The organism is Pectobacterium peruviense (assembly GCF_003312355.2).
In the GTDB taxonomy this organism is placed as follows: Bacteria; Pseudomonadota; Gammaproteobacteria; order Enterobacterales; family Enterobacteriaceae; genus Pectobacterium; species Pectobacterium peruviense.
In genome coordinates this window covers 57,672-115,342 of record NZ_CP161826.1, presented here as the reverse complement: position 1 = coordinate 115,342, position 57,671 = coordinate 57,672, and the positions used below count along the sequence as shown (strand labels likewise).

The 57,671-nt window shown below is 53.4% G+C and carries 45 protein-coding genes and 1 pseudogene (2 of these 46 cut by a window edge); 26 read left to right on the top strand and 20 right to left on the bottom strand.

Annotated features, from left to right (window positions below):
- A protein-coding gene (locus DUT67_RS00480) for a DUF1145 family protein (RefSeq protein WP_167389298.1) crosses the window boundary here: on the top strand, positions 1 to 178 show its 3' portion. 98 nt of this gene lie to the left of the window's left edge; 178 of the gene's 276 nt are visible here — the last part of the coding sequence; its start codon lies beyond the left edge, outside the window; its stop codon occupies positions 176 to 178.
- A gap of 3 nt (positions 179 to 181) precedes the next feature.
- On the opposite strand, the gene DUT67_RS00475 is transcribed toward DUT67_RS00480, so the two are convergent.
- Together DUT67_RS00475 and DUT67_RS00470 are read right to left on the bottom strand one after the other, a co-directional pair.
- Positions 182 to 541: a DUF2500 domain-containing protein gene (locus DUT67_RS00475; protein ID WP_113627079.1), complete on the bottom strand. Its 360-nt coding sequence runs from the start codon at positions 539 to 541 to the stop codon at positions 182 to 184.
- Complete coding sequence (locus DUT67_RS00470; protein WP_011095813.1) at positions 541 to 861, bottom strand: DUF1820 family protein; 321 nt, start codon at positions 859 to 861, stop codon at positions 541 to 543. Before DUT67_RS00470 ends, DUT67_RS00475 begins: the two co-directional genes overlap by 1 nt.
- 192 nt (positions 862 to 1,053) lie before the next feature.
- Between DUT67_RS00470 and DUT67_RS00465 the strand changes: the two genes are divergently transcribed.
- A complete protein-coding gene (locus DUT67_RS00465; protein ID WP_113627080.1) occupies positions 1,054 to 1,683 on the top strand; it encodes a lysoplasmalogenase in 630 nt (209 codons plus the stop codon).
- 91 nt (positions 1,684 to 1,774) lie between these two features.
- A complete protein-coding gene (locus tag DUT67_RS00460; protein ID WP_113632581.1) occupies positions 1,775 to 4,141 on the top strand; it encodes a zinc/cadmium/mercury/lead-transporting ATPase in 2,367 nt (788 codons plus the stop codon).
- 134 nt (positions 4,142 to 4,275) lie between these two features.
- On the opposite strand, the gene tusA is transcribed toward DUT67_RS00460, so the two are convergent.
- On the bottom strand, positions 4,276 to 4,524 hold the full coding sequence (gene tusA, locus DUT67_RS00455) for a sulfurtransferase TusA (RefSeq protein WP_113632582.1): 249 nt from the start codon (positions 4,522 to 4,524) through the stop codon (positions 4,276 to 4,278).
- A 216-nt stretch (positions 4,525 to 4,740) separates the two neighbouring features.
- Here tusA and DUT67_RS00450 point away from each other — a divergent pair, with 216 nt between their 5' ends.
- The gene (locus tag DUT67_RS00450) at positions 4,741 to 5,418 is read left to right on the top strand and encodes a 7-cyano-7-deazaguanine/7-aminomethyl-7-deazaguanine transporter (RefSeq protein WP_048263178.1); all 678 of its coding nucleotides are present in this window, start codon (positions 4,741 to 4,743) and stop codon (positions 5,416 to 5,418) included.
- A 300-nt stretch (positions 5,419 to 5,718) separates the two neighbouring features.
- Positions 5,719 to 6,285, top strand: a complete 567-nt coding sequence (locus DUT67_RS00445; RefSeq protein WP_011095818.1) for a DcrB family lipoprotein — start codon at positions 5,719 to 5,721, stop codon at positions 6,283 to 6,285.
- A gap of 44 nt (positions 6,286 to 6,329) precedes the next feature.
- Here the strand turns inward: DUT67_RS00445 and DUT67_RS00440 are convergent, their stop codons facing one another.
- Positions 6,330 to 7,529: an MFS transporter gene (locus DUT67_RS00440; protein WP_113632583.1), complete on the bottom strand. Its 1,200-nt coding sequence runs from the start codon at positions 7,527 to 7,529 to the stop codon at positions 6,330 to 6,332.
- A 128-nt stretch (positions 7,530 to 7,657) separates the two neighbouring features.
- On the opposite strand from DUT67_RS00440, the gene yhjD reads away from it, so the two are divergent.
- On the top strand, positions 7,658 to 8,674 hold the full coding sequence (yhjD, locus tag DUT67_RS00435; protein ID WP_113632584.1) for an inner membrane protein YhjD: 1,017 nt from the start codon (positions 7,658 to 7,660) through the stop codon (positions 8,672 to 8,674).
- 168 nt (positions 8,675 to 8,842) lie between these two features.
- Positions 8,843 to 9,775, top strand: coding sequence for a sugar kinase (locus tag DUT67_RS00430; RefSeq protein ID WP_113632585.1), 933 nt, complete (start codon positions 8,843 to 8,845; stop codon positions 9,773 to 9,775).
- Between the two features lie 78 nt (positions 9,776 to 9,853).
- On the opposite strand, the gene DUT67_RS00425 is transcribed toward DUT67_RS00430, so the two are convergent.
- From DUT67_RS00425 to bcsE, 6 genes are all read right to left on the bottom strand, one after another.
- Positions 9,854 to 11,350: a pitrilysin family protein gene (locus tag DUT67_RS00425; protein ID WP_113632586.1), complete on the bottom strand. Its 1,497-nt coding sequence runs from the start codon at positions 11,348 to 11,350 to the stop codon at positions 9,854 to 9,856.
- 396 nt (positions 11,351 to 11,746) lie between these two features.
- A complete protein-coding gene (locus DUT67_RS00420) occupies positions 11,747 to 13,039 on the bottom strand; it encodes a dicarboxylate/amino acid:cation symporter (RefSeq protein ID WP_048263187.1) in 1,293 nt (430 codons plus the stop codon).
- A 317-nt stretch (positions 13,040 to 13,356) separates the two neighbouring features.
- Positions 13,357 to 14,505 (bottom strand): HAMP domain-containing protein, encoded by a 1,149-nt coding sequence (locus DUT67_RS00415; protein ID WP_113632587.1) that lies wholly within the window; start codon positions 14,503 to 14,505, stop codon positions 13,357 to 13,359.
- Between the two features lie 471 nt (positions 14,506 to 14,976).
- The gene (bcsG, locus tag DUT67_RS00410) at positions 14,977 to 16,623 is read right to left on the bottom strand and encodes a cellulose biosynthesis protein BcsG (protein ID WP_113632588.1); all 1,647 of its coding nucleotides are present in this window, start codon (positions 16,621 to 16,623) and stop codon (positions 14,977 to 14,979) included.
- Position 16,624: 1 nt separating this feature from the next.
- Positions 16,625 to 16,843, bottom strand: coding sequence for a cellulose biosynthesis protein BcsF (gene bcsF / locus DUT67_RS00405; RefSeq protein ID WP_113632623.1), 219 nt, complete (start codon positions 16,841 to 16,843; stop codon positions 16,625 to 16,627).
- Positions 16,843 to 18,447, bottom strand: coding sequence for a cellulose biosynthesis protein BcsE (gene bcsE / locus DUT67_RS00400; protein WP_113632589.1), 1,605 nt, complete (start codon positions 18,445 to 18,447; stop codon positions 16,843 to 16,845). The genes bcsF and bcsE overlap by 1 nt, the downstream gene beginning before the upstream one ends.
- Positions 18,448 to 18,788: 341 nt before the next feature.
- Here bcsE and bcsR point away from each other — a divergent pair, with 341 nt between their 5' ends.
- The 6 genes from bcsR (at position 18,789) to bcsC (ending at position 29,434) form a co-directional block, all read left to right on the top strand.
- Complete coding sequence (bcsR, locus tag DUT67_RS00395; protein WP_113627091.1) at positions 18,789 to 18,998, top strand: cellulose biosynthesis protein BcsR; 210 nt, start codon at positions 18,789 to 18,791, stop codon at positions 18,996 to 18,998.
- Between the two features lie 2 nt (positions 18,999 to 19,000).
- Positions 19,001 to 19,738, top strand: coding sequence for a cellulose biosynthesis protein BcsQ (gene bcsQ, locus DUT67_RS00390; RefSeq protein WP_113627092.1), 738 nt, complete (start codon positions 19,001 to 19,003; stop codon positions 19,736 to 19,738).
- Positions 19,735 to 22,434 (top strand): UDP-forming cellulose synthase catalytic subunit, encoded by a 2,700-nt coding sequence (gene bcsA / locus DUT67_RS00385; protein WP_113627093.1) that lies wholly within the window; start codon positions 19,735 to 19,737, stop codon positions 22,432 to 22,434. The genes bcsQ and bcsA overlap by 4 nt, the downstream gene beginning before the upstream one ends.
- Before the next feature lie 74 nt (positions 22,435 to 22,508).
- Positions 22,509 to 24,851, top strand: a complete 2,343-nt coding sequence (gene bcsB, locus DUT67_RS00380) for a cellulose biosynthesis cyclic di-GMP-binding regulatory protein BcsB (protein WP_113627094.1) — start codon at positions 22,509 to 22,511, stop codon at positions 24,849 to 24,851.
- 6 nt (positions 24,852 to 24,857) lie between these two features.
- On the top strand, positions 24,858 to 25,973 hold the full coding sequence (gene bcsZ, locus DUT67_RS00375; RefSeq protein ID WP_113632590.1) for a cellulose synthase complex periplasmic endoglucanase BcsZ: 1,116 nt from the start codon (positions 24,858 to 24,860) through the stop codon (positions 25,971 to 25,973).
- Positions 25,955 to 29,434, top strand: a complete 3,480-nt coding sequence (gene bcsC / locus DUT67_RS00370) for a cellulose synthase complex outer membrane protein BcsC (protein WP_113632591.1) — start codon at positions 25,955 to 25,957, stop codon at positions 29,432 to 29,434. The genes bcsZ and bcsC overlap by 19 nt, the downstream gene beginning before the upstream one ends.
- Positions 29,435 to 29,439: 5 nt before the next feature.
- Here bcsC and DUT67_RS00365 read toward each other — a convergent pair whose 3' ends face one another.
- Together DUT67_RS00365 and DUT67_RS00360 are read right to left on the bottom strand one after the other, a co-directional pair.
- Positions 29,440 to 30,495, bottom strand: a complete 1,056-nt coding sequence (locus DUT67_RS00365; protein WP_039310344.1) for an AraC family transcriptional regulator — start codon at positions 30,493 to 30,495, stop codon at positions 29,440 to 29,442.
- 157 nt (positions 30,496 to 30,652) lie between these two features.
- On the bottom strand, positions 30,653 to 31,660 hold the full coding sequence (locus DUT67_RS00360) for a phosphotransferase enzyme family protein (RefSeq protein WP_113632624.1): 1,008 nt from the start codon (positions 31,658 to 31,660) through the stop codon (positions 30,653 to 30,655).
- Between the two features lie 258 nt (positions 31,661 to 31,918).
- On the opposite strand from DUT67_RS00360, the gene eat reads away from it, so the two are divergent.
- Both eat and DUT67_RS00350 read left to right on the top strand, forming a co-directional pair.
- Complete coding sequence (gene eat / locus DUT67_RS00355) at positions 31,919 to 33,280, top strand: ethanolamine permease (RefSeq protein ID WP_039294356.1); 1,362 nt, start codon at positions 31,919 to 31,921, stop codon at positions 33,278 to 33,280.
- Positions 33,281 to 33,313: 33 nt separating this feature from the next.
- Positions 33,314 to 34,657, top strand: a complete 1,344-nt coding sequence (locus DUT67_RS00350) for an aspartate aminotransferase family protein (protein WP_113632592.1) — start codon at positions 33,314 to 33,316, stop codon at positions 34,655 to 34,657.
- Between the two features lie 95 nt (positions 34,658 to 34,752).
- On the opposite strand, the gene ggt is transcribed toward DUT67_RS00350, so the two are convergent.
- From ggt to DUT67_RS00335, 3 genes are all read right to left on the bottom strand, one after another.
- Positions 34,753 to 36,531: a gamma-glutamyltransferase gene (gene ggt, locus DUT67_RS00345; RefSeq protein WP_113627099.1), complete on the bottom strand. Its 1,779-nt coding sequence runs from the start codon at positions 36,529 to 36,531 to the stop codon at positions 34,753 to 34,755.
- A gap of 263 nt (positions 36,532 to 36,794) precedes the next feature.
- The gene (locus DUT67_RS00340; protein ID WP_011095841.1) at positions 36,795 to 38,144 is read right to left on the bottom strand and encodes an MFS transporter; all 1,350 of its coding nucleotides are present in this window, start codon (positions 38,142 to 38,144) and stop codon (positions 36,795 to 36,797) included.
- A 213-nt stretch (positions 38,145 to 38,357) separates the two neighbouring features.
- The gene (locus DUT67_RS00335; protein WP_113627100.1) at positions 38,358 to 39,272 is read right to left on the bottom strand and encodes a GntR family transcriptional regulator; all 915 of its coding nucleotides are present in this window, start codon (positions 39,270 to 39,272) and stop codon (positions 38,358 to 38,360) included.
- A gap of 140 nt (positions 39,273 to 39,412) precedes the next feature.
- Between DUT67_RS00335 and DUT67_RS00330 the strand changes: the two genes are divergently transcribed.
- The gene (locus DUT67_RS00330; protein ID WP_113627101.1) at positions 39,413 to 40,435 is read left to right on the top strand and encodes a zinc-binding alcohol dehydrogenase family protein; all 1,023 of its coding nucleotides are present in this window, start codon (positions 39,413 to 39,415) and stop codon (positions 40,433 to 40,435) included.
- Between the two features lie 13 nt (positions 40,436 to 40,448).
- Complete coding sequence (locus tag DUT67_RS00325; RefSeq protein WP_113627102.1) at positions 40,449 to 41,894, top strand: tagaturonate reductase; 1,446 nt, start codon at positions 40,449 to 40,451, stop codon at positions 41,892 to 41,894.
- Between the two features lie 75 nt (positions 41,895 to 41,969).
- Here the strand turns inward: DUT67_RS00325 and DUT67_RS00320 are convergent, their stop codons facing one another.
- Complete coding sequence (locus DUT67_RS00320) at positions 41,970 to 42,881, bottom strand: EamA family transporter (protein ID WP_113627103.1); 912 nt, start codon at positions 42,879 to 42,881, stop codon at positions 41,970 to 41,972.
- 162 nt (positions 42,882 to 43,043) lie between these two features.
- Positions 43,044 to 44,252 carry an aldose 1-epimerase family protein gene (locus tag DUT67_RS00315; RefSeq protein WP_039294381.1) on the bottom strand — a complete coding sequence of 403 codons (1,209 nt, stop codon included), beginning with the start codon at positions 44,250 to 44,252 and terminating at the stop codon, positions 43,044 to 43,046.
- A 392-nt stretch (positions 44,253 to 44,644) separates the two neighbouring features.
- Here DUT67_RS00315 and DUT67_RS00310 point away from each other — a divergent pair, with 392 nt between their 5' ends.
- The 9 genes and pseudogenes from DUT67_RS00310 to DUT67_RS00270 all read left to right on the top strand — a co-directional run bounded on the left by DUT67_RS00310 (position 44,645) and on the right by DUT67_RS00270 (position 55,621).
- Positions 44,645 to 45,895, top strand: coding sequence for a valine--pyruvate transaminase (locus tag DUT67_RS00310; RefSeq protein ID WP_113627104.1), 1,251 nt, complete (start codon positions 44,645 to 44,647; stop codon positions 45,893 to 45,895).
- 547 nt (positions 45,896 to 46,442) lie between these two features.
- Positions 46,443 to 46,961 (top strand): Hcp family type VI secretion system effector, encoded by a 519-nt coding sequence (locus DUT67_RS00305; RefSeq protein ID WP_012822145.1) that lies wholly within the window; start codon positions 46,443 to 46,445, stop codon positions 46,959 to 46,961.
- Between the two features lie 90 nt (positions 46,962 to 47,051).
- Positions 47,052 to 48,905 (top strand): type VI secretion system tip protein VgrG, encoded by a 1,854-nt coding sequence (gene tssI / locus DUT67_RS00300; RefSeq protein WP_113627105.1) that lies wholly within the window; start codon positions 47,052 to 47,054, stop codon positions 48,903 to 48,905.
- 8 nt (positions 48,906 to 48,913) lie between these two features.
- Positions 48,914 to 49,321 carry a DUF1795 domain-containing protein gene (locus tag DUT67_RS00295; protein ID WP_113627172.1) on the top strand — a complete coding sequence of 136 codons (408 nt, stop codon included), beginning with the start codon at positions 48,914 to 48,916 and terminating at the stop codon, positions 49,319 to 49,321.
- A gap of 11 nt (positions 49,322 to 49,332) precedes the next feature.
- A complete protein-coding gene (locus tag DUT67_RS00290; RefSeq protein WP_223254629.1) occupies positions 49,333 to 53,694 on the top strand; it encodes an RHS repeat-associated core domain-containing protein in 4,362 nt (1,453 codons plus the stop codon).
- A gap of 3 nt (positions 53,695 to 53,697) precedes the next feature.
- Complete coding sequence (locus tag DUT67_RS00285) at positions 53,698 to 54,396, top strand: hypothetical protein (RefSeq protein ID WP_113627106.1); 699 nt, start codon at positions 53,698 to 53,700, stop codon at positions 54,394 to 54,396.
- 68 nt (positions 54,397 to 54,464) lie between these two features.
- Positions 54,465 to 54,770, top strand: a pseudogene (locus DUT67_RS00280) (RHS repeat-associated core domain-containing protein); the annotation flags it as partial.
- 57 nt (positions 54,771 to 54,827) lie between these two features.
- Entirely contained in the window at positions 54,828 to 55,229 is a 402-nt protein-coding gene (locus DUT67_RS00275) for a DNA/RNA non-specific endonuclease (protein WP_262983994.1), read from the top strand.
- Positions 55,230 to 55,231: 2 nt separating this feature from the next.
- Entirely contained in the window at positions 55,232 to 55,621 is a 390-nt protein-coding gene (locus DUT67_RS00270) for an NTF2 fold immunity protein (protein WP_113632593.1), read from the top strand.
- Here the strand turns inward: DUT67_RS00270 and DUT67_RS00265 are convergent.
- The 3 genes in view from DUT67_RS00265 to dppD are tightly spaced (each overlapping or abutting the next) and all read right to left on the bottom strand, a layout consistent with a single transcriptional unit that may run on beyond the window.
- The gene (locus DUT67_RS00265; protein WP_113632594.1) at positions 55,612 to 55,860 is read right to left on the bottom strand and encodes a SymE family type I addiction module toxin; all 249 of its coding nucleotides are present in this window, start codon (positions 55,858 to 55,860) and stop codon (positions 55,612 to 55,614) included. The two genes, DUT67_RS00270 and DUT67_RS00265, sit on opposite strands and share 10 nt — an antisense overlap.
- Positions 55,835 to 56,845 carry a dipeptide ABC transporter ATP-binding subunit DppF gene (gene dppF, locus DUT67_RS00260; protein ID WP_113632595.1) on the bottom strand — a complete coding sequence of 337 codons (1,011 nt, stop codon included), beginning with the start codon at positions 56,843 to 56,845 and terminating at the stop codon, positions 55,835 to 55,837. The genes DUT67_RS00265 and dppF overlap by 26 nt, the downstream gene beginning before the upstream one ends.
- On the bottom strand, positions 56,842 to 57,671 hold the 3' portion of the coding sequence (dppD, locus tag DUT67_RS00255) for a dipeptide ABC transporter ATP-binding protein (protein WP_039326049.1). It continues 151 nt past the right edge of the window; only the last 830 of its 981 coding nucleotides appear in the window; its start codon lies beyond the right edge, outside the window; it ends in the stop codon at positions 56,842 to 56,844. The genes dppF and dppD overlap by 4 nt, the downstream gene beginning before the upstream one ends.

Below are 57,671 nucleotides of genomic sequence, written 5' to 3'. Positions count from 1 at the left end.
GACTGTGGCGATGGTGTTTATGATCCTGATGCACGGTTTTCAACTGCTGCTGTTAAAATCCAGTCAGCCGAAGGACAGCCCCCCGCTAAACAGGACGCTTCAGGCACGTATTTTCCTTTTTGGCGTGTTTGAACTACTGGCGTGGCAGAAAAAACAGCCCAAACCACCGAAGCCGTAACCGCTACCTCTGCTGGGGCACAAAGCGAATAAAGCGCGTGCCCTTTAGCTGCAACGATCCCTGCATACCCGTATCAAGCAGGTGATAATCTGCGTTTTCGAGGCGCAGCGTGATATTTGCGCCGCCAGCAATTGGCCTGAACGTGGCCTCATACAGCATATCCTCCACAACCATCACCTGATGCTCACGCGCACGCCGACGAGTACGGGGAAATTCGCGTTTGTGTTTCACCTCTGCAGCCACAATACGCAGCGGAGCCGCATCATTCTGCGCTTCCCTATGACGTTGGCGTCGATACTGCCGCGCCACCAGCACCAGAATAGCGCCAACAGCCAAAACCAACAGCCAGGGGAAATCATTCATCAGGGTTTCTTGCCGGGAAGATAAGGGAACGCGGTAACGTTATCGCCTAAATCAGAAATACGGGCACTGCCTTTTTCCGTCACGGCATCAATACGAATAATCGCCTGTAGAGGGATAAAACTGCGGCTAACGCCGGAGAATTCCGTTTTCAGTTTCTCGGTTGATGGGTCAACCAACACCGTCGATTGGCTATCAAACACAAAGTCAGCAATTTCAATAAAACCGAACAGATTACCCTGAACCAACTCACGCACGTAAAGCTGGTAATTCTTACCGTTATTTATAAATTGAATACGATAAAGTGCGGATTCATTACTCATTCAACACAACGCTCCCTTCAGAGACTTCACGGCGCCCATCTACAATAAAAACAGGCGATAACATAACATGAAGCTCACGAAAGGCGCATCCGTCTCGCACTGTGTTGTTTAACTTCCTCACAATCCCCTACACTAAATAAAGAACGGTTTATTTTTATCCTGACACAAACAAAAACACAAAAAGGACACGCTATGCTTTGGTCATTTATTGCTGTGCTTTTTTCTGGTTGGTTATACGTAGACGCGAGCTATCGTGGCCCGACATGGCAGCGTTGGTTGTTCAAACCGGTCACGATGCTATTGCTGCTAGCGCTAGCCTGGCAGATGCCGCTACTTGGTGTGCCAGGCTATCTGATTGTGCTGGGGTTACTGGCAACGCTGGTGGCAGACACGCTACTGTTGCTCCCGACTCAGCGCCTGCTTTACGCGTTTGGTGCCTATTTCATCTCCCATCTGCTGTACACCATTAGCTTTTTTACCGGACAAATCGCGCTCACGTTCTTCTGGCCGCTGGCACTAACGCTCGTCATTCTTGCCGCGATCCTGATCGCTATTATCTGGGGACGATTGGACGCACAGCGCTGGCCCGCCTGCGCGTTTATCATCATGACGACGTTGATGGTCTGGATTGCCGGTGAACGGTATTTTGCGCTGGGAACAAACGCGAATTTCTCCTTGCTGACGGGCACCGTACTGCTGTTTATCGCCCATGCAGCCTGGCTTATTCACCATTATCGTTTCCCGTTCCGCGCCCATCAGGCGATTGTGGCTGCGGGCTATTTTGGCGGCCATTTCCTGATCGTTCGCTCCCTCTATTTCTAACGCTCGCGACGTTTACGAAAGGCTGGCTAAGCATTGAGCGGCGGTGTAAAGTTTCTGATGAGAATGGCAATCACTAATATAGGGGGAAGATATGCACTCTCATCAGAACCACCACAGCGCTGAGAAATCAGCATGCTGCAATAACGGCGTTCACCACGCGCCACGCAGTACGACACACAGCGCGAAAAGCTGCTGTAATGAACACACGCAGCATTCGAACCACGCAGACCACAGCTGCTGTTCAACCAAGCACACATCCGATGCCTCGGTTCAGACCGCGTGTGGCACAGAGCAACATTCGTCAGACAGCGGCGGTAGCGCTGATTCAGACGACCCCGACGGCGGAGACAGCGACAGGCCCCGATCCCACCAGCGTTTCAGTTGGAAAGTCAGCGGGATGGATTGTCCCAGCTGTGCACGTAAAATCGAAAATGCAGTAAAAAATCTCACCGGAATTGAACAGGCAAAAGTGCTGTTCGCCACCGAAAAACTGGTTGTTGACGCCTACACCGATATTCGCCCTCAGGTTCAACATGCCGTTCAGCAAGCTGGCTTCACCTTGCAGGACACCGCACTCCCCATCGCACCATCCGACACGTCTACCGTACGTCGTTTCGTGCATGAATATGGTTTCTTAATACTTTTCACTTTGCTGGCTGCTGCAAGCTGGGGACTTTCCCTGTTAAGCGAGCGTGGCGGGCAGATCGCGTTTATCGCAACCACGATTGTCGGGCTGATTCCGATACTGAAAAAAACGGTGCAACTCATTCGCACAGGTACGCCCTTCGCGATTGAAACACTGATGAGCGTAGCCTCAATCGGGGCACTCCTGATTGGCGCCACCACCGAAGCCACCGTCATTTTGCTGCTGTTTATGCTGGGCGAACACCTCGAATCTTACGCGGCAAACCGCGCACGACGTGGTGTAACGGCACTGATGGCGCTGCTTCCTGAAGACGCAACGGTTATCGGCAACGGTCAGCGACGCCTCGTTCCCGTTGCAAGTCTGGTTCCCGGCGATGTCATTGAAGTCGCTCCCGGTGGACGACTCCCTGCCGATGCGGAGCTATTGAACAGCGATGCCAGCTTTGATGAAAGTGCCCTGACCGGCGAATCGGTTCCCGTTGAGCGCACACCCGGTGAAAAAATTGCTGCTGGCAGCCTGTGTGTCGATCGAGTCGTGCAGTTGCGGGTGGTTTCACAGCCGGGCAACAGCGCCATCGACCGCATTCTGCAACTGATAGAAGAAGCAGAAGAGCGTCGCGCGCCGATAGAACGCTTCCTCGATAAGTTCAGCCGCTATTACACGCCAGCCATCATGCTGCTGTCGCTGTTGGTAATTCTGATTCCACCATTGCTGCTGGCACAGCCGTGGCAAGAGTGGATTTATCGCGGCCTGACGCTGCTGTTAATCGGCTGCCCGTGTGCACTGGTGATCTCAACGCCTGCGGCAATTACGTCTGGGCTGGCTGCGGCAACGCGTCGGGGGGCACTGATTAAAGGCGGTGCAGCGCTGGAATCGCTTGGCAATATCAAGACTATCGCATTTGATAAGACGGGTACGCTGACGGAAGGCAAGCCGCAGGTGACGAACGTGTTACCTGCCGCAGGCATTAGCGAAACGGCGCTGCTGACGCGCACCGCCGCAGTAGAGTCGGGTTCGCACCATCCGCTCGCCAAGGCCATCGTCCAACATGCGTTATCCAGCAGCACATTCCTCCCGATGGCAGAAAACCGTAAAGCACTGGCGGGTGTCGGCGTTGAAGGCACGATAGGCGGCAAGCGGATTCAGGTTAGCGCACCGACTCGCGTCGCGCCCGGTTTGCTTGACGCCGACTGGCTGCAACGAATTGATGTGCTGGAAAACGAAGGGAAAACCGTCGTGGTCGTGCAAGAAGACGATACCCTACTCGGTTTGCTGGCGCTGAGCGATACGCTGCGCCACGATGCGCGTGAAGCGCTGGATGCCTTGCAGCAGTTGGGGATTCGTGGCGTCATGCTCACAGGTGATAATCCCCGCGCAGCAGCGGCTATTGCAGCAACATTAGGGATCGATTACCGAGCCAGCCTGCTCCCTGCCGATAAGGTCACAGCGGTCAGCGAATTGGGTAAACAGCATCCCGTGGCAATGGTGGGCGACGGCATCAACGACGCGCCAGCAATGAAAGCCGCAACTATCGGCATCGCGATGGGAAGCGGTACGGATGTGGCATTGGAAACCGCCGATGCGGCATTAACCCACAGCCGCCTGACTGGGCTGGCAGCCATGATCAGCTTGTCGCGGGCGACGCAGCGTAATATTCGTCAGAACATTACCATCGCGCTGGGGCTGAAAGCGGTATTTCTGGTCACCAGTATTCTGGGCATTACCGGACTGTGGCTGGCGGTACTGGCGGATTCCGGCGCAACGGCGTTAGTCACGGCCAACGCGTTACGGCTGCTGAGAAAACAGGACTAACATTACCGTTGCTGGCTGTTGGTTGAAGGATCGAGAAACACGGAGCAACCACGGGGCGAGGCCTCCCTACGGGAACCTTATCCCCGTGTTTCTCCTAATAACACACTACAGCATGCAGGATAACGCACTGAGTATCAGTGACGACCCTTGCGCAGCAGATACCGATAGGGAACCTGTTCAGTCTCTTGCGCCAGAAGCTCATGCTCCATATACACGCAAAAACCGGGAATATCGCGAGTGGTGGCCGGATCGTCGGCAATAATCAGCAGCGTTTGCCCGGTTTCCATCTGGCGTACTGTCTTACGCACCATCATAACAGGCTCAGGGCAGCGCAGCCCCTGAGCATCAAGGGTTTTATCTGGGTTGGTAAAGGGATCGGTCATCAACGTTCTCAGTGCTGGAATCAAAAAACTGCCTTAGTTTACGCGGAGGATTCCCCTACGCAAGCGACGACAACGTTTGCGCATAAAACAACCATCCTTTCTCGGCAAAACACATTGCATTAGCGAAACAATTGCGTATTATGCCGCCGCGTTGCAGCATAAATCTGCACGTTATTTCTTGGGTTCCCTAACCCCAATAACCAAAAAGGTCACATTATGTATCGTTTTACTCCCCAACAGCGGCTTACGGCGCTGATCTGGCTATCGTTGTTCCATGTCCTGATCATTACGTCGAGTAATTATCTGGTCCAGCTCCCGGTATTGATTTTCGGTTTTCATACCACCTGGGGCGCGTTTACCTTCCCGTTTATTTTTCTGGCGACTGACCTGACGGTTCGGGTTTTCGGTGCGCCGCTGGCGCGTCGTATCATTCTGACCGTGATGGTGCCTGCGTTGGTGATTTCCTATCTGGTTTCGTCACTGTTTTATCAGGGCTCGTGGCAGTCGTTCGGGGTGTTAAGCCAGGTGAATATCGTCGTAGCACGTATAGCCTGCGCCAGTTTCATGGCTTATGTTCTCGGCCAGATTCTGGATGTCCACGTCTTCAATAGACTGCGTCAGAAGCGCGCGTGGTGGGTGGCACCAGCCGTTTCAACCGTGTTTGGTAATTTCAGCGACACGCTGGCCTTTTTCTTCATCGCGTTTTACCGCAGTACCGATGCTTTCATGGCAGCAAACTGGGTCGAAATTGCGATGGTGGATTATGCCTTCAAGCTGTTGATCAGTCTGGCGTTCTTCCTGCCGATGTACGGCGTCATGCTGAACATGGTGCTCAAACGTCTGAGCGAGCAGAAAGGCGCGGCCGACTATCACTCCGTCAGCAACCATCACTAATGCCTATCGGGCGGTGATCCACACCGCCTTTTTCCCGTCATACTTCAAGCTGCTTGTGCGTTGGCTGCCTTTACTCACCCCAGTCACTTACTCATATAAGCTCCTGGGGATTCATGCAGTTGCCGCCTTCACGCCACTCGAATTATTTAGGGCATACACTCATCGTTTTGTAAAAATAACGCAGGCTCCAACAACGGTTTGCAACAACAAAATGCTTGTTTTTGCTACCTGAATAGGGTGCCATACTGTTATTACCTGTTTAAAAATATTACCTGTTAAAAAACGAGAGAAAGGGATCCCATGTCGAATGTAATCAAATACCTCGGTGTCGGTTTGCTTGTCGGTCTGCTTGCCGCGTGTGATGGCAAAACGGATGACGCAGCAAAAGCGGGCGCACAAGATAAACCTGCCGCAGAAGCCACCGCGAGCCAGAACATTGAATTAATGGATGGGAAGGTTGCGTTTACTCTGCCAGCCGATATGCGTGACCAAAGCGGTAAAGTGGGCACACAGGCGAACAACATGCACGTTTACGCCAATGACAACGGGCAGAAAGCGGTCATCGTGATTCTGGGCGATAACACCACGGAAGAGCTGACCGTGCTGGCGCAGCGTCTGGAAGATCAGCAACGCACGCGTGACGCCAACCTTCAGGTTGTCACCAACAAAACCATCGACGTTGACGGCAAGAAGCTGCAACAGCTCGACAGCATTATCACCAGCAGCGGACAGCAGGCTTATTCATCCGTAGTGTTGGGGAAAGTGGAAAACCAACTGCTGACTTTGCAGATCACGCTGCCAGCCAGCAATCAGCAACAGGCACAGAGCGAAGCAGAAGGCATCATCCACACGCTGAAGCTGAAATAATCGACGTTATCGTCTGAAAGTAGCAGTAGCCACTTCGGTGGCTACTATTGTTCGATGACAGGGCGCTGAGTCAGTCGCCACGTCAGCGCCAGACCGCATAGCCCCAGCAACGCCGCCGCCAAATAAATAGAGGCGATTCCGGTATAGCCCATCAGTACGCCAGCCACCGGCCCGACTACGCCTAGCGACAGATCGAGGAATATCGTATAGGTTGCCAGCGCACTGCCCTGATTCTGTGGTGATACGGCTTTAACGGCAACGACGCCTAATGCCGGGAATACCAGAGAGAAACCTGCCCCCGCGAGGAATGCGCCCACTTCCGCCATCAGCGGCTGCGTCGCGCCCCACACCAGCAGTAAACCCACGATCTCAACCACAAAACACGCCATGGCTACGCGCAGCCCGCCAAACCGCTGAATGCTGTTGGGGAAAACCAGCCGCGCACCGACAAAGGCACAGCTGAAAATAGTCAGCGTCAGCGCTGCACCTTCCCAGTTGTGATCGGCATAAAACAGCGTGATAAAGGTAGCGATCACACCAAAACCCGCAGAGGCGATCGCCAGAATAATGCCGTAAACCCAGACTTTACCCAGCACTTCACGGAAGGGAATCTTTTTACCGGGGGCAACCTGCACTGCTGGACGCGGCAGCGCGAAGATAATCGCCACGGCTGCGATCAGAATAATGCACACAGAGAGCAGTTTTAGCCCACCGATATGGTTGAGCCAGACGCCGAGCGGTGCACCAATCGCCATCGCACCGTACGTCGCAATGCCATTCCACGAAATCACGCGTCCGATATGTCGGGAGCCCACCACACCGACGCCCCAGAGCGTTGCGCCTGTACCAGCAAAGCTCTGTCCGGCACCCAGCACGACACGCCCGAGACACAGCAGCAGCAGCGTGATCGCCGGCGATGCATCGCTAAAAGCCGCCAGCAGGTAAAACACCCCACTCAGCATGACGCCAGCCAACCCCCAGACGACAATCTTTTTGGGCCCTTTCTCATCGGCGCTACGACCCGCATGCGGGCGGCTCAATAGCGTGGAGAAGTATTGCAGGCTGATCACCAGCCCGGCCCAGAATGCGCTATAGCCAAGATGATCGTGTACATATCCTGGCAGCACCGCCAACGGCAGGCCAATGTTCAGGTAGCTGGCAAAGTTGAATGCCACAACGGAAACGATGCGCAGATTAAGGCGCAGGCCGCTCAGCGCCGGTTCGGATGGGGAAGGTGTTGGCATGGAAAATTCACTCGCTTAACGTCCGTGTATGACGTACGTTCAAAAAATATCGAAAAGTCACATTCTTATATTGTTGGTTATAATCAAACTTATACTAACCAGTTAATCCCGAACACAGGAGAAACGCAATGCCTGTACCGGCAGACCCGGATCGCCAATCTACATCGTCCACCCCAGAAGGGAATAAATCATCGCAGAAATCCCGTTCGCTACTGGGTAAGAGCAAACGTCTGGCCGCACGGATTCAGGCGATCCCCAGCGTCGCGCACCTGATTCGCGCGGGCGAACGTTTCAACGATCGAATGGGCAATCAGTTTGGCGCAGCCATTACCTATTTTTCCTTTCTGTCGCTGATCCCTATTCTCATGGTGTCTTTTGCCGCCGTGGGTTTCGTGCTGGCCTCCAACCCCGACCTGCTGACGGGGCTGATTAACCGTATCGTCAACAGTATCAGCGATCCTAATCTGGCCAATACGCTGAAAAGTACCGTCAACACCGCCGTACAGCAGCGTACCACCGTCGGGATTACCGGGTTACTGATCGCTCTCTATTCCGGCATCAGTTGGATGGGAAACCTGCGTGAAGCCATTCGCGCCCAATCGCGCGACGTCTGGGAAAGGAACCCGAAAGATGAAGAGAAGATTTACTTTCAGTACACGCGGGATTTCCTGTCGCTGACGGGCTTGGTGATTGCGCTAATTATCACGCTTTTCCTGACCTCTGTTGCTGGCACCGCGCAAAACATGATCGTAACCGCGTTGGGGCTGGATGGCATCGAGTGGTTGCGTCCCGCATTGACGCTGATTGCGCTGTCAATCTCCATCTTCGCCAACTACTTGTTATTCCTGTGGATATTCTTCGTCTTACCGCGCCATAAACCCAAGCGTAAAGCGCTCTTTCGCGGCACGCTGATTGCCGCCGTCGGTTTTGAAGCCATCAAGTTCGCCATGACTGTCGCGCTACCTAAACTGGCCAGTTCGCCTTCTGGTGCCGCGTTCGGTTCAGTTATTGGCCTGATGGCATTCTTCTATTTCTTCGCCCGCCTGACGCTCTTTTGCGCCGCCTGGATCGCAACGGCGAACTATAAAGGCGACATCTCGACAGACAAGAATGATCAGGAGAAAGAACCATCCCCTAATCGCTAAAAGCAGAGGGAAAGCACTGGTTTTCCGATCTGCGTCATGAAAAAATAAAACATCGTTTCAAGACTATTGACTCAGTCTCACGTAATGTTGAGACTGACGTTAATTTCCGCGTTTTTTATACCCAACAAACATCAGGTGCAGGGTACCTTTTCAAACAGGCCAAAAGTGATGACAACTACTAACATTGCCGTAATCGGCGAATGCATGATCGAACTGTCGCAGAAAGGCACGGATCTTAACCGTGGATTTGGTGGCGATACGCTGAACACCGCTGTTTATATTGCCCGTCAGGTCAATGCCAATAAGCTGGGCGTACATTATGTGACCGCGCTCGGCACCGACAGCTTCAGTACCGAGATGGTTGCCGCCTGGCAAAAAGAAGGGGTGAAAACCGACCTGATCCAGCGACTGGACAATAAATTGCCCGGTTTATACTTCATTGAAACCGACGATAGCGGCGAGCGTACGTTCTACTATTGGCGCAATGACGCGGCTGCACGCTACTGGCTGGACAGCCCGGAAGCAGAAAAAATCGGTCAGGCGCTGGCACAGTTTGACTACCTTTACCTAAGCGGCATCAGTCTGGCGATTCTGAACGCTGAAAGCCGTCAACGTCTCCTTGCACTGCTGCGTGCTTGCCGCGCCAACGGCGGTAAAGTGATTTTTGATAACAACTACCGTCCACGTTTGTGGCAGAGCAAGGAAGAAACGCAGCAGTCCTACACCGACATCTTGTCCTGTACGGATATCGCGTTCCTGACGCTGGATGATGAAGACATGCTGTGGGGCACGAAGCCACTGGAAGCGGTGCTGGAGCGGACGCACGGTTTGGGCGTTAGCGAAGTCGTCATCAAACGCGGTGCTGATTCCTGCATCGTATCAGAACGCGGACAAGCGCTGGTCGATGTTCCCGCGATCAAATTGTCAAAAGAGAAAGTGGTCGATACCACCGCAGCAGGCGACTCTTTCAGCGCAGGCTATCTGGCTGTTCGTCTGAATGGCGGCAGCACGCAGGAAGCCGCAGAGCGCGGTCACTTGACGGCCAGCACGGTCATTCAATACCGTGGCGCGATTATCCCGCTTGAGGCAATGCCTGCGTAAACCATACGTAGCGTGATAATAAGTTAAAGGCCGCAATCGCGGCCTTTTCTATTTCTATTTCTATTACTGATAACGGATTTACTGTGCAGCGGGCGCGGTTTCCTGCGGTTTTGCTCCTTCAGGTGTCGCTGCGCTAGCAACAGGCTCGGCAGTTGGCGTCATAATCTGGTCGTAGGTTTCCTGCAACGCCTTCATATTCGCTTCTGGCTCACCGGGCTGTTGGATCAGCATCAGCGTCGTATCCTGTACCAGTTGCTGGTGCAGTTCCTGATTCAGCATATCGAGCGTCAACGCGGACAGATAAGTCTGGCGCAGTTTCTGATACTGCTCGGGAGCAATGTCCACGACGCCATTTTGCTGGGAGCGCAAACGCTGATCCATCAGGATGTCCGTACTGGTTCGTGCATAGGTGGCGAACAGCTTGTTCAGTTCGTCCGTCTTGCGCGCAATCAGCGCATCAAACTCTTGCTGTGTCAGCCCTTTTTCACGTAGCGTCGCCAGCTCACGCGCCATAAACGTCACGCCCGGCTCCACACCCTCGCTACCCGGAACATCCATATGAATCGCGCACTGAGAACGGGTATAAAACACATTGCAGTCGAAACGGAGATTGTTGCCCTTCAGCGGGCTCTTCTCCAGCGCCTGCTGTAGATGCCAGAACATCGCTTCCCGCGTCATGTCGCCCAGCCAGTAGCGAACCAGTGCCTGCGATTCACGAATAGGATGCCATGGCGTATCCCACATCAGCGACAGCGTATCCTGCTGGACGTTGTTATTCATCAGGCTGATCGCCTGCGGCGGCAGCGGGCTTAATGTCGGTACCGGTGCTGGCGCTTCGCGTTTCCCTTCCAACGGGGAGAACACTTTACCGATCTGCTCGATCACGCTGCGATTATCCACATGACCGACGATATAAAGCGTCATCGCATCTGGCGTATACCAGGTTTTATAAAATTGCTGGAGCTGCTCGCCATTTAGCGGCAATTTAACGTCCTGAGCAGGATCGTGCGCCAGCAGTGGCGACCCTTTCAGGCGATAGCGCCAGCTCGGATCCTGTGAGTTAACCGGAAAGGTGACAACCTGATCGGGAACCTTCAACGCGGCATGTAGGCTTTTTTCGTCGAACGTCATCTGCCCTGCACTTTCAGCCAGCCACGTCAGCGCTTCTTTCAGCAGTTCGGGGCGGTTATTCGGCAAGCTCAGGTTATACGACGTGAAGTCGTACGAAATAATTATCGGAGGCAGGACGCGCGAGCCGTTAGCATCCCGAATCCACATGGACGGTAACTGAGCTGCGGACAGCTTATCGCCAGGCGCTAAGGCCAGACGAGGAAGGAAATGTGCAAAGCCCACTTGCTGGGCGTTTTCCAGCAACGATCCGGCATTAACAACCAGACGCAGCTCAACCCGATCGCCGGGGCGCTGTGGCGTTGTTAATAACTGCCAGGTAAAACCATTATCCAGTTTACCCTGCTGCCAGGCTGGATCGGGCTGTAGTGTTTCAGCCTGCACGCTGCTGCTGATCACCGCCAGCAACAAACCACCAACGAAAAGCGCCTTTTTGGTGCCCTGCATGTGAACCCCTACTAATAGCTATCCAACATAATAATGTGGTTATTGTTGATCATTATGGTGGCCTTGCGTCTGCCACCGCACACTCTCGTGGATATATCACGGAAAAAATTGAAGACGCGAAGTGTACCATTCCATTGGACAGCGCGCTTTTGTCTATGTCACTTCGAGAGGTGAAATAATCTGCAAAAAAGGTAAAAATAGTCATATTTAACAATATTTTTACGTTTCATGCCGGGTCAGAAGGAAGAGAAAAACGGTTTGATTCGGCGTGTTTATAAACAAAACATTTACAGACAAAAAGCTTACAGACAAAAAAAATTCCCCACGGAGCTGAACGCCGCGGGGAATTATCTAGGGTATAGAACACTACGCTGGAACGATAACTACATGCTGGAATTACGACTGCGCCGTCGGCGTAGCCGCGTTATCGTTCTTATTGTTACCAGACAGCTCAGCGTTCAGTTTCTTCTCATCCAGCTCGCGGCAGTATTTTGCTACCACGATGGTCGCAACACCGTTACCAATCAGGTTGGTCAGCGCACGGGCTTCTGACATGAAGCGGTCAATACCCAGAATTAACGCCAGACCGGCAACAGGCAGGTGACCCACGGCAGACAGCGTTGCTGCCAGCACAATAAACCCACTTCCCGTCACGCCCGCTGCACCTTTAGAAGACAGCAGCAACACCACCAACAACGTAATCTGATGCCAGATATCCATGTGGCTGTTGGTCGCCTGAGCGATAAACACCGCCGCCATCGTCAGATAGATGGAGGTGCCATCAAGGTTGAACGAGTAACCCGTAGGAATAACCAGCCCGACGACCGATTTTTTACAACCGACCTTCTCCATCTTCTCCAGCATACGTGGCAGCACGGATTCAGAAGAGGACGTGCCCAGCACGATCAGCAGTTCTTCACGGATGTAGCGAATGAATTTGAAGATACTGAAGCCCGTTGCTTTCGCAATACTGCCCAACACCAGGAATACAAACAGAATACAGGTGATGTAGAAGCAGAGGATTAGTTGCCCCAACTGCACCAACGTACCGACACCATATTTACCGATGGTGAAAGCCATAGCACCGAACGCACCCAGAGGAGCCAATTTCATGATCATGTTAATGACGCCGAAAATGACCTTGGAGAAGCTATCGATGACATCAAAAATAACTTTGCCCTTTGGCCCCAAGCGGTGCAGCGCAAAGCCGAACATCACAGCAAACAGCAGAACCTGCAAGATATTACCGCTGGCAAACGCACCGACCACACTCGCCGGAATCACATCCATCAGAAACGGAATCAAACCTTGTTGCGAAGCCTGTTGGGTATAAACCGCCACCGCGGACGCATCAAGCGTACTCGGATCGATGTTCATACCTACACCAGGTTGTACGACGTTGACCACGACCAGGCCGATAATCAGCGCAATCGTACTCACAACTTCAAAATACAGCAGGGCGGCCGCACCAGTACGACCGACCGACTTCATACTTTCCATGCCTGCGATACCGGTTACTACCGTACAGAAGATAACCGGCGCAATAATCATTTTAATTAATTTAACAAACCCATCGCCCAACGGCTTCATTTGCTCACCAAGCTGGGGGTAGAAATGCCCCAACAGTATCCCTATCGTAATGGCGGCAAGAACCTGAAAATAAAGACTTTTAAAAATTGATGTTTTCATACATACGTCCTATGGTGGGGAAAACACAGGAGGGGAATAGGGTACGAAAATGCCGCCTGTGATTGCGCCGAAAAGTAACATTGCAATAACAAGCTGAGAATGTTTTATAAGTTTAGTTTGTGAACAACAGGTTAAAAACAAGAGCTGAATCACGTCAGCAGGAATTATAAAGAAACATTAGTGCAATTTATCTGTAACAGATGCACATTTTTACGGCGGGAAAACTTCGATTAACGTCCTCAAAGCCCCGCCATACGGGGAAGTCGCGTTCAGGAAACACATCTACGAAAAATAACATTTCCGTTACCTGTGAAGGCTCAGGAAGGCGTGGTGAAATGATGAATACCGCATTTTTTATCGCGCCGCGCCAGTTGCATGGCAAAACGCGTCTGCGACAAGAACAGCCCCGCCTCCTCCGGTCGAGGGTCGGCAATCGTCAGAATACCGGCACTGATAGCCCGTGCAGGCTGGGAGTCCGCAGGTAAAAAGGGAGAGTTAATCGCCAGCATCACGTTTTGCGCCCAATCCTGCGCTTGCTCAACTGATCCCAATGTCTTCCCGATGATGGCGAACTCATCACAATCGAGTCGCGCCAGATAGATCAGCCCTGCCTCATTTTGTTCTTCGATCACGGCGTGAAGCTGCTTACCCAACGTGGCCATATCGCTCTGGCTGGCTGAGGAGTCCAGCCCAAAAACCAACAGACTGAACGGGATACCATCGGCCAAACGCTGTTCGAGGCGTCGTATTAAATGCGCTTTGTCCGGCAGCCCTGCCCCTGCATTTCCGGCAGAGAGCGACTGCTCCAGCAATTGTTGATTGCGGTTATAGCTGCGCACCAGCGCGCCCAGCTCATCATCCTGATGCCAAGGTGGCAGCGTGAGTGGACGGTGAAGCACGGCATCCGGCGGTAGATTCTGTAATTCGACAATAATCCCACGCAGCGGGTGTATCAGCAGCCGATTAATGCACCAGGTAATGGCGATCGACATAATCAATGCCAGCAGCAGATACGTCGCCAGCATGGTTGAAAACGTGCTGACGATAAATTGATACATCCGGTAGGAATCCGCCTGCAAGACCAGATGCGCCAGCGGAGCTGAATATTGCGTCTGCGGCGGCGAATAGAGCGGAATAGAAATGCGGATCGGCAGCTTAAAAACGCGGGCGATCCAGTCCGGCACCGGACGTTCTTTCGGGAAATTGGCGTGCAGCGTCTGGAAATCATCCGGCAGCAGTACATCTGCCCGGCTAAGAAAGGCAACCGGCAGCAAGCTATCCAGAATATTACCCGCTCGCTGAACCTCCCCTTGTAACACCGCATCCGTCAGCGGTTGACGCACGGAATAGGCGATGCTTTCCAACTGCTTGGCATAATCCTCACGGCGTTGATGAACGAAGTGAAAGAGCTGTATGACGATAAACAGGCTGATCGTCACCAGTGCCACGGCAGACACGGCTGTCATCTGTTTAATCGTTAATGAACGTCTGAGCCGCAAGCGCTTTCTCCGTCAACCTTTATGCAGACCTGAATACCTGACCCACCCGATAAAAACAGGTAGGCAATACACCGCGCGAAAAGCACGCCGCGACACGCGCAAGTTACACGCGTGAATAGTATAAGGCAGCTTATCGTCGCCTCAACGCTGTTTTCTACTGATGTTCTGGGGATTTCATCTTAATCCTAAGCAAGCCTAGGTAACAGCCGTAACGCGGCCTCAGAATAGGATATATCCCCTGCATAAGCTAGCGTGGCTATTTAGGGGCGGAGCGAAGATAACGAGCGCTGAAGAAGGGTGGGCAGCGACCCGATAGGACGTGTGATAACGGGCTAATACTGCCCGTTTTTAGGGGAAACACAGGAGGAGGTTCCCCCCTGTAGTCGCCCCGTGTATCTCGATGCTTAAACGATTGGCGTTATGTTATGGCGGTTGACGTTATTGCGGGTAAGGCACCCAGTCTCCACCGTTCAAACGAATGTAGGGTTTTCCCTGATATTGCATCACGATAGCGTTCTCATTCTCCGAGATCGCTTCCGTTTGCGGCAGTGCGCTCGTTAGCGTTTGCCAGTCCACAGAAGGCGCGGTGAACGCTTTGCCATCCACCATCCGCGCTACCAGTTCCGAAATCGCCATATAGCTGCTCGGGGACGTAATCTCCAGCGCATCGCCCTGATGCGGTGCCTGCATGCCAAACAGCTTCACGCCGACAGGAATATGCGTGATGCTCGGGCTGGGAATATCACGCAGCCCAGACATTTGCATCTTATCCCCAGCCAGCGCCGCGCCGTGTTCCGGCACAACGACCACCATGACTTTACGACCAGACTTTTGCAACTCGTCAAAAAATGCATCCAGTTGATCAAACAAAATCTTCGCGCGTGGCGCATAGTCAGCCGACTGATTGCTCCCAACAAAGCGGTTACCGTCATGCAGCGGAATCAGGTTAAAGAAGGTGGCGTTACGCGCCGTCGTCGCTTTACCTCGCTCGCCTAGCCAACGGTTTAACAGTTCCAGATCGTTATAAATCGGCTCGCCGTCAAACGAGGTAATCTGGTGGCTAATGCCCTCCTGCGACAGCATCGGGATCTGAATATCGCCCTCTTCACGCACCTCACGCAGGTAATTTCCAAAGACACCGGAATGATCGAGCATCAGTTGTTCTTCAAAGCCCAGCTTCACCAAATTACTGAACAGGTAGCACTGTTGATTCACTGGCTGGTACAAATCAGTGTGGGACTGTTGACCACAGCTTGCCCGCAGCAGGCGAATTGACGCCGGCCCGCTATACGCGGTGGCGGAATTAAACTGACGGAACAGGATATCGAACTTCTTCCACAGCGGATGATTTTCCAACTGCGCCACTTCTATGTCCGACCATGCTAGCGAACAGATATTGATAATCAGGAGATCAAAAGGCTGCGCATCCTGCGGCAGCGTGGCGGGAAACACCGTGGTTCGCGCTTTTTCTCGCGTATAAAATTGATTGAGATACGCCGTTAGGTTTGCGTTCGTTGGCGGTAATGTCGCCTCGGGCAGCGAGGTGTCTCCACCAGTTGGGGAAGCCGCTGCCGATGTTGTGGACGCCGTCGATGTCGCTGGCATCAACGACACCGCGGGACCCGCCAGATTGACGATGTTTAACCACGCCAGTGCCGCTACGGTAAACACCGTAATGCGAATCCACTGCGCAAAAAACAGATAAGCCACGGTAATCACCACCGCGGCACCGACCATTTGCCAGTTAATGAAGCGATTTAACAGTTCCAGCAAATAAGCGGCGCTAAATCCAACAACCTGCGTTCCCTGACTCAGGATGCTGTTGATGCCCGGCAGCCAGGTATCGTGGTAAAAAAGCCCGATACCGAGCGGGATAGCAATAATATGACGCCAGCGGTGCAACGTGACATTAGGGATAGGAAACAGCAGAAACGCCAGAAACACGAGATTAAGTAGCGGGTGAAAATTCAGGTATCCAAACCATAACAAGGCAAACTTCAGTAAAAAATACAAATTCCAGGCACCGAGACCACGCCAATAACGCCATAGGTTCTGCTGTTCTTGCGTACGTGTTTTTTCGTCCATTTTATTTTTTAGTCTCTGCTGAAGCCGGCTTGGTTGAGACCGTCTTTGTTGAAGAAGGGCTACGCATCCAGACACTCGCAGGCTTCAGATAGCGCGGCGACAAAAGCCTGTTTTTCCAATACTGAAGCCAGTGGGGGATCACACGGTGTGCCAGATAGCCAAGTGTAAAGAAGATGACCGCGCTCAATAACACCAGTTGAAGGATATCAATCAGGTTCATCATGATAGTTCTCCCGGTGCGCGGGCCAGTAAATTAGATCCCAATGAATCAGGCCCCAACAAATCAATAGCAATAGGTTCACGCCGCGCCGTCTGACTGCGTGGTGCAGATTCAGTCTGCTGCAATTGCACATAATCGTTAATCTGCTGTTCCTGCCCGGACGTGCTGTCCTGCGCCAACGATTTGATCTCCGCCAGAATCTGTAAATCCTGTGACCACACAATCCGATTGCTGAACACTTCATCCACCGGCAGACGGAAGATAGATTTCAACGCGATATCCAATTCATTCAGACGACAATTAGACAGGAATAAAAACAGACGGCCCTGCGCGATCGTGACGACATCACCAAAACGCCTCAGCGTACACAGCGTCAACACCTGCGCCGCTCGCACCCCCGGCACAGGACGTAATGCCACCAGTACACCTTTGCTGCCTTCAGGCATCAACGTACTATCAATCAACATCTGCACAGACTGCCGAAATGTCTCAGGAGGCTGGTAACCCTTAATCTGCAGCGGCCGCATGGTGGTCAGCAGAACCTCGACATCGACAGGAACATGTTTAGTAAAGCGCTGCCCTTGCACGCTTTCAACCCGCGTCAGGAAGCGAGATAGCGGTTCTGAATGGGAGACAATAAGGTTTGCGCCACACGCCAATAACAGGCGCTCGTCGCTGGCGCGCAGGCAGGGCTTCATTTCTCGCACCACAATCTTCAGCAATTCACCACGCTGCCGCCGCAGGCTATGAACCTGTTTGACAAGTGTATCCACCTGACTGGTTTGATTGAGTGCAAAAACGAGAGTGGCCGCATTCGTCAGCATGCCGGTTTGTACCAAAATGGCATTGTCTTCCAGTAGCTGCCAGTTTTCTGACAGCGCAGGGGCACCTTCCATCACGCTCTTTTCCATCAAAAAGAGCCCATCGTCATTCAGAGACGGCGTGAGGATTGGCTCTTCTTCCGCCAGCATTTGCCAGCCGTCATTATCGGGTTGCAACATCTGCACCTTATTCGCCCGTACGCCTCTCTCCGTTGCCCACCATGACACCAGATACTGCGCGCGATCCTGCTGCCATTGCAGGCTGGCCAAACCGTAAAGCCCGCGATGTTGGGAGATCAGCATATTTTTCAGACGGGTCACGCCACTGCTATGACTGAGAACCACCAGCGTACACTGGCGCTGATGTAGCCATGCCGCCGTATCATCCACCCAGCGCTGTAGCCTCTCCGGAGAAATGTCCCGCCATAGGCTAGCCGGTGCATAAAGCACCAATAGCCGATTTTTTGGGCGCAATGCACGCATTAAATCATCGGTTAAATTCAGTAATGCAGCTTTATTTTCAGGAATTACATAGCAGGGTAATTGTTTTAATTCAGTAGTATTCGTTTCTTTAGTAAACAACGCCGTCAGCAGCGCGTCAGATCGTTCCCCACAGCCTATTAACGCCACTCTCGCGTCGTTATTTTGGCTATGTATGACCTGCTGGCAAAATAATGCAGCATCAACCTGTCGATCAATATTTACCCAATAAAAGCCAGCCTGCTGGAGCGTAGCCAGCTCATCCCAAAGGTGACGAATGCCTAATGAAAAGTTCTGCTTCATAGACTGATTTTCTTTTCCGTTAATGGCGGCAACTAACCAATCAAAATAAACTCTAGCAGCCCCTTGTAGGATCACAATGTCGTCCCCTTAATTATTGCGTTTCCTTAATAAATTCCCTCTTTTACTATTTTTAGCGTTCAACATTACAAACACCAATTCGTTGCTATAGTTAATTGGCACACCTGACTACATTATTAAAGACAGCAGAGGCTTAAAGGCTTAAGCCTTCATCTGCAAGACTATCTGGTGTGGACACAATCAAAGAACCCCTACATCTGCCATTCAGATGTTTCCCTTTATCGATCTCAATGATAATGGATAGCCTATTTCAGAGGCATGGAATGAATAACGAACCGACTCGTATAGATACCAGCGCACGCGCCGATTTAACCGAAAATGCAAGATCCGATGACGACTTACGGGTTCTCAGTCAGGCTTTTTCTTTACCTGAAATAAACTATATCGATATTGCCCGCCAGACGCGTCTGAGCCAAATGATGGCTCGCTGGCCGCTGCTGGATGAATTAAAAGAACCGGCTGGGAGCGACTGACGATGCCCGTTATTGCATTGCAGGGAATCCGTGGAGGCGTGGGGACAACCTCGATAGCCGCAGCATTGGGATGGGCCTTCCAACGGCTGGGCGAATCCGCACTGGTGATTGATTTCTCACCGGACAATTTGCTACGCATTAACTTTAATATGCCGTTTGAGCAACGCCGCGGCTGGGCACGGGCAGAAGCCGACGGCGCACCCTGGCAAACCGGCGCTATGCAATATCTCCCCGGACTGGATTTTCTGCCGTTTGGCCGCCTGAACACGCAGGAAATCGCGACACTGCAACAACATTACCAACAGCACCCCGCGATGTGGCAAAACAATCTGACACAGCTCAGCGCTGCGGGACGGCATCGCTGGGTATTGATCGATGTACCAGCGGACAACAGCCCGCTGACACGGCAGGCGCTGGCCACCGCAAATACCGTTTTTCAGGTGGTGGTGGCGGATGCCAACTGCCATTCACGCCTACATCAACAGGCGTTACCGCGTCAGTGCCATTTTCTGGTCAATCAATTTTCCACCCTCAGTACGCTTCAGCAGGATTTGCACCAGCTCTGGCTGCACACGCTTTCGCATCTGCTGCCGCTAGTGGTACACCGTGACGAAGCGTTGTCAGAATCACTGATGCTGAAACAACCGCTGGGCGAATGCCGCCCAGACAGCGTGGCAGCGGAAGAGATCATGACGCTGGCAAACTGGTGCCTGATTCACGTCAAGGAAAGCGGCGTATGAGTGGCATCCTGCGCTTATTCCTCGTTCCGCCCGCCAGACAGGCGATACAGCAGCGCTACCGTGGCTATCGCCAGAAGGGTGCCTCCGCATTTGCCGCCTTTTTCGCCACGCTGTTTGCGATACTTGGCTGGATCTTCCTGCGGCTGGAGTCTGACGGCTGGCAACAGATTCGAGCGCAGCGCGCCTATTGGTTCCCACACATTTCGCCTCAGCGCCCACGCCCAGCGGATGTGCTTCGCTATCTGACGCAGGGTATTTGGCTGCTGACCATCAAAAACGGCCAGTTACCCACATCGCGCCGCAATTATTTCTCCGCGCTACCGCGCTGGCGGCAACGCTATATGAATGCGCAGCAAGAGCTGTTTACCCGCTTTAGCCATGCGAATACTGACGATCGCGAAGACGGTGAATCAGACACCATCCAGACAAGCCGCGTACAGACGCTAGTGACGGTAACGCTGAGTCTGCTGTGTGCGGCACTGGCGCTGCTGTGCATCACACAGCCATTTGATTTGCTGTCGCAATTTATTTTCATGACGCTGCTGTGGGGCATTGCCATGCTCGTTCGCAATATGCCAGGACGCATGCCGACGCTCATGATGATCGCCCTTTCTTTCACGGTCTCCTGCCGTTATCTGTGGTGGCGCTACACTGAAACGCTGAACTGGGACGATCCTGTCAGTCTGGTCTGCGGCCTATTGCTGCTGGCAGCCGAAACCTATGCCTGGGTCGTGTTGGTTCTCGGCTATTTCCAGACGATTTGGCCGCTGAACCGCCACCCTGTTTCGCTGCCGGAAGACAGCAAAACGTGGCCGACCGTCGATCTCATGATTCCAACCTACAATGAACCGTTGAGCGTCGTGAAACCGACGGTATATGCCGCGTTGGGTATCGATTGGCCTAAAGACAAGCTCAACATTTATATTCTGGATGACGGCGGTCGTGCCGAATTTAAAGCCTTCGCAGAGGAGGTTGGCGTCCATTACATCGCCCGCGTCACGCACGAGCACGCCAAAGCCGGGAATATCAACAACGCTCTGAAACAGGCAACAGGCGAGTTCGTCGCCATTTTCGACTGCGACCACGTCCCTACCCGCTCCTTTCTGCAATTAACCATGGGTTGGTTTTTCAAAGACAAAAAGCTGGCGATGTTACAAACGCCACACCATTTCTTCTCACCCGACCCGTTTGAACGCAATCTGGGACGCTTCCGCCGCACGCCCAACGAAGGCACGCTGTTCTACGGTTTGGTTCAGGACGGTAACGATATGTGGGATGCCACATTCTTCTGCGGTTCCTGCGCCATCCTGCGGCGTAAACCGCTGGATGAGATTAGCGGCATCGCCGTCGAAACGGTGACGGAGGATGCCCACACCTCACTGCGCCTGCATCGCCGTGGATACAGCTCAGCCTATATTCGCATTCCGCAAGCGGCTGGACTGGCGACCGAAAGCCTCTCTGCCCACATCGGGCAACGTATTCGCTGGGCGCGCGGCATGGTGCAAATTTTCAGGTTGGATAACCCGCTGTTCGGCAAAGGGCTGAAGCTAGGGCAGCGCTTGTGTTATGCCAACGCCATGATGCACTTTCTGTCTGGGATTCCCCGCCTGATCTTCCTGACCGCGCCGCTGGCATTTCTCCTGATGCACGCTTACATCATTTTCGCCCCCGCATTGGCGATTGCGCTCTACGTGCTGCCACACATGGTGCACGCCAGCCTGACCAACTCGCGCATTCAGGGTCGCTACCGCCACTCTTTCTGGAGTGAAATCTATGAAACCGTGCTGGCGTGGTACATCGCTCGTCCCACCACCGTCGCGCTGTTTAACCCGCACAAAGGGAAATTCAACGTGACAGCCAAGGGTGGGCTCGTTGAAGAACAGCATGTTGACTGGGTGATTACGCGGCCTTATCTGGTACTGGTGCTGCTGAATATCGCCGGGGTGGCGTATGGCATCTGGCGTCTGATTTATGGGCCGTCGGAAGAGATCATGACGGTGCTCATCAGCCTGCTTTGGGTCGTGTACAACATGACGATTTTAGGCGGTGCCGTCGCGGTTGCGGTCGAAGCCAAGCAGGTGCGTCAGGCACACCGCGTGGAGATGTCGATGTCCGCGTCCATCCTTCGCGCCGATGGTCATCTTTTCCCCTGTGTCCTGCGCGACTACTCTGATGGCGGTGTGGGCGTTGAAGCCCGCGAATCCGGCATTCTTCAGGTTGGAGATAACGTCTCGCTGTTGCTAAAACGCGGCCAGCAAGAGTACGCCTTCCCTTTCAGCGTCACTCGCGCGTTCGACAACAAGATTGGCCTGCGGATGATCAACCTGACCATCCGCCAGCATATTGATTTCATTCAATGTACCTTTGCGCGCGCCGATACCTGGGCGCTCTGGCAAGACAGTTTCCCTCAGGATAAACCGGTTGAAAGTTTGGTGGATGTACTGGCACTCGGCTTTCGCGGCTACCTGCGTCTGGCAGATTACGCACCGCCCGTCATACGCAATATTATCCTCGCCTTCCTCAACATCGTGGTGTGGGTAGTGTCATTCATCCCGCGCTATGTAGGGAGACGCACCGCAACAGAACAGCCGGGTGCTGCGCTGCCGGAAAAAGCCGTACATCAGGGCAAGGCACCGCCTACCCATGAAACACGATTTGCACAAGAGAACCTGTTTACAGAAAAGACAGTGGCTTGATTGCCATTCACAGGCCGTGATCAACGGTCTTTTTCCCGACAAAGAAAAAGACCCTTAACATTGATGATGACACGATGACGAAAAAAATAATCTGGTTCACCGCATTGGCTTTAGGCGTCAGCTCATTATCTCAGGCTGTCACCGCGCCGCACGCACAAACACCGGCCGCGGGAGGCGCCACTCAGCCGCCTGCCACTGCTGCCACCCCAACGCCAGCGATGGCTACACCAGCGACGAGCATGCCCACCATCCCGCTGGTGCAGCCATCAACCAACGCTGCGTTGCGTAACGTGGTGATACCGTTTGCGCAAATCGCGCCGGCTCCGGGCAACTTTGCACTACGCGGCATCAATCCCGACGGGCAGATTGAATTCGGCGTTCGTAGTGACGAAGTGGTGACGCAGGCCTCGCTCGATCTTGAATTTACCCCGTCGCCAGCGCTAATCCCCACCGAGTCTCATATCAAGGTTTACCTGAACAATGAGCTGATGGGCGTCACCGCAATTGGCAAAGAGCAGATGGGTAAATCGAATCGCGTCCGTATTCCTATCGATCCGCGTTACATCACGGACTTCAACCGCCTGCAATTGGTCTTCGTCGGTCATTATCAGAACATCTGTGAAAACCCAGCCAGCACCAGCCTGTGGCTGGATGTCAGCAAAGCCAGCTCGCTCAATCTGCAATTCCAGAAACTGACGCTGAAGGACGATCTATCGCCGTTCCCTGCACCATTTTTTGACAGCCGCGATACTCGCCCGCTGACATTGCCTATCGTCTTTGCTGACCAGCCGGATCTGGTGCAACAGCGCGCCGCAGCCATGCTCGCCTCTTGGTTTGGCAGCAAAGCGCAATGGCGCGGGCAGTCATTCCCTGCCCTCTTCAACCAATTGCCGGGTCGCCACGGCATTGTTTTCGCCACCAACGATAAGCGACCGGATTTCTTACGCGATACCCCGGCCGTAAACGGGCCAACCGTATCTATCATCAGCCACCCCGACGATCCTCACGTTAAACTGCTGTTGGTACAGGGTCGCGATGACAATGAGTTGCTCACCGCCGTGCAGGGCATCGCACAGGGGAATACGCTGTTCCGTGGGCAAAGCGTCACCATCGATAAGGTCGAACAGCTTGCCTCACGCCAGCCGTATGATGCGCCAAATTGGGTACGCACAGACCGCCCAATGACCTTTGCCGAGCTTCAGCAATATAACGAACAGTTGCAAACCGACGGTATTGTCCCTCGGCCGATTTCACTGACCATGAACCTGCCGCCCGATCTGTTCCTGATCCGCAGTCAGGGCATCGATATGCGTCTGAAATATCGCTACACCGCGCCGCAGATTCAGGATGGCTCACGTCTGAGCATCAACCTGAACAACCAGTTCGTGCAGGCTTTCTCGCTGGCACCGGAGCACGACCAGAACTCCCTATTGATGCGTCTTCCACTCACGCAGGGGTTATGGGATTCCGACAAGAGCCTGTCTATTCCGGCGCTAAAGTTAGGCACTACCAACCAACTGCGCTTTGACTTCAACTACACCACACTGCTTTCCAGCGGCACGGCTGACCGTTGCGAAACCTATACGCCGGTCGTGAATCACGCCGTCATCGACGGCAGTTCAACCATTAACTTCTCTGGTTATCGCCACTTTATGGCGATGCCGGATCTGCGTGCCTTTGCTAATGCGGGCTACCCGTTCAGCCGATTGGCTGATCTGTCACAAACGCTGGTGCTGGTAAACAAACAGCCGCAACCCGCTCAGGTCAGTGCGCTATTGAACGCCATCGGCAACATTGGAGCACAAACTGGTTACCCAGCCTTAGCGGTACAGCTCAGCGATGACTGGACACAGGTAGACAAGCAGGACAGCGACATTTTGATGATCGGCGCTATCCCGCCTGAACTGCACGACGATGGCAAAATCAACCTGCTGGTCGAGCAAACGCAAAGCTGGATCAAGCAACCAACGCGTCAGACCGTCATCCCAGACATGGGCTCGCCCGAATCTGACGCGAAGCCAGACAGCAAAACCACCGTCAGCAGTGACGGAGCAATGTCGGCGATTATCGGCTTCCAGTCTCCGTACCATGACCAGCGCAGCGTTGTCGCACTATTAGCCGATAGCCCGCAGGGCTATACGCTACTCAACAACGCGCTGATCGACAGCGAAAAAAGAGCCTCGTTGTTTGGTTCCGTTTCCGTCATCCGTGAATCGGGCATCAATAATCTGCGAGTCGGCGACGTTTATTATGTCGGCCACCTGCCGTGGTGGGAGCGTATCTGGCACGCGCTGGCACAGCATCCTATCTGGCTGGCCATCATATCGACCCTTACCGTTATCATTATTGCCTGGCTGCTGTGGCGTGGCCTGAAATTCTTCAGCCGCCGCCGTCTGTCGCCGGATGAAAGGGATTAGCGCACCATGCCACGCGTGCTGCGCTACCTGATCCCCACGCTGTTGTGGCTATGGGCTTCCCTAGCCACTGCGGCTGTTTGCGACTGGCCCGCCTGGGAGCAGTACAAGCAGCATTACATCAGCGAGGAAGGACGGGTGATTGATACCTCAACACCCAATAAGATCACCACGTCCGAAGGGCAAAGCTACGCCATGTTCTTTGCGCTGGTCGCCAACGATCGCGTGATGTTTGAGCGGTTGCTGAAATGGACGGAAGACAACCTGTCCGCTGGCGATTTACGCGCTAACTTGCCTGCTTGGCTGTGGGGAGAAAGCAAAGATAAGCAGTGGGCGGTGCTGGATCCGAACTCCGCATCCGACGCCGATCTGTGGATTGCCTATAACCTGCTCGAAGCCGGTCGGCTATGGAAAGATGCACGTTATCAGACGCTCGGCACCGCGCTGCTCGCGCGTATCGCCAAGGAAGAGGTCGTTAACATTCCAGGGCTGGGCCTGATGCTCTTGCCCGGCAAAGTGGGCTTCGCAGAGAAAGAGAGCTGGCGCGTAAACCCGAGCTATCTTCCGCCGCAGTTGTTGGCTCGTTTTGCTCCGCTGGGTGAAACGTGGAAAACCATGCAGCGCACCACGCAGCGCCTGCTGCTGGAAACTGCGCCGAAAGGGTTTTCGCCTGATTGGGTCATCTGGCAAAAAGGCAAAGGCTGGCAACCCGATACCACCAAACCCAATATCGGCAGCTATGACGCCATTCGCGTCTACCTGTGGGCAGGGATGATGGCTGACAGCAGTAAAGGGAAAGCCGACTTGATCAAACAGTTTCAACCGATGATTCAACAGACGATCCAGCAGGGTTTTCCGCCCGAAAAAGCGAACACCGCGACAGGCGTGGTCACCGGACAGGGGTCAGTCGGGTTTTCCGCCTCACTGCTTCCGATGCTATCGCGCCAGCCGGATGCGCTAGCCGCCCAGCGGCAACGACTCGCCGCGAATCCACCGGGTGACGATGCCTATTTCTCTGCTTCTCTGACGCTCTTCGGTCAGGGGTGGGATGAGAAGCGCTACCGCTTCACGTCACAAGGCCAACTTTTACCGTCGCGGGGCAGCCAATGCACAACAACACCGTAAACTGGCTGCGCCTCCTCCCGCTATTACTGATTGCTGCGCCGCAGGCATACAGCACGGAAACCGCGTCGCCAGAGCAGTTCCTGATGGAGCAGGTGCGCTTGGGAGAAGCCAGCAACAAAGACGACATCGTGCGTCAGTCGCTCTATCGACTGGAGCTGATCAACCCAGATAGCCCAGAGGTTATCGCCGCCAGATTCCGGCTGGTGCTGCGTCAAGGCGATCAGGCGCAGGCACGCCAGCAGTTGGAAAAGCTAAAAGCGGTGGCACCCGACTCTGCCATCTACCGTCAGTCAGCAATAACGCTGGCGCTGACGCAAGAAGAGCCGCGTAAACAATTACAGCAGGCTCGCTTGTTATCTACCGCCGGACGCTATGCAGAAGCCAAAGCGCAGTACGACGCGCTCTTTCAAGGCGATCCGCCAACGCTCGATCTTGCCGTAGAGTATTGGCGCCTGGTTTCACGCTTGCCCGACCAGCAACCTCTTGCAATCAAGCAACTGGAGACGTTGGATCAAGCCTACCCTAATAATGTGCCGCTGCGCATGGCGCTGGCGCGCATGTTGTTTAGCCAGAATCGTAGCGAACAAGCCTATCCCCTACTGAAACAGCTTTCTAACGATCCTGTCGGACGTAGCCAGGCGGCATCGCTGTGGCTGGAAATTATTGGCCGGATGCTGGTCACGCCACAAAGCGTGGCTGAACTAAACCGCTTTCTGACTGTATTTGATGAAGGCGAACAGGCAGAAACCGCACGTAAAGAACTCAGTCGTCAGCAGGGAATATTAGCCGATCCTGTTTATCAGGGGCGGCTGCGCGCACTGGCGCAGATTGAAGATGGCGGCGGCAATAGCGCCACGCTTGGCGAGTTGAATAAGTCGCTGGCTACCACGCCAAACGACCCTGAACTGATCGGCGCGATTGGACTGGTTTACCTGCGTGCTGGCGATCGGGTAAAAGCGCTGGCGCAGTTCCAGAAAGCATTACAGGCGGATGTTAATCGCCTGAACAGTGGCAAATGGGAAGGGCTCATCCAAAGCACGCAATATTGGATCACCATTGCGGAAGGCGACAACGCGCTAAAAGCGAACAACCTACCGCTGGCGCGACAGAAATATCAGCAGGCACGCCAGATGGATAATACCAATGCCTATGCGCTGATTGGTTTGGGTGACGTGGCCGTTGCCAGTAAAAATGATGCTGCCGCCCAGCCGCTCTATCAACAGGCTTTACATATTGAACCCAGCAATGACAACGCCTTGCGCGGTCTGGTTGGTATTTATCAACGTCAATCGCCGGAGAAAGCGCTGGCTTACCTCAACAGCCTGCCGCGCAGCCAGCAGAATACGATGCGGGAAACATTTGCCGCTCTGCAACTCGATATCCTGAAACAGCAGGCGGATCGGTTGCTGGAACAGCAGCAGTGGACACTGGCGGAAGAGAAGTATCGTCAGGTTAATCAGCAGGATCCAAACGATATTTGGTTTGCCTATCGCTATGCCCAAGTACTGCGCCAACTGGGGAAACCGCAGCAGGCGGACAGTGTGGTACAGCGTGCGACTGCCGTCCCCCCCGCCAGCGCGGAGAAGAACTACGTTTACTCGCTTTACCTCTCGTCCACCAATCGCGATGAGCAAGCACTCGCTCACCTGAACACGCTACCTGCGGCACAGTGGAACGACGACATGCGCGATTTGTCGAAGCGTCTGGTCATACAAACCGCGCTGGCGAAAGCAGAAGCGATGCGTGATGCGGGTGACGAACCCGCTGCGATAGCGTTCCTGCGTCAGCAACCAGCCGACACGCGTATCGATCTGCTACTGGCAGACTGGGCGCTGGCTCGGGGTGCATACACGACGGCGCTGGCAGAGTATCAACGTATCCGCACGCGTGAACCACAGAACCCTGACGCACAGTTGGGTGAGATCGATGCCTTTATCGCACAGGGGCAGCAAGATGAGGCGCGCCAGCGCCTGAACCAACTCCCCGCGCAGGCGGTTGATACACTCAACGGCCAGCGGCGCGTCGCCAACGCCTGGCAAGCAGTAGGGAATCCGCAAAAATCGACAGCGCTTTTCCGTCAGCTAAAAATCGATGCACAGAAAGAGCCCGTCGGTCAGGGCAAAGCATTGGTCTACCGCGACGCGGCACGCGTTGAACAACAGCAATCGCAACCTGAACAGGCGCAACAGGATTATAAACAGGCCATGGTCGCCAGCGGCATCGCTCCCGCGTTGCCACAAAGCGACGATGACTACACCCGGCTGACGCGTAATAAAAGCAGCGACGATTGGCTGCAACGCAGCATCCGCGCTGACGCCGCGGATCTGTATCGCAAACAGGATATTATCGTCACTCTCGATCACGATTACGGGAGTTCAAGCGGAACAGGCGGGATCTCCGACCTCAGCGCTCACGACACCATGTTGCAGGTGGATATGCCGCTGTACGATGGCCGCGCCTTCTTCCGCACCGATACCGTGCAGATGAACGCCGGTTCCTTCTCTACGGACAGTACCGGCGCCTACCGGGAAACCTTCGGCACCTGTGCCACGCGAGACTGCTTCGACGGTAAATCGCAAAAAGCCACTGGCACCAGCGTTGCCGCAGGCTGGAAGAATGACCGCTGGTCAGCGGATGTCGGCACCACGCCGCTCGGCTTTGACGTGGTCGATGTCGTCGGTGGTGCAAGCTATCGCGGCGACTGGCGGCAAATCGGCTGGACCGCGACGGCATCGCGCCGTCCGATCTCCAGCTCATTACTGGCATTCGGCGGCACCAAAGATCCAGGCACGGGTATTACCTGGGGTGGCGTACGTGCGACGGGTGTCAGCCTTGGCCTGAGTTACGATCGGGGCGAAGCGCACGGCGTCTGGAGTGATTTCAGCGTCCACCAGATTACGGGTAAAAACGTGGCCGATAACGATCGCGCCCGTGCAATGGCAGGCTATTACTACAAGCTGATTAACGAGGATAACCAACGTGTCACGGTCGGTCTGAACAGCATGTGGTGGCGCCACCAGAAAGACTTAAGCGGCTACTCACTCGGTCAGGGCGGCTACTACAGCCCACAGCAATATTTCTCGCTGGGCGTGCCGGTGAATTATCGGCAGCGTACAGAAAACTGGTCATGGGAACTCGGCGGGTCGGTGTCATGGTCACGCTCCTCCACCAAAAACCAGCGTCGCTACCCGCTTGTCGGTCTGCTCGGCAACGCCGCGCTCACCGACAGAGACGACATCGAACAGGGCAGCAGCAGTTCCGGATTCGGCTACACGGCGCGTGCCATCGTCGAACGCCGCCTCAGTTCACACTGGACACTGGGTGTGGGTATCGACATTCAGCAAGCGAAGGACTACACCCCAAGTCACGGCCTCCTCTACCTGCGCTACTCCGTCTCCGGCTGGCAGGGCGATCTCGACAGCCCACCACAGCCGCTTGCACCGTATGCGGACTTTAAATAGCAGCATCAGGAAAGATTTAGCGCTTCGCTTTTTCGCCACTGGCGCGGGCTGATGCCAAACCAGCGACGGAATGCGCGGGAAAAGGCGCTCACCTCGGAATAGCCGAGCAGCAGCGCCATTTCCGAAATCGGCAGTTGCTTCTGTTGAAGATAGTGCGTCGCCATTTCACAGCGCAGCTTGTCTACCAGCAGCGAGAAACTGAGCCCTTCTTCTCGTAGGCGACGTTGGAGCGACCAACTGGACAAGCCGACTTTTTCCGCCACCTCTTCCAGCGTCGGCTCTTTCTGCATCAATAGCAGATGAACCTGCGTGCGTACCTGATCGACAATACTTTGCTGCGGCGACGTTTCATTCAGGCGGCGAATGGCATCCTGCATCACCAGCAGCAGCGTCATATCGCGATCCGGCATAGTGCGGGCCAGTTGGTGTTTGGGAATAAGCAGAGAGTTATAAGGTTGGTCGAAATAAACCGGTGCATCGAACACCTTACAATGCTCATGCCACATTTCAGGACGCGGATGCTCAAAATGCACTTCGCGTGGCGCCCAGTGCTTACCCAAGACATGGCGAATCAGGTTGAGCAACATACCGAGCGTCAGTTCAGCATCCTGACGGCGGTGCAGAATGGCACCGTGCCGGACTTGATAATCCAGCCGCCAGCAGTCACCTTTATCGACCATGCGCGTCAGCGTGTCGTGCTGATGGCAAGGAAACGCCTTCACCACATTGTGCAGCGCCTGCTCCAACGTATCCGAACATAAACCGATATAACCGATCAGGCCTAATGACTGCGGTTTAAACTGCTTGCCGTAGCGTAAACCGAAATTATCAACGCCCGAATTACGCGCCGCTTCCTCCATCACTCGGCAATAATTCACCAGCCCCAGACTGAGCGTCGGGCTGGCGAGTTGCTCAGGATCGACGCCGCTGATGCCAAAGATACGATCGGCATCGCCGCCGTTATCATGAATAAAGTCGCCAAGCCCGCTTGCCGCCGCCGCCAGCACACCACAGTTGCGGGAGAACGCCGCATTCAGCGCCGAGTACGTCACGTTTTCCATTGCCTTTCACCTCGCCGTATCACACGGCCCGCCAACGGGCCATGGAGAGATCAGCAAGTTTCGTACCAGTCCGGAATGACGTGAAATCAATGAATTACAAACAACGCACGAGGCGAACAGGCATTACCATAGCGCAAGCTGCCCGCCTGTGGTGCATTCAGGCCACCCCAAGCGGCAGGTCGTGGGTTTCCAGATAACGTCGACACAGGCGAACGCTGTGGCTCGCCCAGTCTGGCCCCAGACTCTGCGCCATCTCCGTTTCCGCATGCGACCCTACCCACGCGGTAAGCTGGATACGCCGTTGAATCAGCAACGTCGGCAGCAACGCCAGTTCTTCATCACTGACGTGAGCGACACGTTCGTAGCCACATAGCCAGTTTTCAACCCATTCGGCTGCACGTGGATGATGCTCCACAAAGCTAATTGCCGCCGCCAGATCGTGCAGATACCATCCCATACCGCAATCGTCAAAATCGATTACCCGCGTTTCACCGCGGTGCAAAAGCAGATTGGTCAGGCGTAGATCGGCATGAATCAGTCCATAGCGGCGCGGCGCTTTACCAAACTCCGCCATTTCCGTCCCCATACGATCGATAGCCTCTTCGACAATACCGTGTTCGCCACGCGATAGGTTCGGCGCGTCACGCCAACTCCCCCAGTGACTCTGCGCGCTCACCATCGTGTGATGATCCCAGACAATACGCTGGAAGCCGTCAGGCTTTTGCCACTGGCGGCTATGCTGGTGCAGGTGAGCGGTAATCTCGCCCAGTTGCCGGAATGCACGCGGATCAATGTTGGTGGTCGGCATCTCGCCATCAATCCAGTGGAACAGAACCGCGTAGCGACAGGAACCATCCGACAAACCCAGCGACTGCACCCGTTCCCCGCTCGCATCGCGTACTGCTTCTGGAACCACAATTCCCGTCTCACGCAGCGCGTCCAACCACAGCAGCTCACTTTCAATCTCCGATTTCTGGTGATAGTGGCTGCGATGTAGCCGCAATGCATAGCGTTTACCCGCTGACGTAACAAGGAACGTCGCATTTTCCGAGCGGCACAGCAGCCGCACTTCCCCTTGCAGCGCCGCCGGATAGCAGGCAAGCGCCCGGTGCGCCAGCGAGGTAATTTCCGCATTATTTAAGGTGTCATATTGCTTAGCACTCATGGTTTCCACTCCGACGCGAGTCAACGAGCGTTCAGCATGGCGTGTGTCGTACAGAGAAACTTGACGCACCAGAACCCATGTTTGACCCCAGATGGCGTAGGGGCGATACCCACCATAAAAGTTGACTTCAGCGCGCAGCATTCGATACGCCCGCGTCAAGTTTTCCACCGGAAAGCGTGGGCATTATCGCTACACAAGCCAACAGGGGTTGCCGTACTGGCCCCGAATAACCATGAGCAAACTGACGGGGATAATGTGATGACGAGCAAATTAAAGCCCACGCTGGGCGCCCTGCATTTGTGGGGTATCGCGGTAGGACTAGTAATTTCTGGTGAGTATTTTGGCTGGAGCTACGGCTGGGGCGTCGCGGGCACGTTAGGATTTTTGGTCACGACGCTGTTCATCGCCGCCATGTATACCTGTTTTATTTTTAGCTTTACCGAACTCACGACGGCGATCCCACATGCCGGTGGCCCTTTTGCCTACAGCCGACTCGCGTTCGGCGATCTGGGTGGATTGATTGCCGGTATGGCCACGCTGATTGAATTTGTTTTCGCGCCGCCCGCTATTTCGATGGCGATTGGTGCGTACCTGAACGTGCAATATCCTGAGCTGAATCCCAAATTCGCCGCTGTTGGCGCGTACCTTATCTTCATGAGCCTGAACATTCTTGGCGTGAAGCTGGCGGCGATGTTTGAGCTGGTGGTTACGCTGCTCGCCGTCATGGAGCTTTTGGTGTTCATGGGCGTAGTCGCACCGGGTTTCAGCCTAAGCAACTTCGTGGCGCACGGCTGGGCGGGACAGAATGAGTTTTCGCCAAGTGCCATCTCCGGCATGTTTGCAGCAATACCATTCGCCATCTGGTTTTTCCTCGCTATCGAAGGCGCGGCAATGGCAGCCGAGGAGGCGAAGGATCCGAAACGCACCATCCCACGCGCCTACGTGAGCGGCATCCTGACGCTGGTGGTGCTGGCAATTGGCGTGATGGTGATGGCTGGTGGGGTAGGCGATTGGCGTCAGCTCTCCGACCTTAACGATCCCTTACCACAGGCAATGAAGCTCATCGTTGGGGAAAACTCCAACTGGATGCACATGCTAGTGTGGATTGGTCTGTTCGGCCTGATCGCGAGCTTCCACGGTATTATTCTGGGCTACTCCCGCCAGTTCTTCGCCTTGGCGCGCGCGGGCTATCTCCCGCCGGGGCTTGCCAAGCTGTCCCGCTTCCACACGCCACACCGCGCGATTCTGGCTGGTGGTGCGATCGGGATTGCCGCCATCTTCTGCGACGGGATTAACCTACAAGGCATGAACCTGACAGCAGCGATGATTACCATGGCGGTTTTTGGTGCCATCGTCATGTACATCATGAGCATGTTAAGCCTGTTTCGCCTGCGCCGCAGCGCACCCAATATGGCACGCAGCTATCGCGCGCCCGGTTACCCTATCATCCCCGCGTTCGCACTCATCTGCGCCATCATCTGCCTGATTGCGATGCTCTGGTTCAACCCGGTGATCGGTGGGCTGTTCTGCACCTTTATGCTGCTCGGCTACCTCTATTTCCTGACCACCAAAGCACGACGGGAACATCTGCTTGAGCCGCTTGTCGCCGATGCCAACTAACGCTGAGGCGCACATTTTATAACGGGAGAGATTATGGCAACACGTTCAACCATCATGGATACCAACAGTTTCCGCGCCGAGCATGCCGACGCGCTGAGCGCGGATATCCGTACGCTGACCGATAAACGCAGCAAGATACTGGGTGAATCCTATCGGCTGTTTTACCGCAAACCCGTTCATTTGGTGCGCGGCGAAGGGCAATACCTGTGGGATGCCGACGGCAAGAAATACCTCGATGTGTATAACAATGTCGCCAGCATCGGTCACTGTCACCCTGCGGTGATAGAAGCCGTGCACCAACAGATGACGATGCTCAATACCCACACGCGCTATCTGCACGAGCGTATTCTGGACTATTCGGAGCAGCTCCTCGCCACCACACCGGCGGCGATTAACCGGGCCATGTATATGTGTACCGGTTCAGAAGCCAACGATCTGGCGATCCGCGTAGCGCGCGCCTGGAGCGGCGGCACGGGCGTGATCGTAACGCGCGAGGCCTACCACGGCACCAGCGAGTTGACCTCAGGTGTATCACCCGCGTTAGGCAGCGGTCAGCCACTGGCGACGACGACCCGACTGGTACCACCGCCGGACGCCTATCGTGTTAATACGCCGGACTTGGGCGTGTGGTTTGCCAATGAAATCCAGAAACAGATCGACGATATGGCGGCTCACGGCATCAAATTCGCCGCGTTTCTCGCGGATTCCATTTTCTCTTCCGACGGCGTCCATCCCAACCCACGCGGCTTTTTACGTCCCGTGGTTGATGTCGTGCACCGCAACGGCGGTATTTTCATTGCTGATGAAGTTCAGCCCGGTTTCGCACGCACTGGCGACGCCTTCTGGGGATTCGCACGACATGACGTGGTTCCGGATATCATCACCACCGGAAAACCGATGGGCAACGGCATCCCGGTTTCCGGGCTGCTGGCAAAAAGCGACGTGCTCGCCGCCTTTAGCGACCAGATCCCCTACTTCAACACATTCGGTGGAAATCCAGTGGCAATGGCCGCAGCACAGGCGGTGCTGAAGGTGATCCACGATGAGCAACTTCAGGAACACAGCCGCGTAGTCGGCGCACAACTGCTGGCGGAACTGACCACTCTGCAAGATAAATACGCCAGTGTAGGCAACGTGCGCGGTGCCGGGTTATTCATCGGGTTTGAGTTGGTGAGCGACAGAGAAAGTAAAACGCCGGATAAAACGCTGGCGCTAAATCTGACGGAAGCGTTACGCGACCGCGGTGTTCTGACATCCGTCGCAGGCCCTTATGGCAATGTGCTTAAATTGCGCCCACCGCTGGCATTCCAAACTCAGGACATCGACTGGCTGGTCGGCGCGCTGGATGACTGTTTGGGGGCACTAACCCACGACTGACTTTGCTTTCATTTACATTAGATTGCTTTAACACCACAGCAATGAACGGGCAAACTCAGGAGCCTACCGAAATAAGCTCCTGAAGCCACTTAAAATCAATACCCTATCGCTGCCCCCGCTGGGCGGCGGATATCATTTGCGCCATACAGATAACCTTCACGGACTTTGCCGGATACAGCCGAGTCATTGCCTGAATCCGCTGGCGTCACGCCTGCTGCACCCGGTAAGCCAACCAGAATCAGCTCCGCTGCGCCCCATGGGGTCTGTTCCACCATCTTATAGCCGCGCTGCTTCAGCAGATTCAGCGTATCCGCAGATAGCCCGCGCTGTTCGTAATACACCTCATCCGGTAACCACTGGTGATGGATACGTGGCGCATCCACCGCTTCCTGCGGTGCCATGCCGTGGTCGATAATATTCAGCGCCGTTTGCAGCGTGATGGTGATAATGCGTGAACCACCAGGCGAGCCGAGCACCATGAAGACTTTGCCGTCTTTCGTCACCAATGACGGGCTCATGGACGAAAGTGGGCGCTTACCGGGGGCGATAGAATTCCGTTCCCCTTGCACCAATCCGTACAGGTTTTTCTCGCCAACTTTAACGGTAAAGTCATCCATTTCGTTATTGAGGAAGAAACCCGTACCCGGCGCAATCACTACCGAACCAAAACGTCCGTTAACGGTATACGTGGTAGATACCGCGTTGCCCTGATTATCCACGATGGAATAGTGCGTCGTTTCTGGTCGCTCGTGCGGGCCAACTCCCGGCTGTACGTTTTTGGACGGCGTCGCGTTCTCCGGTTCGATTTGTTTGCGTATTTCGGCAGCGTAATCCTTACTCAACAGGCGCTCGACAGGGTTACTGACAAATGCCGGGTCACCGAGGTACGTATTACGGTCCATGTAAGCGTGACGCATCGCTTCCGTCAGCACATGAACGGTAGCTGCCGAGTTAAAGCCCGTCGATTTAATGTCGTAACCTTCGACAATATTGAGAATTTCACACATTGTGACGCCCCCAGAGCTGGGCGGCGGTGAAGAGACAAACTGATAACCGCGATAGTTACAGGTTACCGGTGCCGTTTCGGTAATGCGATAATCAGCAAAATCAGCCGCCGTCAGAATGCCGCCACCCTGCTTTGCCGCCTTCTCCACCGCTTGCGGGATCGTGCCTTTGTAGAAGGCATCCGGCCCTTTAGCAGAAATCGCCGCCAGTGTATTCGCCAGATCGGTTTGCACCAGCTTATCGCCGGGCTGCAACGGGCTGCCATCAGGACGCAGGAAAATACGCGCAGCTTCAGGATCGGCTTTGAAGCGTTTGATAGTGGTATCCAGAATATCGGTATCCGCACGTGTGAGTTCAAACCCCTCGCGCGCTAGTTTAATCGCCGGTGCCATCACCTGTTCACGCGTCAATTTGCCATATTTTTGCAACGCGGTATCCAGCCCCAACACCGTTCCCGGTACGCCAGCGGCCAGATAGCCGTACAGGCTCGCGTCTTTTTTCACGCTCCCATCCGCGTTCAGATACATGTTGGCACTGGCCGCCGCGGGTGCGGTTTCACGGAAGTTAATAAAGGTGTCTTTCCCATCGGCCAGATGCAGCGTCATAAACCCACCACCGCCGATATTGCCACAGCAGGGATTCACCACCGCCTGTGCATAGCCCACGGCCACGGCGGCATCAATCGCATTGCCGCCCATTTTCATGATATCGACGCCAATCTGCGAAGCCAGATACTGCGAGCTGACCACCATGCCGTTTTTCGCTTCCACCGCAGGGGCAGACGCCGCCTGCACGGTTCCACTCACCAGTAGCGCCGTCACGCTCAGTGACAACAACCATTTTCCCGATGTTGTGTTTTTTATTTTCATGAAGACCCCTTTATCCCGTTGATTTTACTGACTGCTTTATCTCTATCCTTTTGCAAAGCTAACTTGCAAAGTCCGCGCCAACAAACGGCAGCGGTTTAACAGACTCGCTAACGGCAGTAAAAAGCGTAGAAAAGGCATGAGAAATTGCGAGCATGTCGTGCCACCTTTGCGACACGGCACGATCAATACGCACCGTCATAAGGCAACGTGACAAAAAACCGCCCCGCAGAAGGAAGGGGGTAAAGATGCGGGGCGGCGGAGAATCAATCCTTACGGGGATCGCTAATCGGTTGGCGAACCAGGAAAATGTAAGCCAGAGCACCCAATACCGTCACACAGCCACAGATGATCAGAGCCAGACGGAAAGAATTCGTGGTGTCCACAATAAAACCGGTCACGATCGGGGCAAACGATGCACAAATGAAGCTGGCAAAGTTTTGGATACTGCCGACCGATGCCGTCATACGCGACGCAACGGCAACATGGATCAGCCCCCAGCACGATGTTCCAGCAAAGTGAATGCAGAACAGCGCCATACTAATCAGTGACACCGCTTCTATTGAGGTTGTCGCCTGTGGTACCACAAAAGTAAAAGCCGCAGAGCACAACATACCGGCAATGATGCAGATTTTACGGCTCTTGATCGGTTCCATTCCCTTTTTCACCAGCCAGTCCGTGACATAGCCGTTCACCAGCATCCCGGCGGCACCAAACAGGAAAGGAATCGCGGCCATCAGGCCCGTGCTTTTTAAATCCAGGTTATAAGCCGTTTGCAGATAACCGGGCAGCCAGGCCAGATATAACCACGCGGTATAGTTGATGCCGCTAAAGCCCAGCATCATGCCCCACATCGTGCGGTTACGGAACAGACTACGCCATTCAATAAAACTCAGCGGATCGCGACGAGCGTTCACACTGCCTGCGTTCAGGTAAGTCTGCTCATCAGCGGTGAGTTCGATCTGCTCACGGTTGCGATACAACATATACCAGCCTATAGCGAGGAGAATGCCGAATAGGCCGATGGTAATGAACATACCGCGCCAGCCCATGACCAACATCATCGCAGCCAGAATGGGTGGGCTCATCGCAACACCAATAGTTGAAGCCGCATTAAAGAACCCCATCGGGCGGCCACGTTCTTTGATGTTAAACCAGTCGTTTATCACCTTCACACCACATGGGTTCATCGGTGCTTCGCCAATCCCCATGCCAATACGAACCAGTACAAATTGAGTAAAGCTGTGCACCATGCCAGACAGCGCCTGAAACAGTGACCAGAAAAACATCCCAAGGCCCAGCATAATGCGCGGGCCTTTACGATCCAGCAACGGGCCACAAGGGAGCTGTGCAATCCCATAGGCAAGAGAGAAAACGGAGAGCAATGCCCCGATTTCTGTCGCACTCAGCCCCAATTCCTGACGAATAGTTAAGTTAGCCACTGAAAGAGAACTGCGGTCGAGATAATTAATCACCGCAGCAAAAAATAGAAGAATCATTGCCGTGGTTTGAATACGTTTAATTCGACTACTGCGTTGAACTATTCCCTCTGGCGGTGCTGAAGAACGGGTATCAAACGAAGAACGCGGGTCTAGCGTTATATTATTTTTTTCCACGTCTGGCTCCTGGACATTATAATTTTATCTTTACTCGACGTAGGGTTGAGTAAAGTGGCTTTAAATGAAAAGCAATGAAATACGTAATCACTACTCACGATTTTTTATTACTACAGTCGACTTCTCGTGAGCATAGATAAGAGATATTTCTCAGGCGTTTTTATTTTGATAAAACCGTGCTCCTGATAATGGTTTACGGTTTTTAATTGGTTTTTAATGGTCAGTACGAACAGTCTGGTTAATTGAGCGAATCATCGATTGTTTAGCTGAATTCAAATGGTTACGAAGTGCCAACGTGGCATCCAGATCGCTTCGGCAGATCAACGCACTCAGGATGGTCATATGCTCGTCAATCGCGATGATATTGCGCTGTTTGAGATCGCTTTCATCCCACTGATAGTGGAAGTGAAATATCACGGAGATAATTTCAAGCGACTGATCGAAAAAGACATTTTCGGCAGCAGAAAGTAAAAGCGCATGAAAGTTACGGTCGAGCTGCGAGAACATACGAAAACTGTTACCAATGCTGTCACGTAACATGCGGTGGCGTTCCAGCAAAGTTTTAGCCTGTAGCCAGCGGGGGTCGTCATCCGGCAGATTGAGGAAGTGTTGCAAAGCATGCGTCTCCAACATTTCCCGTAATTCAAACAGCTGTTCCGCGTAGGCCTGATCGAACTCTTTCATACTCCACTGCCCGCGTTTTTCGTTCTGAATCAGGTTGTAACGCCCAAATTTCAAAAGATACTCACGCACTACCACTGGGCTAACACCGGCGTCACGCGCGAGTTGTAGCTCTGAGAAAGTCTCACCCACACGGAGCTGACGCTGGTTGATCATGGTGAAAAACGCCTGCTCGAAAATGCGATTTTGCTCATCCATCGACGCGGTAATACAGGTGAATCCATCGTCGTGGTCAGGTTTTCGGGCGATCACATAATCGCTGCTAACCTGCGTAAGCACGCCGCAATCGCGCAGATGAACCAGAATATGGCGTACCGTTGTGCGGCTGATGTTATACATCTCTGCCAGCGCATTTTGCGACGGCAGAGGCGATGGAATATGACCGCGTGCCATATCATCGATAATCTGGTTAATGACATTGTGACGTAAATTTTGCGAACGACTCATAAGATATCTCCTTTTTGCACACATTAAAAACCGATTTAAAACATTTTTATGAGTCCGCATTCACAATTTACACCTCCTTTTTCTCATCAATATTTTTTTTCATCAATATCTGAAAAAACAAAAAACAGGAGAGAATAATCATGTCAACAATGAATACATTAATTTGCCAGGAACCGAAAAAATTAGTCTGGAAGAAACGTGAAATACCTATTCCGGGTGAGGGTGAAACATTAATTAAAATTAAGTCTGTAGGTATTTGTGGAACAGATATTCATGCCTGGGGAGGGAACCAACCTTTTTTCAGCTATCCACGCGTATTAGGTCACGAAATATGTGGTGAAGTTGTCGATAACGGAAAAAATGTAGATCTCTTTAAAAAAGGCCAGCAAGTTGCCGTCATTCCCTATGTAGCCTGTCAGCAATGCCCAGCCTGTAAGAGCGGTCGAACCAACTGCTGCGAGAAAATTTCAGTGATTGGTGTACATCAGGACGGCGGATTCAGCGAGTATCTGGCGGTTCCCGCCACAAACTTACTGCTCGCAGAAGGGATCGATCCACAAGCGGCTGCATTAATCGAGCCATACGCCATTAGCGCACACGCCGTTCGTCGGGCAAAGGTGTTACAGGGTGAACAGGTTCTGGTCGTCGGTGCCGGACCGATTGGCCTCGGCGCGGCAGCCATCGCCAAAGCAGAGGGTGCTCACGTGGTTGTCGCCGATACCAGCGCCGACCGCCGTGAACACGTTATTGCCCACCTGGGTTTATCGGTAGTCGATCCCTCCGCCGAGGATTTTGAGGCACAGCTACGCGCCGAATTTGGCGGTTCACTGGCAGAAAAAGTGATTGATGCCACGGGCAATCAGCATGCGATGAACAACACCATTAATCTGATCCGCCACGGCGGCAGCATCGTGTTTGTCGGTCTGTTTAAAGGCGATTTACAGTTCTCCGACCCTGAATTCCATAAGAAAGAAACCACGATGATGGGCAGCCGTAACGCCACACCGGAAGACTTCGCCAAAGTCGGCCACCTGATGTCTGAAGGTAAACTCACCGCAGAAATGATGCTGACGCACCGTTACCCCTTTGCAACATTGGCTGACATCTATGAAAGGGATGTCATTAACAACCGTGAGCTGATCAAAGGCGTCATCACATTCTGATGAGGGAATAATCATGAAGACATTGAATCGGAAAGACTTTCCCGGCGCATGTTATCCAACAAAAGTGATTCAGTTTGGTGAGGGTAACTTCCTACGCGCCTTTGTGGACTGGCAGTTGGATGTGCTGAATGAGAAGACCGATCTCCAGGCGGGCGTAACCATTGTACGCCCCATTGATACGGATTTTCCGCCGTCACTCAATACGCAAGATGGGCTTTACACCACGATCATTCGCGGACTTAACGAACAGGGCGAGGCCGTTAGCGATGCGCGCCTGATCCGCTCGGTCAATAACGAGATTAACCCGTATCAGAACTTTGCCGATTACCTGGCACTGGCGCATAACGCCGCCATTCGTTTTGTTTTTTCAAACACCACGGAAGCGGGCATCAGCTATCACGCTGGCGACAACGTCAACGATACGCCACCCGTCAGTTTTCCTGCCAAGCTGACACGCCTGTTGCTGGAACGCTTTACGCATTTTAACGGTGAGAACGATAAAGGCTGGGTCATCATTCCCTGCGAACTGATCGACTATAACGGAGAGGCGCTCAAAGCCTTGGTTCTGCGCTATGCTCAGGAATGGCAACTCTCACTGGCGTTTATCGACTGGATTGAGACGGCAAATGCCTTCTGTTCCACGCTTGTGGACAGAATCGTAACGGGATATCCGCGCGAAGAATCGTCAGCGCTGGAAGAGAAACTGGGCTATCACGATGCCTTTCTGGATACCGCCGAGCATTTTTACCTCTTTGTGATTCAAGGCCCCGACTGGCTGGCGGATGAGTTGAAACTTGCGGAATGCCCGCTGAATATCCGTATTGTTGACGACATCAGACCGTATAAAGAACGTAAAGTGGCGATTCTGAACGGTGCGCACACCGCTCTGGTTCCGATTGCCTGGCTCTGCGGGCTGGAAACGGTAGGTGAAGCCATGCAGGATGCCGATGTGCGTCGCTTTGTAGAAAATACGCTACATCAAGAGATCATCCCAGTGCTGGATTTACCGGCCAATGAGCTGCGTGAATTTGCCGATGCCGTCACCGGGCGTTTTCAGAACCCCTACATTCGCCATCAGTTGCTCTCCATCGCACTCAATGGCATGACCAAATTCCGCACACGTATTCTGCCGCAGTTGCTGGCAGGCCACCGCAACGGGCGCTTCCCGGCACGGTTGACGTTTGCTCTGGCCGCACTGATTGCCTTCTACCGTGGAGAACGAGCAGGCGAAACTTACCCTTTACAGGATGATGAGCAGTGGCTCACCCGCTACTGTCAACGATGGCCTCGCGTGGGGATCGATATGACCGTGCATGAATTGGTCAACGAGGTACTCGCAGATACCGCGCACTGGGGGGAAGATCTCACTCAGCGGTCAGGTTTAGTGGAGCAGGTGGCCGCCAATCTGGACAATATTTTGGCGCAAGGGATGCGTCAGGCGGTGAAAGCACTGGAATAATGATGATCGACAGCGCCCGACGGGCGCTGTTTTCCCTTGCCAGATAATACAGATCCAAATTGTTCGACTGCGTCGCTACGACTGCCGTGCAGGTCGCCATGCACGCAAACGTGCGCCAAACACATTCACCAACAGGCCGACCATAATTAGCAACGCGCCGACAATCTGTAATAGCGAGAGAGATTCATCAAGGAATACCGCGGCGCTGATCAACCCGACCACCGGTACCAGCAGCGACAAGGGTGCCACGCGCCAGGTTTCATAGCGTGCCAGCAGGCTTCCCCAAATCCCATAGCCAATGATTGTTGCCGCAAATGCCAGATACATCAGAGATAAGATCGTCGGCAGTTGGATGGTGGTTAAACTATGGACAATCACGTCCTTGCCTTCAAACAGCCAGGAACTGATGAAAAACGGCAGGACAGGCACCAGTGCGCCCCACACCACCAGCGACATAATGCGCACTCCGCTGTTTTTGCTCATGATAATCTTATTGGTGATGTTACCCACTGCCCATGACAACGCCGCCGCCAGCGTCAGCAGCAGCGTAGTGGTCGTCATACCGGATGACGTTTGCAGCGCCGTACGCCCTTCTGCCAGCATCACCATCCCTATCACTGCCACCAGAATGCCGACGACATGATTCCAACGCAGCTTTTCCGACAGCAATATCGCGCCAACCAGCAGCGTAAAGAAGGCCTGAGCCTGCAACACCAACGATGCAATCCCGGCAGGCATGCCCAGCTTGATGGCGAGAAACAGGAAGCCAAACTGACCAAAGCTAATCGTCATGCCATAGGCGAGCAGCCATTTCAGAGGAATACGTGGGAAAGGAACAAATAAAATAGCCGGAAGCGCCACCAGCGAAAAACGCAGCCCTGCCAGTAAAAAAGGCGGCATATCGTTCAGCCCGACTTTAATCACGACAAAATTCACACCCCATAACACCACGACACAAAGCGCGAGCAGCGCATCTTTCAACGACATCCTCATCCCCTGATCAAATACGTAACAAATACCTTCCTCAAGGTACGCGTAAAATGAAAAAACGAATAAGAAAAGATAATTATGACGTTACGTGATGATGACTAGGCGTGAGCATAATATGAGATGGCCGACCACCACATCAGTGGTCGGCATAGATGGCGATTACTCGACGGCGATCGGTTTTTCCGTCAGCGTGGTTTTGTTGTCACCCTGAATGGCTTTCACTTTCTGTTCCGTTTTTTGTACCGCATCCGCGCTACTCAACAGGCTGTACGTCAGCTCAAACGTGGTGCTCTGACCGGGCTGTAGCTTTTTGACTCGCCCTTGCTCACGTTCAATCGTAACGGGATAGGCGTAGTTGGTGCCGGGTTCGATCCCAGTCACGTAGCCTTGTTTTTCCGTATCCGTATTTTTCCACAGCGTCAGCAGCGGCAGTTGGTGGGTATCAAAGGCAATCGACACGCCCTTATCTCCCGCTTTGTTCACCAGCGCCGCTAGTGTTTTGCCTTGTGCATCGGTATACGGGGTGATGTTGAACACCATCTCATCAAAGTCTTTTGTCGGCCCTTTGTAGGTTTGCCAGGTTGCCAGACCCGCTTTGGCGTGGTCATTAAACGGAGAAATCTCTTTTACGGGTGCGAGGAAACGCGCACCGTCTTCCAGAATCGGCGTGCCGAAATTGCTGTGGTAGATAATCTGATAGTCGCGCGGGTAGTCGGCTTTGTTGGTCAGCACATCGTGCACAGTAAACGACTCGCTGCCGGGGACGTAACGCAGCTCGGTCCAGGTTTCCAGATTCGACTTCTTAAAGCTGTTTTCCTTCAGCAGACCCCGTACCGTAATGGTATACGGCGCGTTATCGCTGACTTCCACCACCACTTTTGAGGCAGGCGTGTTACCTGCTCGGCCATGCAGGGTGTAGATCATGCCATCGCTGACGACAGGGTGCCCCGTCCATTCGAAGCCGCAGCGCACCATCATCTCATTGAAACCTTCCAGCCAGCCCAGTCCATTACGGCTTTCCAGATTGATGGTATTCGGATTGACGACCTCATCAACCGGAGAATCCCACCCCAAACGGATGTTTTTACCTGCCGCATGCAGTAAGTTCATCCCTCGCGTCGGGCTGAGAGCAATTTTCAGTCCATCCTGACTGGTAATCGTAATCACTTTACTGCCTTCCTGACGTCCGCCGTGCAGGACTTTTTGCTCAATGCTGAAGTGCTGATTCTTGATCTTCAGTGCATCACTGCTGATTTGCCAATTTCCCTTTTCCACACTGCTTTCAGCATCTGTCAGCACAAACGTCTGCGCCGATAGTTGCCATGATGTCAGCGCCAGTGTAATGCCCATTGCCAGTAATTTTTTCATGTTAACCATCCCTCGTTGCTGAATTGTTTTAGCTAATGCGAGCTAAAGACTACAAATCAGCGGATGGTCAGAATGTGATAGCTATCACCAGATGGAAAAATTCAGCATTGATGCGTTATTTATCTGACTAACTTCACTAATAACCTGTAAATAGAAACAATTCTTGCAGCATTATTGAGATATCGATCGGAAAAAGCTGACATCGTTTCAGCAAAATAAAGCATGCCTCCTAAACGCATTTTCTCGACAACGAGTGCATCAGCAATTCATGCTGATTTTTCCGCACACGACAGGACAAAAAGTTACCAGATTGTTTTTTGACCACATTGCACCCTTTTAGCGCAAGCGCTATGGTTGCCGCTAACCTGTGTACGGCCACTGATAAATAAACTATGAAATTTTCTCTTTTCGGCAAGAAATTCACGCGCCACGCTGGCATCACTCAGTTAATGGACGACCTGAACGAAGGACTGCGCACGCCAGGCGCAATCATGCTAGGCGGTGGCAATCCGGCACATATTCCGGAGATGGACAGCTACTTCCAACAGTTGTGTCAGGATATGCTGGAACAAGGGAAATTAACGGAAGCGCTATGCAACTACGACGGCCCGCAAGGCAAGGATACGCTGCTCAATGCGTTGGCCGAGCTCCTGAGTAATGAATTAGGTTGGCAGATTGGACCACAGAACATTGCGCTAACAAATGGCAGCCAGAGTGCGTTTTTCTACTTATTTAACCTGTTTGCTGGTCGCCACAGCGATGGCAGCCTGAAAAAGGTGCTGTTTCCGCTGGCGCCAGAATATATCGGCTATTCAGATTCTGGGCTGGACGAAGACATGTTCGTTTCTGTTCGTCCGCAAATCGAACTGTTGCCCGAGGGGCAATTTAAATATCACGTCGATTTCGATCATCTATCGATTACCGATGATATCGGGCTAGTCTGCGTATCACGCCCGACCAATCCGACTGGTAACGTGCTAACCGACGACGAGCTGATGCGTCTGGATATTCTGGCGCAGCAGCACAATATCCCTCTGCTGATTGATAACGCCTATGGCGTGCCTTTCCCCGGCATCATCTTCAGCGATGCCACGCCGCTGTGGAACCCGAATATCATCCTATGTATGAGCCTATCCAAGCTGGGTCTGCCCGGATCGCGCTGCGGTATCGTGATTGCGGACGAAAAGGTGATTTCGGCGATCGGCAACATGAACGGCATCATTAGCCTGTCTCCAGGTGCAATCGGACCCGCGCTGGCGCATGAGATGATTCAGCGCGGCGATCTGCTGCGCTTATCTAGCGACGTTGTACGACCTTTCTATCAGCAGCGCGTGACGGAAACTATCGCCATTATTCGCCGCTATCTGTCACCCGAGCAGTGCCTGATTCACAAACCAGAAGGTGCCATCTTCCTGTGGCTGTGGTTTAAAGATCTGCCCATCACGACAGAAATCCTGTACCAGCGCCTGAAAAAACGCGGTGTCCTCATGGTTCCGGGTCACTATTTCTTCCCCGGTCTGGAGCAGGAATGGCCGCACGCTCATCAGTGCATGCGCATGAACTATGTGCCGGAGCCGGACAAAATCGAACGCGGAATTGCGATTCTGGCAGAAGAAGTTGAAAAGGCGATGCAGGAAGGCTAATTCACCAGCGGCAGATCGTCATTACGCTGAATACGATTGGGGCAAAGGAATATCTGCCCCACTATTCTTGTTTTGCTACCCGCTTTCGACATACCAAGGTCAAACGTTCTCCTTCTTTATTATTTACTCTGCCGATTCTTGCCATCCCATTCTTACCGACCACAACATCAGGTTACTAACGATTAATTCCCATAATTATTTTTTGCATTTTTAATCGGTAATAACATTCATTTATTTCTGATCAATAGTTAATCCATTCCAAAGAGACAGCCATCTCACGTCATTAACTCAAACTTTCAGAATAAATACGCATCCTGAGCAACTTCTTGCTCACTTTCTGGTGTAAATCACTTTTTGCGCAATGTTTGCAAACGATTCGAGAAGTCTGCGCAACTTATTGCTCAAATTTTGCTTAGGGAAAATTTGAATTAGGTTAATTTATATATAAAACAAACACATAAAATCTGGCATATGAATTGCTATGTAAACGGCGAAGTTACTAATCCCGTTCAACAACTCATTCCGTTTAACAACAAGGAGCAAGACTATGCCAACTCCATGCTATATCAGCATCGAAGGTAAAACTCAGGGCAACATCACCGCGGGTGCGTTCACATCTGATTCTGTCGGCAACATCTATGTGGAAGGCCACGAAGACGAAATGCTGGTGCAGGAATTCAAACACATCGTCACCGTACCAACCGACCCGCAGTCTGGCCAACCATCCGGTCAACGCGTGCACAAGCCGTTCAAATTTACTGTCGCGCTGAACAAAGCCGTTCCGCTGATGTACAACGCCCTGGCGTCTGGCGAAATGCTGCCAACCGTGACGCTGAAGTGGTACCGCACGTCGGTTGAAGGTAAACAAGAGCACTTCTTCTCTACCGTTCTGACCGATGCCACCATCGTTGACGTTAACTGCCAGATGCCACACTGCCAGGATCCAGCGAAGCTGGACTACACCCAACTGATCGAAGTGTCGCTGGCCTACCGCAAAATTGACTGGGAACACACCGTTGCCGGTACGTCCGGCTCTGATGACTGGCGTGCACCAGTCGAAGCGTAATTCCTATTTAACCCGGGCTTGCCCGGGTTTTCTGTATTGAGACATGGTTCACGCCATGTCTGAGTGTGGATGACAGCATCAGGAGGACGGATGGCAAACAGTACAGGATTACAATTCACCGTTCAGGTCGGGGCATTGCCTGCATCGACTTTTGCCGTGGTGGATTTTCAGCTCAGCGAGGCGCTCAACCAGCCGTTTGCCCTGTCGCTGAATTTGGCCAGCCCCTTACCGGGGATCGATTTTGGTGGCGTTCTCGACCAACCCTGTGAACTTCTGGTGTGGTACGAGGGCGAACTCCAAAGACGAGTGAGCGGTATTGTCAGCGCGTTCGCACAGGGCGACACTGGCTTTCGCCGCACGCGCTATCAGGCAGAAGTTCGTCCCGCCCTGTGGCGTCTCGGGCTACGTACCAATGCCCGCATCTTTCAGGCACAAAAACCGGAAGCGATTATCGGCGCGCTGCTAGAAGAAGCGGGTATCACCGACTACGCCTTTGCGTTGCGTAATGAGCACGCGGCGCGGGAATACTGCGTGCAGTATCGGGAAAGCGATTTAGCCTTTATCACCCGGCTGGCTGCCGAGGAAGGCCTGTACTTCTTCCATGAGTTTGAGGAAGGCAAACACCGGCTTGTCTTTGCTGACGATGCGGGTGCGCTAGCCAAAGGCTCAGAGCTATTTTTCAACCTTGCCACACAGGGGTTGAGCGAAGGGGCGTACGTAAATCGCTTCCGCTATGCCGAGGCGGTGCGGGCTGCCGAGGTAGCCCTCAAAGATTACAGCTTTAAAACCCCAGCCTACGGCCTGCTGCACAGCAAGATGAGTGGCGAGCTGGAGCACCAGCGCGAAAGCTATCAGCACTTCGATTACCCCGGCCGCTTTAAACAAGATCCGAGCGGCAAAGCCTTTACCGGCTATCGTCTGGACGCCCTGCGGGCGGGAGCAATGACCGGCTCGGGCGAATCTAATGCCGCAGAGCTGATGCCGGGCAGCAGTTTTACCTTAACCGAACACCCCAATCTGACGCTCAATATCGCCTGGCAGCTAGTTGCCATCACCCACAGCGGACAACAGCCTCAGGCGCTGGAAGAAGAAAGCGGCGGCGAACCGACGACCTACAGCAACAGCTTTGAGGTTATCAGTGCCAAAAGCACATGGCGTGCGGATTTATCGTACAAGCCAATGGTAGACGGCCCGCAAATCGCGACGGTGGTCGGCCCCGCAGGCGAAGAAATCTACTGCGACGAATATGGTCGGGTGAAGCTGCAATTTCCATGGGATCGCTACGGCGCGAGCGATGATCAGAGTTCCTGCTGGGTACGCGTCAGTCAGGGCTGGGCAGGCGGTCAGTACGGCCTGATCGCCATCCCGCGCATCGGCCATGAGGTTATCGTCAGCTTCCTCGAAGGCGACCCAGATCAGCCTATCGTGACGGGCAGAACCTTCCATGCCACTAATCCATCACCCTACCCGCTGCCGGCGAATAAAACACGCACCTCGCTGCGTACCTCGACTCACAAGGGCGATGGTTTTAACGAATTGCGCTTTGAAGATCAGGCTGGTCAGGAGGAAGTGTTTATTCATGCCCAGAAGGACATGAATACCGTCGTGCTCAACAACCGCAGCACATCGGTGAATGTGGATCACAACGAAAACATTGGCCGCGATCAAACGGTGGTGGTGCAGAAGAATCAGACGGTCTCCGTCATTGCCGATCAGATTACCGAGATCCAGGGGGAGCAAACGGTTGTGGTGAAGAAAAACCGTAGCACCGTCGTGGAAGACAACGAAACGTTGAGGGTGACGAACAATATTTTTATCCATGCCGAAGATGGCAGCATTCAGATTGGTACGGGTGCTGGCTATATCTCAATCAAGCACAGCGGGGATATTGAGATTGTCGGAAATAACCTAACGCTGAACGGCACCCGTATCGATTTGAATTAAGGATGAATATGTATCAGATGAATGAAGGGACGCTGGCTATCCCCGCCGATTGGCGCGATGAATCACTCCATGTTTTCGTTCTGCCAGGGGATGCCATCAATCTGGTTGTCAACCGAACCCCGATTGATTTCGGTCTGACGGCAGAGACGGTTTATCAGCAGACGTTGGCCCAGTTTGCGGCACACCTGAAAGGCTATGAAGAGCGCAGCGTGTGGACATTGACGCTGGATGAGCAACCTGCACACGGTCTGGAATATACCTGGCGGTCACCGGAAGGACCGATGCATCAGGTTGTCGTGATGCAAGTGCGCGGTGAGTTATTGATGACATTTACCGTAACCGTAGCGGGCGAGCTCAGTACAGAGCAGAAAACGGCGATGCTGGCGGTGGTTGAGACCTTTAAAGCCACCTCCTGAAAGGAGTCATAATGCTGAGTGATATTCTGAACCGTGTTGCCCGCGTCGGTGCCATGCATGCAGGCAAAGGCCCAACACCGCCAGCTGCTCGACCTCAACCTGGCCAGGGAAAAGCGCCGACATCACCGGGCAAGACCATCAAGCACAAAAGCTTTCTCGGTGCATTGGCGGGAGCCATCGCGGGTGCCGTCGTCGCGGCCGTAGTATTTGCCGCCGCAGCGGCAGTAGCGGGGGCGATTGCCGTGGCCGTTGTCGGGACGGGCGGCATGGGGGCTGCACTGGTTGTGGGGGCAGTCAAACTGGCGGTTGGGTTTGGTGCCGTCAGTCTGCTCGGGGGGCTGATTAGCAGCGTCTCCAGCAAAGTTTCCGCCATGGTAGACAGCGGGGCTCCGCCGTTTGGGCCCGTCTCCTCTGGCTCAGGGACTGTGTTTGCAGAGAAGCAAAAGATTTCCCGCGCCGAAGTCGACACGGTCGCCTGTACCAAACACAACTCGCCGCAGTTGATTGCACAGGGCAGTGAGACCGTTTACGTCAACGGTTCTCCGGCAGCGCGTATTGACGATAAAACCGTCTGTGGCGCCACCATCAAAGAAGGAGCATCAACCGTCTTTTTTGGTTCCGGTCAGCAAACCTGTCTGGAGATCAGTGACGAATTCAGCTGGTGGGAAAAAGCGATACTGATAGCAGTGGAATTTCTGGTTCCTCCCAGCCGAGGCATGTTCAAAGGGCTGGGCAAGCTGTTTACGCGCGGGCCAACTGCGGTGCTCAAAGGCATTCGCATGGGGGCGTTAAGAACAGCCGTTGGGCTACGGAGAGCGGTTCGATGTGCCAGCAAAGGATTTAAAAACAGCAAAGGGTTAGCACGCATGAGGGAAGCCACCCGGGGCTTTCTGAAAGATCCGGTCTACATTCCCAGCGGGGATGTGATCGAAATGCGTCAAGATATTGAACTGGGGCAGACACTGCCTCTGCTTTTTGAGCGTACTTATCGCTCTGCCGCCAGCCATACCGGGCTACTGGGACGCGGCTGGTATGACACCTGGAGCGAAACGGCACAGGTCAGCCGTGACGGCCTGAATACCCATGTCGTCATCACGCTGGCGCAGGGATATGACATCGATTTCACCTTCCATCAGGATGTGCAGTCGGTATTTTGTCCGCTCTATCCGGCTTTTACTCTACACCGACGGGCAAAGGGCTTTAGCCTATGGGATCGTGACAGCCTCACCTGGCGCGAATTCGATGTGCCTCATGGCGATCGACTACTCCTGTCTTCTATACATGACCCACACGACAACCGTATTACTCTGATCCGCGATCCAAAAGGCTATCTACGCAAGATACGCCACAGTGACGATATCGAGCTGCTGCTGGTGTGGCGAGGCGAGTACCTGCATCAGATACAGCGTATTGATTCCGCACAGAAAACCCTGCTGGCTGAATACCGACAGGACGAGCAGGGTCGGCTGATCGAAGCCGATGCCGCCCATGCCTATCATCTGTTCTACGACTACGACAACGAAAATCGGCTCACGCGCTGGCATGACAACGATCAGACCTGGGCGCGTTATGAATATGATCATCAAGGCCGCTGCGTTTATACCACCTGTGCCGACGGCTATCTGACGGCGCATTTTGACTATCTTGACGATCGCGTAGTGATGACCGACGGATTAGGTCAGCGCAGCGAATTTGGTTTCAACGCACTGTCGTTGATGAGTTGGGAAAAATCTCCGTTAGGACACGTCACCCGCTACGACTACGACGACCACGGCAATCTGCTGCGTGAAATTTCCCCGGCAGGCCGGGTGGCTGAATTCACCTATCTGGACGATAGCGGTCTGGTAAGCGCCTTCACCGATGGCAGCGGCCACTGCTGGGCCTATGACTACGACGAGGCGCAGCGATTATGTGGCATCACCGATCCGCTGGGGCGCATCTGGAAATGGGCGTTCGACGATGCGGGTAACCCAGAGAAGCTCACTGGGCCGGATACCCGTGAAGTGCGGTTCACCTGGAATCGCCATGGCCTGCTGACGCAGGTGAGCGATCAGGCGGGAGAGGTTCAGGCGCGGCTGCGTTACGATCATCGCCAGCGCTTGTTGAGTGCCAGCGATGCGCTGGGGCGCACCCAGCAGCTACGTTATGACCAACAGGACAGAGTGGTGCAGTGGCAACGGCCTGACGGGGCGCAATATCGTCTGGGATACCGCCGTGCAAGCTGGACGCTGCCGGAGCAGCTGCTACGTCCCGATGAGAAAGAAGAAAAACGTCAGTACGACAAGCATAACAACCTGCTGAGCTATGTGGACGGCAACGGCGCGCTGTGGCGTCAGAGTTACGGTCCCTTTGACCTACTCACCTCGCGCACGGATGCACAAGAGCGCACCTGGCGTTACGAGTACGACAAAGAGAGCCAGCAACTGGTCGCCGTTATCGCTCCAGATGGCAGCCGCTGGCAATGGTGGCTGGATGCCGATGCGCGGGTCATCCGCGAGCAGGATATGGCGGGGACCGACACCCACTACACCTATGACGAAGATGGTCAATGCATTGCCATCCGTAATGGCGAAGGTGAAACCCGGCACTTCCTGTATGACGGACGCGGGCTGCTCATCAAAGAAACGGCGCCGGACGATACCCTGCACTACCGCTATGACGCCGCAGGTAGGCTGACCGAGGTCACCTCCGCGACCAGTCATGTCCAGTTGGAGTATGACCTCCGTGATCGGGTGGTACGGGAGTGGCTGAATGGCACCCTGATTACCCGACAGTTTGATGATGCCACACGCAGCGTGACGCGAACCCTTGCCTGGGAAGACGAGAGCGACGATGCGCTGGTCAGTACCTTCAGCTATAGCGCGGCAGGTGAACTTCAACAGGTAGCGTTGCCGGACGGCGCGGAGCTCACCCTTGCCCATGATGCCGCAGGACGGGAATCTTCACGTTCCGGCGGAGCATTTGTACAGCACCGGGAATATGACGTGATGGGCTGGCTGACACGCGAGATGAGTGGTCAGCAGCAGGACGGACGTCTCCATGCCACACAGACAAGGGAATACCTGTACGACGGCGCGGGCAATCTGGCTGGCGTTCGCCACAACCGTGAAACGCAGGGCTACCGTCTGGATGCCACCGGACGCGTGCTGTCCGTTCTGAGCGGGGGCGCAGGACGCGCGGTGGACACCGAGGAAGCCTACCGCTATACCCGTAACGGTCTGCCGCAGGATACCGCCCGACTTACCGAGTGGCAGGCAGGCAGGCTGACTCAGCACGACGACACCCATTATCAGTACGACAAAGCCGGCCGGCTGGTACGCAAGCAGATGGTCCAGCCGGGTTACCGACCGCAGGTCTGGCACTATCGCTGGGACAGCCGTAACCAGCTCCGGGTTGTTGACACCCCGACAGGCGAACGCTGGTTCTACCGTTACGACCCGTTCGGGCGACGTACCGGCAAACGCTGTGAGCAGACGCAGGACGATATCCGCTACCTGTGGGACGGCGACCAAATCGCTGAAGTGCGCCATTACCGCAACGGTGAACGTGTTGCCCGCCGCCACTGGGTACACAACGGCTGGGAGCTACTGGTCCAGCAGCGGCAGAATGCTGACGGACGCTGGGAAACCGATTTTGTCACCAGCAGCCAGAACGGCGAACCGCAGGCCCTGTACAGACCCGACGGAACCCTGCGCTGGCAGGCACCCAAAAGCACCCTCTGGGGCCAGCGACGCAGCGCTTATGAAGACAATGCCGACCCCGGACTTGCCTTTGCCGGACAGTACCGTGACACCGAAAGCGGGCTATGTTATAACCGTTTTCGGTACTACGACCCGAACGGTGGATGCTACGTCTCGCCTGACCCGATAGGGGTGGCTGGCGGTGAGAATAACTACGGTTACGTTCAGAATCCCAATACGTGGGTTGATCCGTTTGGGCTGGCTGGTTGTCCAAACGCAAAATTAGCTAGTAAAATTCAAGAAAGAGCGAACAATGGAAAGATTCCTAAAATAGCTCCAGGAAAAATATCACCAAAAGGATATCATGGTAGGCTTTCAGAGCAAAGAATGCAGGAAGTTATCAAAAGCCCTGATAGAGTTTATGTCTCAAGTGGTGGTAACAATAATATTATATTTGCTAAGGATGGGGACATAGTCATATTGGCAGGAAATAAATCAGGAGCTTATAAGGGACAGGCAATTACATCATATGGCCCTTCTGGTCCAAGAGGTGATAGTGGTGCTGCAATTCATGGAGGGTTAGCGAGTGATCCTGGCTTGCCAATTACAGATAGTATGATTGTAAATGGGCAGATACCAAAACCAGGTGGTGGATTTCTGCCTCCTGCAATACCTATAACATTTGGGGGATAACAGGTGAAACCTATTATTTGGGATCTTGCGGGTTTTAACATTTCGATGAAAGGTCAGTATGCTGACATTTATGAATTAGAGAAAGACATAGAAAAAAATTCTGGCAGTAGTAACTTTAGTGAAATGGATTCCTTAGACTGGTTTCTATCAAATAAGATCACCGGTCAAGTCTCGTTTTTATTACTAACTATCCCCTCGGTTTTAAAAAAATCATCCGAAAACTCTAAGCTTGACATTAATTCTCTCTGTATCATTAAATTGTCGGATTGCGTTCAAATTTTTTCCGACAATGTTTCAATACAAAATGAAGCCACTTATTTCATTAAAAGAAATGAGTTAGTCGTCACGTCTAATAACTCACTGATATTTTATAAAGTGCTAATATCAAGCGATCTCTATTTTTTACTAGATGAAAACTTCACCTATCAAGGATATTTATTAGTTAATGCCACCCATCATATTTATGGCTATATTACAGAATACGATGATGATATTTTTAATTCATTTTTAACAAAAATGTTAGCTTTTTGCAATCAAGAAGCATATGACGCAATGGATGATATGGACAATCATTACTTATTAATGATGAATCAATTGGAAGAAGAATGTTCAGTTTATCAACATACTGACGTAAGATTATTACAAATTATTGATTTTATAAAACACCTCAAGTCAACATTTTACGATATAGAGATAGATTGAATTTTACGCATCTACAACTTAATAAAAAACCAAAATTTTAATTGAAGCATCCGAATAATTTGTAAGTTGTGAATTTCAGTACTAGTAACATTGTACCACAGGGTACACAACGGCTGGGAAACCGATTTTGTCACCAGCAGCCAGAACGGCGAACCGCAGGCCCTGTACAAGCCCGACGGCACCCTGCGCTGGCAGGCACCCAAAGCACCCTCTGGGGCCAGCGACGCAGCGCTTATGAAGACAATGCCGACCCCGGACTCGGCTTTGCTGGGCAGTACCGTGACAGCGAAAGCGGGCTATGTTATAACCATTTTCGGTACTACGACCCGAACGGTGGATGCTACGTCTCACCTGACCCGATAGGAATAGCAGGGGGTGAGAGTAATTATGGGTACGTTCCGAATCCGCATAGCTGGGTTGATCCGTTTGGGTTGGCGAAGTGTCCAACCATTACGCGTGGTGCTAACGACGAAATATTATCGGCCAAAGCTACCGTATCAAAAGCTGAGCTTAGAACGGGTTCTGCAACGAATCAAAGCTCTAGGGATTACGCCCGTTCATTAGGCAATCAAACCGATGATGCCGGGCACATATTAGGTAATGTTCTTGGTGGACAAGGCGGTAAAGGAAACGTGTTCCCGCAATTACCGGGTATTAACCGTGGTGAGTATCGTGTATTTGAGAATGAGGTCCGGAAGTATATTGATAAACATGGAACGGTAGATATCGATTGGTCATTTGTATATAAAAACGGTGGTACAAGACCGACTGATATTATTTACAACGTATCCAAAAATGGGAAAACAGTTCTTTACTCTGTATTTGGGAATTGATTATGAATGCAAAAGAAACACTGATTGCCTTTATGAAAAATATGAATAACTGGGAGAATAGTTATCGAGATGCTTTTATGGCCGATCATAGCGTGAACAAGGAACCATATTTAGCTGAACTGAATAACATTTTCAACAAGTGGTGTACTGTTAAAGAAAGAAAACAGGGACGTCAAGTATCAATGAAAGTTAGCTTTCCACCTGATTATGATCCTGAAACTGATGAAATACTTGATGAAGACTCTGTAAAAAACAAAGCATCTATCACTGTGCAAAAACATACTGGGTTTGAAAATAAATATCGTTACACCCTCCATTATAAAAATAATGAATGGCGTATAGATAAAAAAGAATGGCTTGATGATGATAAATGGAAGCAAGCCTACCTATAATAAAAACCGGAAGCGATCCCAACGATCCTTCCGTGCTCAACCGTCACGGTGATCGGCATCCCAGTCATAAAACCCGACACCTCCAGCCATAGACCTTTCAGGTTGATGGCGGACGGTGGGCTTATCCGAATCTTGGAAAAATAACGGTCAGGTAAAACCAAAAACTCACTCACCCACGCCCCGTCAAGGCGGCATGGATGAGTCAGAGGAAAACTAGGCGACTGCGGTGCCCTGTTCATCCTGATCGACGGCGAAGCAGGCAACTTGCTGTTCACCGTAGGTTTTTAACTGCGGCTGGAACTGCGTGCAGGTGCTGAAGCAACGCTGACAGCGGGCGTTGAACGCACAACCCGGCGGTGGATTCAGTGGGCTAGGCAGCTCACCGGTCAGTTTGATACGCTCACGGCGTAAATCTGGGTTCAGGCGCGGCGTCGCGGACAGTAACGCCTGCGTATAAGGGTGGCGCGGGTTGTTAAAAATGGCATCTTTGCTGCCTTTCTCAACACAGCGGCCCAGATACATCACCATCACTTCATCTGCGATATGCTCGACCACGGACAGATCGTGCGAGATGAAGACGTAAGACAGCCCTAAATCCTGCTGTAAGTCCATCATCAGGTTCAGCACCTGCGCACGTACCGACACGTCCAGTGCAGAAACCGGCTCATCGGCAATCACCACGTCTGGGTCTAACATCAGCCCACGGGCTATCGCAATACGCTGACGCTGGCCGCCGGAGAACATATGCGGGTAGCGGTCATAATGCTCCGTTTTCAGCCCGACTTTCGCCATCATCGCCAGCGCCTTTTCACGACGCTCAGCTTTCGACAGCTCAGTGTTGATCTGGAGTGGTTCCTCCAGGATCTGGCCGACTTTCTTACGCGGATTCAACGATCCGTAAGGATTCTGGAAAACGATCTGGATCTTCTGTCGACGCAGTTTCTGTGCCACCGGATCCGGCTTCAGCAGATCCTGACCCTGATAGTACAGCTCGCCTTCTGACGGGGTTTCGATCATCGTCAGCAGGCGGCCCAACGTGGATTTCCCACAGCCGGATTCCCCTACCACCGCCAGCGTTTTACCGCGCTCCAGCGTAAAGGACACGCCATCCAGCGCTTTCACCATCCGTTCCGGCGCAAAAAAGCCCTTTTTCACCGGATAGTGCTTTTTCAAATCGATCGCATGCAGTAAGTACGGCTGCGATGTTGCATTCAGTTCACTCATAGGGTTGGCCTCCCCGCATCATCCAGCGGTGTATGACATTTCACCTGACGACCAGGAATATCGCGCAGCCCAGGTTCTTCCTGACGGCAGCGGTCCTGCGCATAGGGGCAACGCGGGTTTAGCAGACAGCCGTTCGGGCGGTCATATTTACCCGGCACCACGCCCGGCAGCGATGCCAGACGCGCTTTATCCACCGCAAACTCCGGCAGCGCACGCAGCAGCGCTTGGGTATACGGATGACGGGGTGCGCGGAAAATATCCGCCGCTTTGCCTGATTCCACCACCTGTCCGGCATACATCACGATGATGTGGTGTGCCGCTTCAGCCACCAGCGCCAAATCGTGTGTAATCAGGATCAGCGCCATATTCTCGCGCTGCTGCAATTCGAGCAGCAGTTCGATAATCTGCGCCTGAATGGTTACGTCGAGCGCCGTGGTAGGTTCATCGGCAATCAGCAGCTTCGGCCGACAGGCAATCGCCATCGCGATCATCACGCGCTGGCTCATCCCACCGGAAAGTTGGTGTGGATACACGTCAAGACGCGAACCCGGATCGGGAATCCCAACCAGCGTCAGCAGGTCAATTGCACGCTGACGGCGCGTTTTGCGGTTACCACCCTGATGCACTTTGATGGCTTCCATGATCTGGTAGCCCACGGTGTAGCACGGGTTAAGGCTGGTCATCGGATCCTGGAAAATCATCGCGACTTCCGAACCCACCAGATTACGCCGTTCTTTCTCAGAAATTTTCGTCAAATCACGCTGGTTAAATTCCAGCTTGTCGGCCATCACTTTGCCGGGGTAATCAATCAGCCCCATAATCGCCA

Coding starts and splice junctions, on each gene's coding strand:
- DUT67_RS00360 (WP_113632624.1), bottom strand. CDS start 31,660: ATGAGTGCTAAGCAATATGACACCTTAAATAATGCGGAAATTACCTCG.
- bcsR (WP_113627091.1), top strand. CDS start 18,789: ATGAATAACGAACCGACTCGTATAGATACCAGCGCACGCGCCGATTTA.
- DUT67_RS00350 (WP_113632592.1), top strand. CDS start 33,314: ATGGCAACACGTTCAACCATCATGGATACCAACAGTTTCCGCGCCGAG.
- DUT67_RS00265 (WP_113632594.1), bottom strand. CDS start 55,860: ATGAACAGGGCACCGCAGTCGCCTAGTTTTCCTCTGACTCATCCATGC.
- eat (WP_039294356.1), top strand. CDS start 31,919: ATGACGAGCAAATTAAAGCCCACGCTGGGCGCCCTGCATTTGTGGGGT.
- DUT67_RS00320 (WP_113627103.1), bottom strand. CDS start 42,881: ATGTCGTTGAAAGATGCGCTGCTCGCGCTTTGTGTCGTGGTGTTATGG.
- DUT67_RS00270 (WP_113632593.1), top strand. CDS start 55,232: ATGAATGCAAAAGAAACACTGATTGCCTTTATGAAAAATATGAATAAC.
- DUT67_RS00315 (WP_039294381.1), bottom strand. CDS start 44,252: ATGAAAAAATTACTGGCAATGGGCATTACACTGGCGCTGACATCATGG.
- DUT67_RS00330 (WP_113627101.1), top strand. CDS start 39,413: ATGTCAACAATGAATACATTAATTTGCCAGGAACCGAAAAAATTAGTC.
- bcsG (WP_113632588.1), bottom strand. CDS start 16,623: ATGGACGAAAAAACACGTACGCAAGAACAGCAGAACCTATGGCGTTAT.
- DUT67_RS00420 (WP_048263187.1), bottom strand. CDS start 13,039: ATGAAAACATCAATTTTTAAAAGTCTTTATTTTCAGGTTCTTGCCGCC.
- DUT67_RS00425 (WP_113632586.1), bottom strand. CDS start 11,350: ATGCAGGGCACCAAAAAGGCGCTTTTCGTTGGTGGTTTGTTGCTGGCG.
- dppF (WP_113632595.1), bottom strand. CDS start 56,845: ATGAGTGAACTGAATGCAACATCGCAGCCGTACTTACTGCATGCGATC.
- DUT67_RS00460 (WP_113632581.1), top strand. CDS start 1,775: ATGCACTCTCATCAGAACCACCACAGCGCTGAGAAATCAGCATGCTGC.
- ggt (WP_113627099.1), bottom strand. CDS start 36,531: ATGAAAATAAAAAACACAACATCGGGAAAATGGTTGTTGTCACTGAGC.
- DUT67_RS00475 (WP_113627079.1), bottom strand. CDS start 541: ATGAATGATTTCCCCTGGCTGTTGGTTTTGGCTGTTGGCGCTATTCTG.
- bcsF (WP_113632623.1), bottom strand. CDS start 16,843: ATGAACCTGATTGATATCCTTCAACTGGTGTTATTGAGCGCGGTCATC.
- DUT67_RS00430 (WP_113632585.1), top strand. CDS start 8,843: ATGACAACTACTAACATTGCCGTAATCGGCGAATGCATGATCGAACTG.
- DUT67_RS00450 (WP_048263178.1), top strand. CDS start 4,741: ATGTATCGTTTTACTCCCCAACAGCGGCTTACGGCGCTGATCTGGCTA.
- DUT67_RS00465 (WP_113627080.1), top strand. CDS start 1,054: ATGCTTTGGTCATTTATTGCTGTGCTTTTTTCTGGTTGGTTATACGTA.
- DUT67_RS00325 (WP_113627102.1), top strand. CDS start 40,449: ATGAAGACATTGAATCGGAAAGACTTTCCCGGCGCATGTTATCCAACA.
- DUT67_RS00310 (WP_113627104.1), top strand. CDS start 44,645: ATGAAATTTTCTCTTTTCGGCAAGAAATTCACGCGCCACGCTGGCATC.
- DUT67_RS00440 (WP_113632583.1), bottom strand. CDS start 7,529: ATGCCAACACCTTCCCCATCCGAACCGGCGCTGAGCGGCCTGCGCCTT.
- yhjD (WP_113632584.1), top strand. CDS start 7,658: ATGCCTGTACCGGCAGACCCGGATCGCCAATCTACATCGTCCACCCCA.
- bcsE (WP_113632589.1), bottom strand. CDS start 18,447: ATGAAGCAGAACTTTTCATTAGGCATTCGTCACCTTTGGGATGAGCTG.
- tssI (WP_113627105.1), top strand. CDS start 47,052: ATGGCAAACAGTACAGGATTACAATTCACCGTTCAGGTCGGGGCATTG.
- DUT67_RS00335 (WP_113627100.1), bottom strand. CDS start 39,272: ATGAGTCGTTCGCAAAATTTACGTCACAATGTCATTAACCAGATTATC.
- bcsB (WP_113627094.1), top strand. CDS start 22,509: ATGACGAAAAAAATAATCTGGTTCACCGCATTGGCTTTAGGCGTCAGC.
- bcsQ (WP_113627092.1), top strand. CDS start 19,001: ATGCCCGTTATTGCATTGCAGGGAATCCGTGGAGGCGTGGGGACAACC.
- DUT67_RS00290 (WP_223254629.1), top strand. CDS start 49,333: ATGCTGAGTGATATTCTGAACCGTGTTGCCCGCGTCGGTGCCATGCAT.
- bcsA (WP_113627093.1), top strand. CDS start 19,735: ATGAGTGGCATCCTGCGCTTATTCCTCGTTCCGCCCGCCAGACAGGCG.
- tusA (WP_113632582.1), bottom strand. CDS start 4,524: ATGACCGATCCCTTTACCAACCCAGATAAAACCCTTGATGCTCAGGGG.
- bcsC (WP_113632591.1), top strand. CDS start 25,955: ATGCACAACAACACCGTAAACTGGCTGCGCCTCCTCCCGCTATTACTG.
- DUT67_RS00305 (WP_012822145.1), top strand. CDS start 46,443: ATGCCAACTCCATGCTATATCAGCATCGAAGGTAAAACTCAGGGCAAC.
- DUT67_RS00365 (WP_039310344.1), bottom strand. CDS start 30,495: ATGGAAAACGTGACGTACTCGGCGCTGAATGCGGCGTTCTCCCGCAAC.
- DUT67_RS00470 (WP_011095813.1), bottom strand. CDS start 861: ATGAGTAATGAATCCGCACTTTATCGTATTCAATTTATAAATAACGGT.
- DUT67_RS00295 (WP_113627172.1), top strand. CDS start 48,914: ATGTATCAGATGAATGAAGGGACGCTGGCTATCCCCGCCGATTGGCGC.
- DUT67_RS00445 (WP_011095818.1), top strand. CDS start 5,719: ATGTCGAATGTAATCAAATACCTCGGTGTCGGTTTGCTTGTCGGTCTG.
- bcsZ (WP_113632590.1), top strand. CDS start 24,858: ATGCCACGCGTGCTGCGCTACCTGATCCCCACGCTGTTGTGGCTATGG.
- DUT67_RS00415 (WP_113632587.1), bottom strand. CDS start 14,505: ATGACAGCCGTGTCTGCCGTGGCACTGGTGACGATCAGCCTGTTTATC.